A 57,671-nucleotide genomic window follows, 5' to 3' on the forward strand; every position below is an offset into this window, starting at 1 on the left:
CTAGGGGGGGTTCCGAAACAGGGGCTGTTGAACCCAGTCCCCCACCTTACCAAGGGGGGGCTAGGGGGGGTTCCGATTGGAGTCAGAAAGTAGCGGTAATTTTGGGAAATGGCGGGGCGGCGAGGGCTGTTGTGGCTGGATGCGCTCAATTGGGATGTGCCGAGATTCACGTTGTCGGCCGCAGCGCCCAAAATTTAGCGGAATTTCAGCAGAGTTGGGTAAATTCTCCGATGCCGGTGCAAAATTTGCAGGTGCATACTTGGGATAATTTGTCAATGTTGATTTCGCAGGCGGATTTGCTGGTGAATACGACTCCTGTGGGGATGCACCCGCACGGGGAAAAGTCGCCGGTTTCTGCTGCTGCGCTCGATCGACTGGCCGCAGGTGCGATCGCCTACGATCTAATTTACACCCCGAATCCGACTCAGTTTCTCAAAGATGCACAGCAAAGAGGGGCGCTAGCTATTGACGGACTCGAAATGCTCGTTCAACAAGGAGCAGCCGCCTTGAAAATTTGGCTGGACACAGAATCAGTCCCAGTCGATGTGATGCGCCAAGCATTGCGGCAGCATTTAGGCTTAGACTGATGCTATTTGTCTGGCGGTAGGGAAACCGCGCAGTGCTGTTTCCCTGAAGATGTTGAAAATTAGATCGTGAATTCGCGCTAAGCTGGGAATTAAAATATACTTGCGCTGCAATTTATGAAATTTCGAGCTATCAGTCTTTTTTTTGCTACTTGCGCGATCGCAATTTTTAGTTTGGTATACACTCCGCCCGCTTGGGCTCTGACACAGATCAAACTTTCAGATCTTTCTTATCGCGAATGTCCGGCCGAAATGGCAGAAGGAACAGTCACTAGCGGCAGTTCTATGGAAGCTAACTGCTTTTTGATTACAGGGAAAGCTGAAAATAGCAGCGGCAAACCAGTTGTCAATGCGGATATTTTCGGCCGCATTTATGATGCCGACGACAATCCGGTAATGCAAAACCGGACTCGCTTGGGTTCTATCGAAGAAGTTCCTCCCGGAGTTAGCGATTTTCAGCTCAGAATTTCGGTGTCGAGCAATCAGCGAACACCTTTGAAGCTCAAGCAATTTAAAGCTACAGGTTTTACTGGCGTGGTTCGCCGCTAACAAAACTATTTGAGCTTTTGGGTGGGCTACTCTGAAATTGCGATGCAGTTTTCGATTTTTGCTTGTAGATTTTAGATTGTTGAGTGGCTGGCAATTTCTAATTTCTAATTTACAACGAAGAACTCCCCAGCTTTTCAACCGGGGAGTTCATTTAAGAAGGTCAAATCTAAAATTTAGTTGCCTGCAGCTACGTCTGCCAAACAATTTACGCTTGCTGCTTAACAAATTAAGCTTTTTTAACTACAAGGCTGTTTGCAAGCTGGTTAAAAGACCGATCAAGAATTCCGAGCCAAACTGAAGTAAAAAGAATGCAATCAGCGGCGAAAAGTCAATCCCTCCTAAAGGTGGAATAATCGATCGGAACAGATTTAGGTAAGGATCTGTAAGCTGACTCAAAATCGAAAACGGGGGATCGTACCAATTGATGTTGGGGAACCAGCTTAAGAGCACCCTAGCAATCATTAGGAATGTATAGATTTGCAGAAATGTGGACAGCGTGGTTGCCAAAAGACCTATGGAATAACTCATATATTCTGCTTGAAGTTTGAGTAAAGTTTACAGACGCTTCAGCTTTAAGCTTAGCATAGCTGCGGGAGCGGGCGAGGGTGGGAGCATCCCGATTTGGTAAAAATGTTGTTTGGGAATGCGATTTTCCGGCTCGCTTGTGTTTGTCTCTGGCTTCGTGCTGTGCAAGCGAAACACTCCGGCGTGAAAGTCGATCGCCCGGATGCAACTGGCATACTAATCTAAAATTTTAAATTGATTCAGGAGTCTCGGGCGATCGAACCCTCGCTGGTGTGCGCTGGCCCATTCCCGTTGACATCGCCTAGTTGCAGCCGCACGTCATCGATGGTCTGATTTAGCTGGGCAATTTTATCTTCCAAACTCAGCCTTGCTACTTCCATCCCTTCGGCTTCGAGTTGGCTGGCTTTTTTCTGGCGGATCTTTCTTACCTCTGCTTCTGAAGGTTCACTCAGCAAAGCTTCCGCAGCGCGCCGCGACAGCAAAGCGCCGACAAATGCGCCCACCAAGCCACCAACTGCGGCTCCGGCAATGAATCCCCCTGTAAAACCTTCTCGATTGCTCATGGCTCAACTCAACTGCGCGATATTTCCGTAATTTATTTATTTTGACACTATCGGCTGGAGAAACTGGCAGACGATCGTTCAATTTTAGATTTTAGATGGAGATAGCGATCGGGCAAAGGAGCTGGAGGGACAAAACCCAAAGGAACATCAACTCGGTTAATTACCGGGTAAGGCGAGAATTCCCACTTCGGAGTTGAAGCGGATCATTTCCAAAGAGCGATCGCCATAAAGGTCTTCAATGTGCTCCTTGCAGCACTCGATCGCGAAATCGTTCAACTCGGCCGGCTCAATCCCGTACATCTCCTCAAACACCTCAGAGTCTACCCGACAAAAGCGCGGTCGATCGGCATATATTCCGCATTCTCGCGTACTTCTGTCAAAATTGATACACCAACCGTCATCTCCGACCAAGCTCAAGTATAGCTCTAATTCCTCAGCAGACAAATACTCGTCTAAGTCAGGGCGCTCTGTTGGTTCTAGGTAACAACAAGCACCGCATTGTTTTACGCAACGCCAATTCGCCATAGTTCGATTTTAGATTTTAGATTTTAGATTTTAGATACTTCGGCTTGCTTCGGCTAGGCCAGCGGACAAGTCGCGAGTGTACAAGTTTTAGAGTTTAGATACGGCGACGGAGGCCTACAAGTTTGAGATTTTAGATTGGGCCCGCTAGCGGGAAAATCGGAAACCCCAGAATATTTCAGCTTTTGGTAGTATATCAAGTGCCAGCGCCGGAGGCGGGAAAGTCCCGGCTGCGGATGCGTACAAAATCCTGGTTTACTCGCTCGCTCGTTCATTAGTTCCTCTCGGATTCTCTTCCCCTATCGAGCAATAGAGGAGTTTTTGACCGGAATGCGCGATCGCTGGGAGGTCGATCGTTCTTTACATTTTGTTGAATTTTGTAAACTTCCTTAAAAAATAGGGACAATAGCCCGGTAAAATCAGAAGCGGATTTTCTAATTGAACAATCTAGACTTAATAACTACAGTCAGGAGGACACATGGACTTTATAACCGATCTTTTCAGCGGCCTCGACGGTGTAAACTACCAACTCATTGTTCAAGTAGCTTTACTCGCAGCAGTCGTGCTTTCGGGCCCGATCGTGATTTTTCTATTGGCCGCTAAAGGCGGCGATCTGTAATTATAGCACGCTAGGTGGCGATCGAGAGTTGGGAGTTTTGGTTTTAAATGTGATGCACTCATTCCCAAAGCTCGATCGGCAATCGATTTGAGATTTTCCATTTTTCGATTTGAGATTGGGGCATTGAAGGATTGATATCATGTCCGCTCAATTAACCACACGCGCGTCAGGTTCGTAGTGCGGGCGACCGTCCGCTCTTCCAACAGGTTCGTAGTGCGGACGACCGTCGGCTCTTAAACAAAGGAGTTTCGGGCGCACTACAAACCGTTTTTGTTAGAGTAATCAATCCGACATGAGATGAGGGATCGGTGAGTATCTCCTATGAGAGATCGAACTGCGATCGCATCTAAAATTTAAGCTCGATCGCAACAGTTCGAGCCAAAATAATTTAGATAGGCGGGAAAGAGCCTTTCTTTACCCGCGACTTCTAGAAAAAAAGAAGTGTGGCAGATGTTTGAGTTATTAATTAACAACTGCTAAATCAAATACCGAGGGCGTGTTTAGCAGTTTGAATCAAATTCTCAAAAAAAGGTAAAGATACATCGACTTCTCTAGCATCGAGGCGGGAGTTGCCCAACAAACCGATGTTTTGTCCCGGTGCAACAGCCAAAACTTGCCCTTGAGAGTTGCGAATTCTCAACTCCTCTTGAGAACCGGCGGGAGACAGACTGCAAGAATAAGTGCGATCGCAATAATCAAACTCAACTTTTCCAAACACCTGCCGCCTCGAACTCGCAGCACTAGCAGGCAAGCGGACACCCAACAACTCTAACTCAACCGATGTCTTGCCATTAAAACTATTTTCCCGCAATCGGTAAGCAATATCAACCCGCCGAGGCAAAGGAAAATATTCGCCCCAGCGCCAAGCAATCCCCTTCACACTAGCCGAGCCTTGTTCATCTTGAGTTGCAGTTAGTTTAACGTGGCCTCCTTTACCCACAATTTTCTGTTCAGCGATGCAAACATTAGCCGTCCAAAATACAGGAGCCTTATTTTCAATTCCGCAAGGTTCCAAAGCATCAATTTGTCGGTAAAGATCGAGATTAATCTCAGCCAAATCCGCTCGCACATCTACAGAAACCAGCGGTTTGAGGTGTTCTGGCTGCAAACATTGATTGGCAAAAACTGACAGTTGACGGCAAAATTGTTCGAGATTTTGGGCCGGCATAGAAAAACCGCCAGCCGCTTTATGTCCGCCAAATTTAGTTAACAAATCAGCGCAAAAATTCAGCCCGTCAAATACATTAAATTCAGGAATTCCCCTCGCCGAACCCCGGATAATATTAGCCTTTTCGCCACCCTCATCCTCAAAAGTACCGATAAAAACGGGTACGCCGTAACGTTCCACCAACCGAGAAGCCACAATCCCGATCACCCCGTGGTGCCAACCGGGTTGCACCACAACTAACACCCGTTCCTGCTGCAAATCTATCGCACTTTTCTCGCACCAAGCAATCGCTTCCTGCTCAATTTCCTGACACAACTCCTGCCGGCGCTGATTGATTTGTTCGCACTGCATCGCGTTTTTGAGTGCCAATTCGCGATCGTCCGTTGTCAGCAACTCGATCGCAATTTGAGGGTCAGCCAGCCGCCCCACAGCATTAATCCGGGGCCCCAGCCGAAAACCAATATCTTCAGGCTTTAACGTATTATTAGCTTGACTTTTTGAATTAAAAAGAGGTAAATTTTCCGCACTTCCCGCCTGTACTCCCGCCACCTGAATCAAAGCTTGAACCCCCGCCAATTGCGAGTGAGGCAACAGTCGCAAACCCCGCTTTACCCAGCGGCGATTAACCCCAGTCAAAGGAGCTAAATCCGCAATAGTTCCCAAAGTAAATAACTCCAGCAGCGGATTTACCAACCCACCAACTTTATTCAAATCTTGAGCTAAAGTAATCGCCAAAACATAGGCAACACCTACCCCAGCCAAGCCGCGATAAGGCGAAGATTCCGCAATTAATTTCGGGTTGAGAATAGCATCCGCCGGCGGTAGTTTTGGTGGCAAATCGTGGTGGTCTGTAATAATAACTTTTACACCGAGTTCTCTGGCTCTCTTGACCGGCCCATAGGCTGCAATCCCGTTGTCTACTGTCAGAATCAGAGCGACACCTTCAGCGTGAAATTCTTCTACAATGCGATCGTTAATCCCGTAACCTTCCCGCATCCGGCTGGGAATAGCATAATCCACCTTCGCGCCCAAACTCCTAAGAGCTCGCAGCAACAAAGCCGTGCTCGTCATCCCGTCAGCATCGTAATCGCCGCAAATCGCAATTTTCTGCCCTCCCGAAATTGCCTCCCGCAACAATTTGACACTCGCAGCCAAATCGGGAAACTCATCCATTGGCGCGGGCAAAACCAGAGATTCCGGTTCGATAAACCCTTGCACTTCTTCAACAGAATCGATACCTCGGTTAATCAGTACCTGTGCTAGCAAAGACGACAAACCGATTTCTGCGGCAAACTGTTCGGCTTGCTGCGGTTGAGGCGCATAAATTTGCCACCGTTGGTTGGGCAATCGGGGAGAATTCGGGGGCAAAGATGTCGGTAGCTCTTGCACGGAAGCTGAGATATTTAAAGATACACAACCAATCTTACCTAATTAAGTGCATCAGTCAATTGATTTTAGATTTTAGATTTTAGATTTTAGATTTTAAATTTATCCTAAAGATGAGTTTTGTGGGTAAAATCCAAAGGTTGTTAGTAGGAAAGCTTTTTTCGGAAGCTCTCACCGTACCCAAATACGGATACCAGCGCCTGACAGGAGTCCTGGAGAGCAAACAATTTTAGACCAAAGTTCCAACCCCCAGATTGCACCTGCCCTTGTCAATCGCCAATCGAAAATAGACTGTGGGCGCAGACGAGTGATTTAATTTTATAAGGAGAATTGCATGAATGTCGATCGACCGTCTTGGTTTAAAATTGCATTACAGGTTCGAGGGTCTGTCATTCTCTCAATTTTGCCCCGGGTTTTGCTGTGCGGCGGCTTTGGAGTTTTTATTTCCCTGCTGCACTTTTTTAAATGGCCGGTTTCCTTGCCCATTTTATCGAGTATTGTACCGAGTATTGTGCTGGGTTTACTGTTAGTTTTTCGGACAAACACAGCCTACGAGCGATTTTGGGAAGGTCGGAAAATGTGGGGAACCTTAGTCAACAACGTCCGCAATTTAGCGCGCCAAATCTGGGTAGCAATTGAGGAAAAAGACCCGCAGGATATCGCCCTCAAAAAGTCAGCCCTGCGCCTGTTACCTGCCTTTGCAGTATCGATGAAATTGCACTTGCGAAAAGAAGCAGTAAATTCCGAATTAGAGCATTTGATGTCTCCTTCGCAGTACGAAAAGCTCAAGTCGATGAACAATCCGCCGCTAGAAATTGCTTTTTGGATTGAGGATTATTTGCACGAGCAGTACGAGCGCAATTGCCTCGATGTCTATCAGTTAACTGCTATGAAGGAGTTAATAAACTCTATGATTAATGTATTAGGTGGCTGCGAGCGGATTTTGAAGACACCTATCCCTTTGGCTTACACGATTCACCTGAAACAGCTATTGTTGCTTTACTGTTGTGCACTGCCCTTTCAAATGGTGAAGGACTTGACTTGGGGAACCGGCGCTGTTGTGGCTTTAATTAGTTTTACTTTGTTCGGCATCGAAGAAATCGGCATTGAGATAGAAAATCCCTTCGGCCACGATGACAATGATTTGCCTTTGGACAATATTTGTGCTACCATGCAGCGCAATATGGACGATTTGATTTCTTTATCTCCTAGCATTCACAAACAGGTGAAAGATCAGTAGATTTAGGAGTTGTTAGTTGTTAGTTGTTAGTTGTTAGTTGGGGCGGTGGATGGTGCGTGTCCGCCCTCAGTTGTTAGTTGTTAGTAACTGTAGGGTGCGTCGCTATTGAAAATTACTGAAAAAAATTGATAATTGAGTGAGCGACGTACCTGAGCAACGAGTGAACTGTAGGGGCTAATTCACCAATAATCCTGACAGTGCAGACAGATTCAATAAACCCCCCCCGCCCCACCAGCACACCCTTTACGAAGATTAATGTCTAACAATCAACCGCATCAACCCAGCTAAAACTAACAATAAAGGTGTCAGCCAATCTCCCCAGCGCACGTACAAAGTCCGAGTTTTTCGCCGATAAATAGTAGCATCTCGGACTTCGTAGGTATTGAGTCGAGATTTCCACATCGTCTCGCCGTGAGGATTTACAAAAGCAGAGTACCCCGTATTAGTTGCGATAGCTGCCCATCTATCTGTTTCAATTGCACGCATCACATCGAGGGCGTGATGTTGGGCCAGCATCGGCGGTTTGTAATGGGCATTGTTGGAAGCTGTAATCATAAATTCGCCTCCCTGTGCTGCTTGATATCGGAAATTTTCAGCAAAGGCGGAATCGTAACAAATTCCGACGATGGCGCGGCCAAAGGGCGTATCAAATAATTGTTTTGAGTTTCCTGGTACTAAACGAGCATCTAAGGGTGACAGCCGATTTATAATCCCGCCTAAGATTTCGTAAAAAGGGATATATTCGCCTAATGGTACTAGCTTTAGTTTATCGTAGCGACCGACAATTGCTCCAGTGCGATCGATCGCCAATAAGCTATTAGTGAGGCCGTTTTCTTCTTGTCCAAATCCTCCAACCCAAGCCACTACACCGCGTTCGAGAATAGCTTGGTAAAAGGAAAGAGTGGAACGCTGATACTCGTTTGTCCAGATAAAAGGCAAAGCTGTCTCTGGAATTAACACAGCATCGACTTTTCTGTCTGCTAACTCTTTGTATCCAGCGGTGTAACCTTCCAAAGCCCGCCGCCACCCGTCTGAGTCAAACTTAATTGCGTTAGGAATGTTTCCTTGAATAATCCCAATTTTTAACGATGTTCCGGCTTCTTGAATTAAGGGGCGATTGTACAAACTCCAGCCGACAATATGCAAAACTAAAAACAAACCCGCAGGCAAAATATAAGCAACCCAATTTTTACTTTTTCCTTCTTCCTTTTCTCCTCTCCACTCTTCCTTCTTCCCTCTTCCTTCTTCCTTCTTCCTTCTTCCTTCTTCCTTCTTCCTTCTTCCTGCAATAAAAGCTTCGGCAATTAAGCCATTTACTGCTACGATGGCTGCTGTTACTGCAGCGGGGCCGGAGAGTTGACCGAGGTGCAATATTGGTAAATTGTGCGGGCTTTGGGTGTATGATAGTGATGTCCACCACAGCGAACCTGTACTCCAAATACTTTCTAAGGCGCACCACAAAGCTGTGCCAATTAAAACGCGGGTTAATGCTAAAAATTGAGTTTTACCCTCCCCAGCCCCCCCTTGTAAAGGGGGGGAGTTAAGCAGAGGATTTTTAGCTGGTAAAGGGGGGGAGTTGAGAAGAATAATATCAGAGCTACCCCCCCCAGCCCCCCCTTGTAAAGGGGGGGAGTTAAGAGTAAGAATAGGATTTTTTCTTGCTATAGTGAGGGAGTTGAGAATTACAAATAGCCACGCCCAAACGGTGACTAATGCGGCTCCCCAAAGGGTGATGAATGCCCAGCAAAAAAGTGCGATCGCCAGACTGGGCCACCAAGGAACTCCTAACCAAGTCATGGGGTGTATTCCCATAATCCAAGATAGGGCTAATCCGTGATAGCCAATTCCCCAGAGAGAAGGAATAAGGAAGAAGGAATAAGGAAGAAGGAATAAGGAAGAAGGAAGAACTTTTTGTTTTTTTTCTGTGATTATTGGTCGTTGATAACTGACAACCATAACCCACAGCGGAATTAATGCAATCCAGGCTAACGGCCAAGCATTGAATGGTGCTGTTGTCAGTGCCATCAAAATGCCGCTGCAAAATGCGATCGCCCAAGCTAATACTTGAGATTTCCCAAGCGCGAGTTTTTCAAATTTAAGCCGGTTAAATATTGCCACTTTGACGATCGCCAGATATAATTATTAATTAATATATCACGTTCGGTCAATTAACTGTTTTTAGTGAGGACTTCAGTCCGCATCCATTACCAGGAGTAAAGTCCTCACTGCGAAGCATTTTGATTGGGAGCGTTGCAGCGGAAATAAGATGAGAAATAAGTCTCTTAAGTTATATTTGCTCAAACAAAAAGCTAATTTTAGCTGTTGATTGAAGGAGCAATCGTTGCTACCGGGGTGACTTCACTGGCGGCCAAGTCGAGGGGGAAGTTGCGATCGAACTACATTCTCAATAGACTGCTTGCATTCATGCCAAAACCATTTTAAAATTATCTGCGCTGCATCTGTGTCGATCGGTCTGACATCTGCGGTTGACCGACTCGCATCAATATGCAGCAAAAATTTGTTGACCAAAAAACCCGGTTTCTGAGGCGCTAATCGCAATCAACCGGGTTTCTGAAGATGAGTTCGTAAATTGGGCCTGCAAAATTAACCTTTAGCCGGGGGGCCAGTTCATCTGCCGTCCGCCGAGAATGTGAAGGTGGAGGTGGTGTACAGTTTGGCCGCCGTCATTACCGGTATTGATCGCGACGCGATAGCCGTTGGACAAGCCCTCTTGTTCTGCTACCCGCTTGACAGTCAGCAGCAGGTGTCCCATCAAATCCTGGTCTCCCGATTCGGCATCGGCTAATTTGGGAATAGGTTTTTTGGGAATGACGAGGATGTGGACTGGCGCTTGGGGATTGATATCTCTGAAGGCGAGGGCCAAGTCGTCCTCATAAACGATGTCTGCTGGAATCTCTTTGCGGATGATTTTGCTGAAAAGCGTTTCTTGAGTTGTCATGGGTGTTAAGGAAGAAGGAAGTTCGGCAACGGATTATGTAGCGGATGTAACGGATGTAACGGATGTAAGTCCGTCGGAAGACGGAAGACGGAAGACAGAAGAGGGAAGTTCGGCAACGAGCAATGTACGGGATGTAACGGATGTAACGGATGTAAGTCCGTCGGAAGACGGAAGAAGTGGCAAGGCCCAAGAGGGAAGGTGGCAGGGTGAAGGCAGAAGGTGGAAGGCAGAAGGCAGAAGACGGAAGGCAGAAGACGGAAGGCGAAGGGGGAAGAGGGAAGGGGGAAGACTCAGCAGCAGAGGAGCAAAAAGAGAAAAGGAAGAGGCAAGGAAAAGTTTTTCTTGCTTCTTCCGGTATTCATTAGTCATTGTTAATCATAATATATGATGAATCAAAGACAGGCAAATTAGGGATCGAGAAAAATGCTTGCTAGGGTTTGGAGTGCATCGATCGTAGGCATTGACGCGGTAAAGGTGGGCGTGGAGGCTGATGTGTCGGGGGGGCTGCCGAAAATTGTGGTGGTGGGGTTGCCCGATTCGGCGGTGCAAGAAGCTAAAGAAAGGGTTAAGGCTACGCTAAAAAATTCGGGTTATGCTTTTCCGATGCGGAGTATTGTGATAAATTTAACTCCGGCGGATTTGCGGAAGGAAGGGCCGAGCTTTGATTTGCCGATCGCCATTGGCATTTTGGCAGCGTCGGAACAAGTCAGCGCTGAACTTTTGGGAGATTATTTGTTTTTGGGCGAACTGTCCTTAGATGGAAGTTTGCGGGCTGTGTCTGGGGTGTTGCCGATCGCCGCTGCTGCTGCCAAAATGGGTGTTTCTGGGTTAATTGTACCGGCTGGTAATGCGGAAGAAGCCGCTTTGGTGCAGGGAATATCTGTTTACGGTTTTGAAAATATTTTTGCAGTTACTGATTTTTTAAACAATCCTCAAGTTTATTCGCCGGTACAAGTAAACGGTAGAGAAGAGTTAGCAAAAAAGCGGATTCCGGGTTTAGATTTAAAGGATGTAAAGGGGCAAATTCACGCGCGGCGGGCTTTGGAAATTGCGGCGGCGGGGGGACACAATTTGATTTTTGTGGGGCCGCCAGGGAGCGGTAAGACTATGCTGGCGAGACGTTTGCCTGGTATTTTGCCGCCGCTGACTTTTGATGAAGCTTTGGATGTGACTCAAATTCATTCGGTGGCGGGGTTGTTGAAGGATAAGGGAATGTTGGTGAGCGATCGGCCTTTTCGCAGTCCTCACCATTCGGCATCGGGGCCTTCTCTTGTTGGCGGCGGCAGTTTTCCGCGTCCGGGTGAAATTTCTTTAGCACATCGCGGCATCCTTTTCTTGGATGAATTAACTGAGTTTAAAAGAGATGTTTTGGAGTTTTTGCGGCAACCGTTGGAAGATGGTTATGTGACGATTTCTAGAACCAGACAATCGGTGATGTTTCCGGCGCAATTCACTTTAGTTGCGAGTACAAATCCGTGCGCTTGCGGTTATTACGGCGACTCGATCCAACAGTGTACTTGTTCGCCGCAAAAGCGGGAGCAATATTGGGCAAAGCTTTCGGGGCCTTTGATGGATCGGATCGATTTGCAGGTGGCGGTGAATCGTTTGAAACCGGAGGAGATTACGCGACAGCCGACGGGGGAGGAGTCGGAACCGGTGCGGGTGAGGGTGCAGCGGGCGCGAGAGATGGCGACTCGCCGTTTTCAGTCGGAAGCTGGCTTGCGGTGTAACGCGCAGATGCAAAGCAGTCACATTAATACATGGTGTCAGTTGGATGATGCTTCGCGGAATTTATTGGAGATGGCGATTCGGAAGTTGGGCCTTTCGGCGCGGGCGAGCGATCGAATTTTGAAGGTTGCGAGAACTATTGCTGATTTGTCGGGGGATGAAAGCTTGAAAACGAATCATGTGGGGGAGGCGGTGCAGTATCGGACGATCGATCGGATGCAGTAATGTGGATTTGTGCGATCGTTCATCCAGATATGTAGGGGCGGTGCCCCCGTGCCCGCCCTCTCTCTCCGATCGATCGGGCAACCACTCTCCGATCGGGCAACCACGGGGGGTTTGCCCCTACAAGAATTACTCACTATATTGCAGGTCTATATTTAGGTTCAGGAATGGTTTTTTCCGCAGCTTTTGCAGCTTCTAGCCATGCTGTTTTAGCAATCTGTACTTCCTGCAAAGCTGATTCTGGGGTTTCGCCAAAAGCTGAACAGTATTTTAAATCGGGAATATCAGCAATGTAGCCTTCATCTTGGTTGCTGTAAAAAATATTGATGCGATCGTCTTTCATGGTTCATCATCCTCGTTTCTAACAATTCTTGTCTGTGTTTGGCGGTTTTCTCGTAAGTGTGTCCGTGAGTGCAAGGCTGCATAATATCAGTAAATTCACGCAAGATGACAACAAAAACTCGCTCTTCTTTTGACCGCTGGACGATCGGACTATAATGGCTATTCATGGGCTATAATACTTAAAATTACTAATCTCACTTAAATTATCTTAAATATAAAAATGGATTATTTAAAATGGAATAATTCAATCGCAGCTCATTTTTTCAAAAATGAAATGGCAGGGCGCAGCGTTCATTTGTACGTTACAGAGGAACTAATAGAACATATTGGTCAAGAAAGCGGTGCTAATTTTTTAGATTTTATTGAAGCTATCAAAATCGGACTTCCTGGTGCAAAAAGGAAGGGTTTATGCGTAAAAGCTTGGGAAACTCAGGAAAATTGGCTGCGAGAGTTAGATTATCCGCCATACATTGGTTATTTAGCGCTATTTGTCTTAGCAGCCGGTATTGAAGGAGATTTTGCCGCGAATTCTTACTATCCGCGCTTGCGAACATTACTTGGTGAAGAACCTACCACAGGCCAGTATCCTTCATTTGACAAGATGTGGAAACTCTGGGAAGATTTAGAAAAGTGGTCTAATCAAGATAAATCTGGCGAATTGGGTATCTTTAACAGCATAAGTGTTGGGAAGAGAAATCACATTGGATTACCCATCGCCCAAACCCTCTTGACTGAAAAAGAGCGACGCGCCCTCCCTGCTATTTTTGCCGCTGCTGACTTAGATCCTATTTCATATCCTGCTGAGGGGGCGATCGCACTTTTGTTAGCCTCGCACGGGCGCAAACAACTGCATAAACGGACGCTGGACTTGTTAAAAGAAACCAGAGATAGCGACGAACTTCGCCAAGCATTGCTAGAATGGATTATTGATGAATTGCGCGCTTGGGATGGAACTGCTGAAGATTCAGGTAAAACGCAGATTTATGGACTATTGAGATTGTGCTGCAAACACGATTCAACTGCCAAAAGCGCTACCTTCAGCTTGCGTTGCAGTACCAAACACGAATTTCCTGAAGAGGATTTGCTGTTATTTTTAGAAGACACTTCTCAAGCTTTTTCCTGTTACGAAGATAGTGGGGGTTTTTCTTCACCTCTAATATCTGAGTCAGACGGAAAACCGCTGGTTGGTTGTGAGTTTGATTGGTTGAAAGGTTTGCAAGTGCGATCGGCTGACTCTAAATGGTGTTTTAGGCTGCCAGCATCGCCCATTCGAGTATTCGTTAATGGAGATAGTCAGGGATTACCCGGACTCGTCGAAGTGCGACAACTTCCCGCTCAACAGCCATTTTATTTGGCTGCACGCGAACAGTGTTTAGAATTGCTGACAATATGGGGAGAATTGAGCTGTCAAGGCTTTGAAAAGTTGCAAATTATAGATGGTTTGCCCAGTGGGTGGCACTTGTTCAAAGCGCAGGCAGCTTGCAGTGACGAACTCATTAAACAAGAATACCCAATCTTAGCTTTCCCGACTAATGTACGGCTAGAGTTAGCTGGGGGAATCCGCCTGGAAAGAGGCAATAAATTCTTTAAGTTTGCCCCGCCGAAATTGATACTGCAAGGTGGCAGCGAATCAATAAAAGTATATTGCAATAATAAGTTGTTAGATTGCAGGTCAGCAGCAGGTAATTATGAATTGCCAGCCGATAGTCCAGCAGAAACAAAGTTGCTAATTGAAGCACGCAGTGGAGACGATATTATCAAGCGCTGTTCTCTGTTATTGGTAGAAAACTATTTTTTGCCATCCCAAAGCAACGCGCAACAGTTCGATCGCTTCGGGAAGCTCCACACCGGGGAAAATGAGAGTGCGGGCGTTGCTGGTGCATGGGTGTGGGGCGTTGATTTCCCGGACTTTAACTTCAACACTTTTTTACCAATACAAGGAAAGCAGCGGATTTTCTATGTAGGTAAAGAACCAGGGCAAATAGCAATCTGCCCAGCGGAATCACTACCTACAGATTGGGAGCCTGTTTGGGCGATTTCCAAAGGTCGCCATCGCGGTCAAGCAATGTTTTGCGGTACCAATTTGGCAGAGTCACAACCGTTGATGTCAAAGTGCAAAGACCGAAAGAAAATGCGGGCATGGAAAGAAATATTGTGGCACGATCGCAAGATAATTTCCCCGCCCGATCGCTCTAACTTAAAAGTATTGTGGAAACAATTTCAAAAGGAGGCAGAGCGTGTCTGAAACCAGCGAAAAACTGCTCTACGTTATTTCGGCAAAAAAGCAAGTTGCTTGGCTATCTTTTAAGCAAACCTTTGATTATTTGTATAATATTGAGATGGGTGTGAGGGAGGAAGACACGGACAAAGACAGAATTAAGAATCAAAGATTTCAAGCAATTCGCGCCCTCGATTCTCTGGGTCATTGCGACTTTTATTTTAGCGGTGATAGCAGCCATAATAAGGTTTATGCTGCTCCTCCTGTTTTGGTGCGATTGCCTTGTGCCGGCTTTCCTCAAGCCATTTTAGCAGGAGCGCGATCGCCTGCTACTATCCAACAATTATCAGAGGCTTGTCAGTCTGCGGGCGATCGCATCAACCTTGAAATCCAAGAACAAGCCAGTGAATCAGTGCTGATACCGAAGCGAGTGGCTGTACAAGCAGAGGATGTGAGGGAATTAGGGGCGATCGCATCATCTCTCACCATACCTTTTATCGAAACGCCCTCAGCCTGGTCTTTGCTGCATTTTGCCGCGAGTATTGACGAATACTTAGCTACCCTCAAATGGGCTAAAGATTCTGAATTGAACTGGAAACACCAAACCTTTGAACCTAGTTCATTACAATTTAAAACTCTCGACAAAACCGACAATAATATCCGTATCAGCCGATACAGTCATCCATCGCGAAACACCCAATCTTACTATCTTTGGCAAGATGGAATCTGTACCGCAATAGACCTTGATTGGGGAAAGTATGCCGTTCTCAAAGCACTGCGGCGGAATGTTCTAATCTACGACAAACGCACATTCATTATGGCAGTACCAGCCAGCGCGAATCTGCCGCGACTCCTAGAAAGAGCCTTAACTCTTTGTTCCGGTTATGCAGCAACATATGTAAAAAAATTGCCGCACGATCCGCAAATTCAGGGATTCAAGTTATTCTCCGCAATTCCCCCTAAAATAGCAGAAATCACCGCAAAAAAATTAGGGCAAACACTCTTGCAGGAATCTTTAAATATAACATATTGAGGTAATTTATGCACGACCCAATTAACGCCTTTAACACCATCCGCGACAACTTCCTACTATACATAAAAACCGCTTTCGGAACTCAATTTCCCGAAATAGAACAAGAACGCGAAAGACTGCTACGCCTACCCGGTGCATTCCATCAAGAACCCTGGATTGAACCGATGCCCCGCTATCAAAAATCCGGTAAAACTATCAATGATTTAGATATTTCAAACGTACCGGGATTAGATGAATCAGCTCTTCAAGATTTTAAACAGCTTGCCTCCTGCGGACTTGTAGGCAATTACGAACTGTACAGCCACCAAATCGAAATGCTGCGACAAGCATTAGAGGGTCAAAATGCTGTAGTAACTGCGGGAACTGGTTCAGGTAAAACTGAATCTTTTATGTTACCGCTATTTGCTTACCTTGCCCAAGAATCGAGAAATTGGAATGCTCCTAAACCAGAACCAGAACACCTTAACGACTGGTGGAAAAACAAGGATTGGCAGAAGGAATGCAACCCATTGGTTAAGACAAAACGCAGTTTTAAGCGTTCTTATCGTGTTTCTCAGAGGAGTCACGAAAATCGTGATTCTGCCGTTCGCGCCCTGATTTTATATCCCATGAATGCCTTAGTTGAAGACCAACTTACCAGGCTGCGCCGCGCTTTAGATTCTGAAGCAGCACGAGAGTGGTTTAAAGATAATAGAAAAGGCAACCGAGTCTATTTTGGAAGATACAACGGTGTTACACCTGTACCGGGGCATGAATACAAAGAAAATGGTAAACCTAATGGCAAAAAAATAGAAGAATTGCTGGAAAAAATCGAGAAGATGGAAGAATCAGCGGATAAAGCGAGAGAACACGCAAGTAAAACTGGCGATGATGATGTGAGGTTCTTTTTCCCGCGTTTAGACGGGTCAGAAATGCGCTGTCGCTGGGATATGAAAGATGCCCCGCCAGATATTTTAATTACCAACTATTCTATGCTCAGTATCATGCTGATGCGGAATATCGATCGAGATATCTTTGAAAAAACAAAGGAATGGTTAAACAAAGATGGTAGCGTCTTTCATTTAATTGTTGACGAATTGCACTTGTACCGCGGCACTTCTGGGACAGAAGTTGCTTATTTGCTGCGACTGTTGCTGCAACGCTTGGGGCTGCATCCAGGTCATCCAAAATTGCGGATTCTTGCCTCTAGTGCATCTCTGGAACCAAACGATCCAAAAAGCTTAGAATTTCTGAATCAATTCTTCGGCGTTGAATGGCATTCCGAACAGATTATCCCTGGTCATTTAGAGCCAATTCCGCCAATTGAGGGTCAAGAATTTATTGATGCAGAACCGTTCATCGCCTTAGCATCAGCACCGGAAATTAATAATATAGAAACGTTGCAGTCAACGCATGAATACAGTGATAGCAATCAAATAGTAGAATCTGAAAGTGTGCAGATTGGCGCTAGAATGGTCAATGCTTGTACAGTTGATGACAAAATTCGTGCCGTATCGATCGCTGATTTTGGTCAAAAAATGTTCGGCAATGACTTAACAAATGAAAATCTCAAACTGGCAGTAAGAGGATTGCTTGTCGCTCGTGGGTTGTCCGATCGAACATCCTTGCCATCTTTCAGGCTGCACTGGTTTTTCAGGAATATCGAAGGGCTGTGGGCTTGCACTAAACCAAATCACGGGTGCGAGGAAAGCGAAATCAGCAAGAATCGACCTGTGGGCAAACTATTCGTAGAAAATCCTCCCATACTTTGCGATAATTACCGAGTTTTAGAACTTCTTTACTGCGAACAGTGCAAAACTGTATTTTTTGGGGGAAACAGGCTGACAAGACAGAATAATGACGGATGGGAACTTTTACCTACGGAACCGGATATTGAGGGAATTCCTGACCGTAAAACAGCCATAGCTTTAGATCGCCGCAAGTATCAAGAGTTTGCCGTATTTTGGCCTTTTAGAAATATTGACGAAGAGGTTAGTAAAGGTTGGAAACAGCCATCGAGACAAGGTAAAGGTAGCGAGAAGGCTTGGTGGGATAAAGCATCGCTAGATACCCGCAGTGGTCGCGTTATTTTAGGAGATCCAGATTCCCCGGAGGAACAGTGGGTGAAAGGCTATCTGTTTCACTTGCGATCGCTCTCAGCAGACAAGCAAGAATTTATTGGATCGTTACCCTCAACTTGTCCCTGCTGCGGTGCAGACTATAGCAAACGCAAGTTTCGCAAATCTTCAATTAGATGGTTCCGCACAGGTTTTTCTAAAGTGAGTCAACTGCTGTCTAAAGAGCTGTTTTATCAGTTACCGGAAGATGCAGAATCCCGGAAATTAGTCGTTTTTTCGGACGGCCGAGAAGATGCAGCTTCTATATCCAATGGAATTGAGCGATCGCACTATGACGACCTGGTACGAGAAGCAATGTTTGATGAACTCGGACAGTTAGCGATCGGAGAATTACGCCTATTAGAAGATATTCAACAATGCAATCTACCTGCTCGTCCAGAAGCCCTATTATTTGCTCAACGCAACGCCAAAGCTGTTGAAGATTTACAAAAAGCTATTAAAAATGTTAACAAACCCTTGCCAGAAGGTCTCGATCCTGAAGATTTGGAACTGTTACAAAATCGGCGAGATGACGCTCAGAAGCTACTCAACCAAATCCAGCAAAGAGGCAATACCCGCACAGTTCCTCTCAGAGCGCTATTTGAAGGAATTGAAAATTCCCAAGACCCAGGACTCCTGATCCAGCGATTGATAAAGTTAGGTGTTAATCCTGCGGGTAACGATGTTCTTTACCAAGACTTCTCCTATGAAGGCAAGTACCACCATTGGACAAAATTATTTGACTTTGAAACCGCAGGGTGGAAACCAGATTTGTGTGCCGAAGCAAAAACAAGGCGAGACAGCACACTTCGAGAAAAAGTAAAATCCGAGGTCTGCGACACGCTTTTCAGTCGCCTATACTTTGGGATTGAAGCATCGGGTTTGGGTTATATTCGCCTGAATTTACAGCCAAATCACTTAGAACAGCTAGCAATTCAATGCGGAGTTTCAAGCTCAGTATTTGAGAGCATTTGCGACGGCAGCTTGCGAATTTTAGGTGAATTGTACAGGTATCCGAAAGAACCTCAAGAGTATTCACTCCACGACTGGAAAGACTGGGACGATGCGAAACCAAAATTGCGTAATTACGTTAAGCAATGTGCAGAAAAAAACGGGATTTCACCGCAGCAATTAAAGCAGGCATTGAAATCTGCCATTTGCGAATGCGGGCAGCACCACCACTTTAAACTTAATCCCCGGCATTTATCTGTACGAGTTGCTGTGTCCGATGACCCGGTGTGGCAGTGCGATTCTTGCCAGCGCCCTCACCTGCACCGTGCGGGAGGTATTTGTACTAATTGTTTGGCAAATTTATCGGCGGAACCTAATAAAAGATGTGCAGATTTATACGATCGCAATTATTTCGCTACCCAAGCTGTAAATAAGCGTCAACCGCTGCGGTTGCACTGCGAAGAGTTGACCGGACAAACCGACGATCAAGCTGAGAGACAGCGACATTTTCGCAACATCATCGTGAATTTTGACGAACAAGAAAGAGATTTTATCCCAGAGGTAGATATCATCGATATTTTGAACGTCACTACCACAATGGAGGTGGGGATTGATATTGGCAGTTTAATGGCTGTTGTGATGGCAAATATGCCGCCGATGCGCTTTAATTACCAACAGCGTGCGGGTCGCGGGGGTCGCCGGGGCCAGGCTTTCGCGATCGTACTTACTCTCTGTCGGGGTCGATCGCACGATGAATTTTATTACCGCCATCCTGAAAAAATTACGGGCGATCCGCCGCCCGTTCCTTTTCTTTCTATGCCACAGGTTGAGATCGTGCAGCGCCTCCTAGCAAAAGAATGTTTGAGACGTGCATTTAAGGATGCTGGTGTCAACTGCTGGGAAGTAGAAAAAAAGCCGGACAGTCACGGTGAATTTGGCACACTTAAAAAGTGGAAGGAAACGGAAGAACGCCGCGAACAAGTTCGTAATTGGTTAGAGAAATCAAAGCAAGTCACCGAGATCGTAAATTCTCTGCTAGTCGGTGTTGAAGGTATCGATCGCCACAAACTTGAAGAGTATGCACGTCAGGATTTGTTTAATAAGATTGACGAGTGTGCCAATAACTTAGAATTGACGGGAGATGGCTTAGCCGAACGCCTTGCTGAGGGCGGGGTTTTGCCGATGTACGGGATGCCCTCAAGAGTGCGCGATTTGTACCATCACGATCCGTCCCGAAAACAAAGAGTTCTTCCTACTATCGATCGAGATTTAGATTTAGCTGTCTCTGAATTTGCCCCTGGTTCAGAAAAAACTAAAGATAAGCGGATTTATACTGCGATCGGGTTTACTGCATCGTTAATTCCCGACACTAAAAACGGGTTGGTTCCTGCTGGCGAACCTCTGAGCGATCGCCAATGGATGTTGAGGTGTCAGCGGTGCCAACATACGGACACTTCTAATACAATCTTTGAAGATACAGTCTGTCCGAAATGCGAGGCAACTGACGAACAGGGATTTCGAGTTTTTCAGTGGGCTGTTCCTTTAGCTTTCCGTACCAGCCTCAATCCTGGGGCGGATGCTAAAGATGAATACGATGCGTTAATCACAGGTGCTGGTAGCGTAGCCGAATCACAACCTCAAGATTTTGAGTTAGTAAATAACACAAATACTCAGACAGCTTTTTCTGAATCCGGTCGCGTTTTTCGGGTGAATGACAATCGAGGACTGCTATTTAAGGGAGCAATTGGAAATGCAACATTTGGACGCAAAGAGAAACTGTTAACAGATCAATGGATTGATGAGCGATTTCAGAATACAAATAATGGGGTGAAGTTTAAACAGCAGGGCGAGTCAGAGAAAATTGCGATCGTTGCCCCAAAAACCACTGGCGTACTGCGAATTAAACCAGCGGCTGTACCTGTTGGATTGTGCCTCGATCCCGTTGCAGAGGGTTCCGCAGTCAAAGCTGCTTTCTACTCAGCCGCTTTCATGGTTCGTGCTGTAGCAGCACAGGAGTTAGACATCGATCCTGAAGAATTAGACGTGAGCGGTTTGCGACAGGCTGAATTAGAGGATACTGGGGAAAAAGTAGGAGAAATTGTGATTAGCGATCGGCTTGCTAATGGTTCTGGCTTCACCTATTGGCTAGCTAAGCACTGGGAAGACATCCTTTTAGACAAAATTTTGAATTCTCAAAATAGCTTTGCTGAGGCGATAATGTCACCAGAACACTGCCAAAAATGCGACTCTTCCTGTTACGATTGCTTGCAGCAGTACCGCAATATGAACTATCACGGTTTGCTGGATTGGCGTTTGGGGCTTTCCTTGCTGAGGGGATTGGCCGGCAGCAATTTTCAATGCGGGCTGGATGGAGATTATTCTACTCCAGACTTAGAAAATTGGGTATTGCAAGCAACTAATCTGCGCGATACATTTTGTGCTTCGTTTAGTTGTTCCGGGCAACAGTTCGGCCCTCTACCGGGTTTGACGGTGGGGGATATAAGTGTTATTATCGTTCATCCTTTGTGGAACCTAGATTCCCCTCAAGGCTTATTGAATGAAGCGAAGGAAGCCGCAGCTCAAGTCGCAGCGCGCGATCGGATTCGATACCTCGATACCTTCAATCTGCTGCGCCGTCCAAGTAGGTGCTATCAGTCATTGGGTGATTAAATCGAAGCTTCAAATATTATCATACTTAATAGTGGGTGGGGGCGGGTTTATTTAACCTGTTTGCAACATTTAGAACTGTTGGTGAACCCGCCCCTACAGGTTATTGAAAATGGTGCAATATCTCAGTTTAAACAAATTTAAGCAGCCTGAAATAATCGTTCTAGCTTCTTAGTTACTGGCAATGGTTTACCTTCAGCTTGACAGCTTTCGATTAGTAACTCTAGTACCTCTCGCGCATTGTAGATAGCTTCTTCATAAGAATCTCCGTGAGTTACTGGCTGCATTACATCCTCAAATTCAGGCAAAAATACGACAAAGCATCGATCGCCTTCTGACCATTGGATCACAACTGTATATTTCATGGTTCTGTCTCCTCTGCTTCGATTTGCCTCAGCACCTCAATTGTTTCGTTTTACGCAATTTGTAGTCGTTTTCCCAAAGTCTGAGGTTCTGGTAGAGGTTTTCCATCTTCTTGATAGAGTTCAATTAATGTTTCTAACAATTCTTGTCCGTGTTTTGCCGCTTCTTCGTAAGTGTGTCCGTGAGTGCAAGGCTGCATAACATCGGTAAACTCAGGCAAGCTGACAACAAAAAGTCGATCTTCTTCTGACCACTCGATGATGAGACTGTAATGGCTATTCATTCTTCTATCTCCTTCAGCTTCTGCAAATCGGATATTACTCTTTTTTCATGATAATTTGGTGCATCATCGCCATCATTACCTGACAGTGTAATTTTTTCAGGTAATAAAGGGTGTTCCCATACAGTGTGACTGCCCTTTCCCTGTCGGTAAGTAAACCCTGCTTTTAGTAATAGGCTTTTTAATTCTCGAATCTTTTTAGGCATGAGTGATGCCAGCTAATCAGGTTTAGGATATTGTAGCCGATCGCCCAAACTCCAAAAACCGAGTTGATTTGAGAAACCGGGTTTTTACCCAATCTGCGGGCTACAACAAAGTATTTTCGTAAAAAACCCGGTTTCTGGGCCCCAAATTCCCCATCCTGACTCTCGCATCCCCACACAGATGTACAATGGTGAGATCGCATTCCCCAATTCCCAACCGTGATTGACCGCTACACTCTGCCCGAAATGGGCAACATCTGGACTGAAACCGCCAAACTCAAAAGCTGGCTGCAAGTAGAAATCGCTGTCTGCGAAGCTCAAGCCGAACTCGGCTACATCCCCGCCGCCGCAGTCGAAGAAATCAAAGCTAAGGCTAATTTTGACCCCAAACGAGTCCTCGAAATTGAAGCCGAAGTCCGCCACGACATGATCGCTTTCTTGACAAATGTCAACGAATATGTAGGCGATGCCGGCCGCTACATTCACCTCGGTTTAACCAGTTCCGATGTGCTCGATACTGCTTTGGCGCTGCAATTAGTCGCTAGTGTCGATATTTTGTTACAACGTGTCGAAGATTTGAGCCAAGCTATTCGCTATCAGGCCCAACAACACCGCAATACTGTGATGGTTGGCCGATCGCACGGAATTCACGCCGAACCCATCACCTTTGGCTTTAAACTAGCAGGATGGCTGGCAGAAGTGTTTCGCAGCCGTGAAAGATTGGTGAATTTGCGATCGTCCATTGCTGTCGGCAAAATCTCCGGCGCAGTCGGCACCTATGCTAATATCGATCCGCGAATAGAAGCCATTGCCTGTCAAAACCTGGGACTCGAACCCGATTGTGCATCGACTCAAGTCATTTCGCGCGATCGACACGCCGAATACGTCCAAACCTTAGCACTGTTAGCAGCATCGATCGAGCGTTTCGCAGTAGAAATCCGCAACCTCCAACGCACCGACGTGCTCGAAGTCGAAGAATTCTTTTCCAAAGGGCAAAAAGGCTCATCCGCCATGCCCCACAAACGCAACCCAATTCGCTCCGAAAGACTCACGGGGATGGCAAGAATTGTCCGCGCCAACGCCGTCGCAGCCTTAGAAAACGTAGCGCTTTGGCACGAAAGAGACATCTCTCACAGTTCCGTAGAACGGATGATTTTGCCCGACAGTTCTACAGTAACTCACTTCATGTTAGTAGAAGCCACAGACTTAGTAAAACACCTGCTAGTCTATCCCGAAAACATGAAGCGCAACATGAACCTTTACGGCGGGGTAATCTTCAGCCAGCGGGTGATGTTAGCCTTAGTAGAAAAAGGCACGAGTCGCGAAAACGCCTACACAATTGTCCAATCTTGCGCTCACGAAGCTTGGAACAAGCCAGGGGGCGATTTCTACAATTTGATTGCCAAAGACGATCGCGTCACAGCTAAAATGACCAGCAAAGAAATTGATGATTGCTTCGATCCGCAGTATCAATTGAGGCACTTAGATTTAGTGTATCAGCGCTTGGGAATTTAAAAACTGGATTTTTGGCAAACATATCACACGATAATCGATTTGTATGGTGCGTCAGACGAATTTATAGAGCAATTATCGAGGGTTTAGTATTCTGACGCACCTTACTAAGAGTGCCAGTTGCGTAAAATCGTTTACAATTGTTTCGGAATAATTAAACCGCAGAGGGCGCAGAGGGCGCAGAGTCAGAGAATAGAGAGATGAATAATTCCGATACCAACGGATTTGATATGACTTCTTCCTTCGTGTTCTTCGCGTCTTCGCGGTTCAATCATACTAATTATTCGTACCAGAAACGAGTAAGACTGAAGCAACTGGAGAGGGTAAGTTTGCCCACCAAATTTCTCCGCGATACATTACCAATCCTCATGGGGTAAGGACATAAATTGCATCTTTGCCAAGACAGGATCTAGTTCAGAAGACTCTTCAGAATAAACTTGATTTAGTTTGCTCAAAATTCGAGATCGGTTGTATCGCCGCAGATACGCTTGCAATGCCTTTGTATAAAGCTCGCTGCGCGATAATCCTAACTTATCGGCCAAAGCCTCGGCTTCTTCAAAAACTAAATCTGGAAGTGAAATTGCAGTTTTCATAGTTTTCCCTGCAGTCACGGTGACATCATAATATTGATTGTACCACAGAAAAACGACCTCAATCTACTCTTTAAGACTTGCCATCAGAACAACTATGAAATTTAATCCTTTTGGAAAATACCCGATCGCATTTATGTTAGTGTTGCTATGTGCGATTTCCTACGGGATAGCTTCGCTTCACGGCCTGCACCATCCCGCATTTGTCCGCGCCCAGGAGCCGCCACAAGTGCAAATTACCCAACCAGAACCCAACCCAATAGTACCTGACAGTATTTTCATGAGTCAACTTCCCAGTTGGGCGCGCCTTGTTGACATCCGCAAAGTAAATCCCAACATTCGCCTCGATATCCGCTACGCCACTACTAACAATTTTTTGAAACGAAAACTTTACCCTATATCGAAATGCGCCTTGAGAACTTCTGTTGCTCAAAAGTTAGGGCTAGTTCAAACAGATTTGGAAAAAATCGGATTGGGTTTGAAAGTTTACGATTGCTACAGGCCTTTTTCTGTGACTGAGCAAATGTGGAAAGTTATGCCCGATCCGCGCTATGTTGCTAATCCTGCTAGGGGCTCGCGGCACAATCGCGGTGCTGCTGTAGATTTAACTTTAGTCGATCGCACCGGCAAAGAATTAGAAATGCCCACACCTTACGATGATTTTACCGAAAAAGCTCACGGAGATTATCAAGGCGGCAGCGCCCAATCTCGGAAAAATCGTCAAGTGCTTAAGGATGCGATGAAAAAACATGGATTTATTGGGATTACAACAGAATGGTGGCACTTTGATTCGGAAGATTGGCAGAAATTTGCAATTCTTGATATCTCGCTTGGAACAATTCCCTAATTAGCTAAACATCAAGACCAAAGAAACCGGGTTTTTTAGTGAATCTGTGGTTGCGAAAATACTTCGCAAAAAACCCGGTTTCTCGCCAGATCTAGACCAAAGAAACCGGGTTTTTTAGTGAATCTGTAGTTGCGAAAATACTTCGCAAAAAACCCGGTTTCTCGCCACGACCAAAGAAACCGGGTTTTTTAGTGAATCTGTAGTTGCGAAAATACTTCGCAAAAAACCCGGTTTCTCGCCACCCGTACATCCAGGACTACAAACGACGAACTTTATCGGACTCGCACATAAAATTCGTATTCATATCCCCGGAAATTTGAGTCGAGTTGAAATGTATAATTTCCAGTAACTGGGATTTTTCCAGTCCACTCTGTTTCATTGCCTGTATAATTATCTCCCGTCAAAGCTTTGCCATTGGAAGTCAGAATTAGTGGAAAAACACCTTTCCGATTCTTAACAGTCATTGTTTGATTCTTGGCGGCTCGAATCCGGTAAGAGTGACTGCCACCGCCGATAATTCGACCTTTAACAATGGCTTCATTTCCCCCAGGCAGAAAATTAATTTGCTGGTTCACATTCACACAACTGCTTTCGGTGCGATTTTTGGCAATCCAACCGGCTGGATCGGTAATTCGCAGCCAACCGTTTTGTTCTTCGGCAACTGAAACAAAGGTATTGTTTGGGAGTTTTCCTACTATTTTGCTGCCCCTTACTTGCGGGCGCGATCGCACATTTAGCGGTGGATTCGGATCGCTGACTACAGCCTGAGTAATTTTACACCCGGAATTGGGAGGTGTGACAACTACTGGGCGAACTTTTTGCGGAGAAACTGCGACGATTTGCGGTGGTTCCAGTGCGGGGCTTTGGGCTAGTTGAGATGGATATGGGGGAGATTCTGCAACCTGGGTTTCGGCTTGTAGGGGTTCTGGTTGCAGAGATTGGGGGTTGTTCGCCGACAGCGCTGCAATGGGGTTTCCGGTTGCTGCTGGCGATTCTGCAACGGGAGGAGGGGATTGTTTCATCGCGCCAGACTGTATAGTTGCAGCAGCGACTCCCACCGCTGTTGCAAGTCCTGCTAAGCTGACTGTGATGATTTGACTGTTGGTAAATGACATAATTGACCTCTCTGTATTTATACTAATAATTTTTGTTTCGGAGTTGGGGCGATCGCCAGTTTATTTATAGTGGAAATACTTAGTGCGGGCCGTTGGGTCAGGATTTTTATCTACCATTTCAGATGGATAATTGTCGCAATAATTTCCGTCAATATATACTGGATGCCTTTACTGATGGTAATCTTGCTTGTCATTTGCGCGCAAATCTGGCAAGGTAAGTGTTCAGCACGAGGTGTATAAAATGTCAAGATTGATTCCTCTGAGATTACAACCGCCCCGCGATCGATTGTTGGAGGAGGTGAAGCAGGAAGTTGTAGCCGCGATCGCGCAGTCTTTGCACGCTGCTGTGCTGGCTAACTTCAGCCCAGACTCGCAGCCTCTGGGTGCTAGCCGGTGTTGGGATGTGGAAGTGAAAGCCGGCAACCGTCCGAGTTTTCGCCTTCCTCCCAAAGCTAGCATTTCTAAAGTGTTCGATCGCAGCGGTGGCAAATTGGTCATTTTGGGAGCGACGGGTTCCGGCAAAACCACGACCCTGCTAGAATTGGCTCTGGTGTTAGTTTCCCGCGCCCAAAAAGATGCTAGTTTGCCTCTACCAGTGTTGTTTGAACTCGGATCGTGGAAAGTCGAATCCGGGGCGATCGCCGATTGGTTAATTGCTCAACTTCAGTACAAATACGGCATCTCTCCCGCTACGGGCAAAAAATGGCTCGCCGAACAAAAATTGTTACCTCTCCTCGACGGTTTAGACGAAGTAGAAACCCAGCGCCAAAACTTGTGCATTCAAGCAATCAATCAGTTTCTTGAAAGCGAAATTAAACCCAAACATTTAGTAGCTTGCAGCAGTTTTGAAGTTTACAAAAACTGCCCAACTAGATTTAAACTCCAAGCAGCAGTTTTGCTAAAACCTTTGACAGAAATTCAAATTAAAAATTATCTGCAAGCAGCCAGAAGCCGCGAACTTTGGTACAGCATCGAGAAGGAACCAGAATTGTTGAAACTGGCAAAAGTTCCCTTATTATTGAGCATGATGGCTCTGGCTTATGACGATATTTTAATCGAAGCTTGGAAGCGCATAAGTTCCGTAGAAGAACAGCGCAAATATCTGTTAACTGCCTATATTCGCCACCAAATTAGCCGGGAAGTCAAGCAGTATCCGAGAAACAAAGAACTGCGGCCCGAACAAATTCGCCACTGGCTGGGATGGTTGGCGAGAAGGATGGAACAGCAAGGACTTCAAGAATTTTACCTCGATCGCATACCGTCTGGCTGGCTGCAAACAGGAGAGGAACAGCGCAAGTATCAGTTTGGAGTTAAGTTGCTTGGCGGGCTGATTTGGGTGATTTTGGGATTGATTTTTACCCTAGTCTCCGGGTCGAGTTGGGGGTTGATTGCGGGTGCTGTTGTGGCGGTAATTAGTGCTTTCTTGCCGGGAATTCCGGGGATTGAAAATTTTATTTTGCACCTGGTACTGTGGTCTAGCGGTCATATTCCTTGGGATTACCAGCGTTTTTTGGATGCTGCGGGCGATCGGCTGTTGCTGCAAAAAACGGGCGATCGGCGCTATCGATTTATTCACGATTTGTTACAAAAACATTTTGCTGAAATATAAATGCTTAATTGACATCCTCCCACCGTAAATTTGACAAAAAGAGCGAAAGATGATAGAGGAGAGATTTTATACTATCCAAGTGCAAACTGTACGATCGCATCCTCATCCGCACCCCAAAAGGTTAAGATTCTAATCTGACCTCCTGCAATCATTGCTTCACCTCCTATGGCAGAAACCCTACTGTTCAACGCCCTCCGCGAGGCGTTAGACGAAGAAATGGCCCGCGACTCCTCCGTATTCGTACTCGGCGAAGACGTAGGCCAATACGGCGGTTCCTATAAAGTCACCAAAGACCTCTACGAGAAATACGGCGAACTCCGAGTGCTGGACACCCCGATCGCCGAAAATAGCTTTACAGGCATGGCAGTCGGCGCGGCAATGACCGGATTGCGGCCGGTCATCGAAGGCATGAACATGGGCTTTTTGCTGCTGGCGTTCAACCAAATATCCAACAACGCCGGAATGCTGCGCTACACCTCCGGCGGCAACTTCAAAATGCCGATGGTGATTCGCGGCCCCGGCGGCGTGGGCCGACAACTCGGCGCGGAACACTCCCAGCGTCTCGAAGCCTATTTCCAAGCAGTACCGGGTTTGAAAATAGTCGCCTGTTCGACTCCCTACAACGCCAAAGGACTCTTAAAATCAGCCATCCGCGACGATAACCCCGTTCTGTTCTTCGAGCACGTCTTGCTGTACAACCTCAAGGAAAATTTGCCAGAAACAGAATATTTAGTGCCGTTAGACAAAGCGGAAATTGTGCGATCGGGCAAAGATGTCACCATCTTGACATATTCCAGAATGCGGCACCACGTCCTGCAAGCCCTGCCCGCACTGCTAAAAGAAGGTTACGATCCCGAAGTAATCGACCTAATTTCTCTCAAACCTCTGGATATGGAGACAATTGGCGAATCCATTCGCAAAACCCACAAAGTAATTATTGTGGAGGAATGTATGAAAACCGGAGGCATCGGTGCCGAACTAATTGCTTCGATTAGCGATCGATTTTTTGACGAACTCGACGCACCAGTTTTGCGCCTGTCTTCGCAAGATATTCCCACACCTTACAACGGTAATTTGGAAAGACTGACAATTGTCCAGCCCAACCAAATTGTCGAAGCCGTCCAAAAAATGGTAGCTTTGCGAGTATAAATAGTTATTGGTAATTTGTAATGTGTTGTTGGTTATTTGTTATCTGTTATTTGAAGACCGAAAAAAAGCTCGGAACCAACCAATAACCCACAACCAATAACCAACAACCAATAACAATAACCAATAACCAACAACAATAATTAAATATGCAAAAACAGCGTTCAATATTAGCCCTAATTTTTGTTTTGATCGTGGCAGCCATTACTGTAATAGTAACAATACCGACGCGGCTGGGATTAGACTTGCAAGGAGGATCGCAACTCACGATTCAGGTAAAAACTACCCCCACAATTCCCAAAATTGATCCGGGAATGTTAGAAGCAGTGCGGCGGATCGTCGAAAACCGCGTCAACGGTTTGGGCGTTTCCGAATCAGTGGTACAAACAGTAGGAGAAAACCAAATTCTCGTGCAGTTGCCGGGAGTAAATGACCCGCAGCAAGCAGAACGAGTTTTGGGCGGCACCGCCAAGCTAGACTTTCGGGAACAACTGCCGGGAACAGAAGCGCAATTAGCTATTGAAAGGCAGTTGCAGCAGGAATTGCTGGCAAAACAAACAGAATTGAAAACGAGCAAAAATGAAGCCGCAATTCAAGAAAATCAGGCTGCTTTGAAAAGGAGCAATGAGGCGATCGCCAAACTCTACAAAAGCAGCGGACTAGGCGGCGAAAACCTCAAAGACGCTCAACCTCAACCCTTGCAGTCTGGGAATAGCTGGAACGTCGCTCTCCGTTTCGATACAAAAGGAGGCGAATTATTTGGCCAACTCACTAAAAAATTAGCCGGCACCGGACGGACTCTGGGGATTTTTCTAGACGAAAGAATGATCAGTTCTCCTGTAGTAGGCGTTGAATTTGCCCAGACAGGAATTACTGGCGGCAGTGCCGTAATTCAAGGCAACTTTACCACCCAAGAAGCTAATGATTTGGCAGTGCAATTGCGGGGCGGTGCTTTGCCGGTACCGGTCGAAATTATTGAGAACCGTACCGTCGGTGCAAGCTTAGGACGAGACAGCATTCAAAGCAGTATTAATGCAGGGATCGGCGGCTTAATTTTAGTCTTGATGTTCATGGTGGCATACTACCGACTCCCCGGCGTAATTGCCAATATTGCTCTGTTAATTTATGCTTTGCTAACTTGGGCTGCTTTTGTACTGTTGGGAGTGACATTAACGCTACCGGGAATTGCTGGTTTTGTACTCAGCATCGGGATGGCGGTAGATGCTAACGTGCTGATTTTTGAGCGCACTAGGGAAGAGTTGCGGGCGGGGAAGACGCTTTATCGATCGGTCGAATCCGGTTTTTACCGCGCTTTTTCCAGTATTTTAGACGGTAACGTCACAACACTGATTGCTTGTGCTGCACTGTTCTGGTTGGGTGCAGGTTTAGTTAAAGGTTTTGCTGTAACGCTAGCATTGGGCGTGGTAGTAAGTATGTTTACCGCTCTTACTTGCAGTCGCACTCTAATGTTGGTAGTGTTGGGTTTTCCGGGATTACGCAAACCCGAGTGGTTTTGTCCCAATTTGCAAAAAGCCGCTAATAGTTAACTGTTGGCAGTTGGCAGTTGGCAGTTGACAGTTGACAGTTGGTAGTTGGTAGTTGGCAGTTGGTAGTTGACAGTTGACAGTTGACTGTTGACTGTTAACTTCTTCCTTCTTCTTCCCTCTTCCTTCTTCCCTCTTCCTTCTTCCCTCTTCCGACGGACTTAAATCCGTTACATCCGTTACATCCGTTACATCCCGTACATTGCTCGTTGCCGAACTTCCTTCTTCCCTCTTCCTTCTTCCCTCTTCCGACGGACTTACATCCGTTACATCCCGTACATTGCTCGTTGCCGAACTTCCTTCTTCCTTCTTCCCTCTTCCTTCTTCATTCAAATTATGCAATTTAGTGTTACCAAACAGCGATCGCTCTGGTGGAGTATTTCCGCCGCGATCATCCTTGCAGGTATAGTATCGATGGCGATTTCTTGGACTCGTCCCGACATCCGTGCACCGCTGCGCCCCAGTTTAGACTTTATCGGCGGTACTCGCCTACAATTTGAACTCGACTGCACGAAACCGGAAAATTGTAAACCCATCGATCTTGCTGCTGTCCGCCAAGTCCTCGATACCCAAGGTTTAGCTGGTAGCAGCATTCAAGTTATCGGCAAAGAACAGCGCGGTTTGTCGCTGCGGACAAAAACTTTGGATGTCGAAAAGCGGACTGAGTTGCAAAAAGCTTTGAGCGAAAAACTAGGCGCTTTTGCTCCTCAATCTATTCAAATAGATACGGTTGGGCCTACCCTCGGCAAACAGTTGTTTACTTCTGGTTTGCTGGCTTTGTTGCTTTCCTTTGCGGGCATTACTCTTTATCTGACATTCCGATTTCAGTTAGACTATGCCTTTTTTGCTTTTGTTGCTCTGTTTCACGATGTCTTAATTACGCTTGGTATATTCTCAATTTTGGGTTTAGTTGGAGGACTGGAAGTTGACAGTTTATTTGTCGTCGCGCTCTTGACAATTATCGGTTTTTCTGTTAACGATACAGTGGTAATTTACGATCGGGTGCGGGAAGTAATTAAGCTAAATCCCGGACTGTCGATCGATCAAATTGTCGATGATGCCGTAATGCAAACCCTGGGAAGGTCAATCAACACCACCCTGACAACCCTGCTGACCTTGTTTTCAATCTTTTTGTTTGGTGGCGAAACGCTTAAATACTTTGCTTTAGCATTGATTATCGGTTTTATTGCCGGTGCGTATTCCAGTATTTTCATTGCCAGCACGCTGCTAGCTTGGTGGCGCAGTCGCACGGGCAACTCCATCCCCCTCCCCGCAGAAGGAATCAACCCATCAGAAGAAGTTTAACGATTGTTGGTCATCAGTCATTAGCGATCGGGCTGCTGACTGCTGTTCTCGCAACCGTGCAAAGACGGTTAGGAAGTTCTTAATTGCACTTTCCCCATGCAGTCGATTGCAACTTCGGTCTTCCTTCTTCCTTCTTCCTTCTTCCTTCTTCCTTCTGCTATGACTAATGAAAGCGATCCAAATTTTCAAAGAGAAGTCCAAAGGCTTCACAAACTAACAGTTTACGGCCGCTGGTTAACTGTGATATTGCTATGGATTAGCGTCGGTTCTTTGAGCATTTGGAGTTTGCGTCGCGAAATCGGTTTGTGGTTAGAACACTTCACTTGGGTCGCGGTGTACTACGGTTTATACTTTCACCGTTGGCCGACTCTCGGCCTCGGTTTGTGCTTAGGAATGACTTTAGCAGTGATAACTTGGCAAACTCGCAATGCGTTGCGAGGATTGCCCCTGCAGGAAAAACAGGGTTTAGAAAAACAAGTGCGCCGCATCCGCCAACAGGGGCCGAGTCATCCTTTGTGGAAGTGGGTTTGCAAAAATTCGCAGTAGGCGGCGGGCTTGATTTTTTAGTCTCAAGCAAGAGAAACGAAAGTTTGACAAGAAGCGGTTTCAACCGCCGAATCCCTAACTTTTATTGCTTCTTCCTTCTTCCTTCTTCCTGATGAAGTTGGACGGAAAGATCGGGGGGGGGGACAGCACTAACAACTAACAACTAACAACTAACAACTAACAACTAACAACTAACAACTAACAACTAACAACTAACAACTAACAACTAACAAATGAGGGCCCGCACGCACCATCCACCGCCCTACTAATACCAATTTTCAAAAAGAATGCAACAGTATTCTTGTTCCCCCCGCAATGCAGCGGGGGGGCTAGGGGGGGTCGAAGAGTGTTGCACGATTTTAGAGAAATGGTATAACAAATAACAAATAACAAATAACAAATAACAACTAACAACTAACAACTAACAACTAACAACTAACAACTAACAACTAATGACTAATGACTAATGACTAATGACTTCTTATGTATCAAGCAAAGCGAGGCAAAATCTGTGCTGGCGAAGACTGTAGAAGCGGAATCTCGATCGCAAATTCGGTTCCTTTTCCCGGTTCCGAAACGCACTTCAATTCGCCGCCGTGTTGGTTGACAACCACTTCATAGCTAATGGATAGTCCCAAACCAGTTCCTTTACCGACCGGCTTCGTAGTAAAGAAAGGGTCAAACAACCGCTTCCGAACAGCTTCTGTCATTCCCGGGCCGTTGTCAAAAATTCTAATTATTACCTTTTTTTCCTCGGTTAATTCCGTGCATATCCGAATAGTAGGAGTCAGGTAAGTAGAGTTATTAATTGAGGATGTAGTGTTTGTTTTGTAATGACTTTGCTCGCATACTTGCGAAGAGTGATGGCTTTTTTTTTCAAAATTTTCGTGTTTTTTACACTCAACTATAGCGTAAATAGCATTAACTAAAATATTCATAAATACCTGATTTAGCTGTCCGGGATAGCACTGCACCAGCGGCAAATCGCTGTATTCTTTATGAATGGCGATCGCCTCCTGGCCCGGTTTGCCTTTAAGCTGGCTTTGCAAAAGCATAATCGTGTTGTTGATACCGTCGTGAATGTTGACCAGCTTCATTTCGGCCTCGTCTAACCGGCAAAAATTCCGCAGCGACAAAACGATATCGCGCACTCTTTCTGCACCTTGCTGCATGGAATTTAATACTTTCGGCAAATCTTCCAGCAAATAATCGAGTTCGATTTTTGCTGATTCCGCTTCAATGGCTGGGATGGATTCGGAACTGTGCTGCTGGTAGAGATAAAGCATCCGTATCAAACATTCAGTATACTCTTTCGCGTGGTGTACATTGCTGTAGATAAAGCCGATCGGATTGTTGATTTCGTGAGCTACTCCTGCTACCAACTGCCCCAAAGAAGACATTTTTTCCGTTTGAATTAGTTGAGTTTGAGTGCGCTGAAGTTCCAGCAGAGCAAGTTCGAGCTGTTGGGCTTGATGCCTCAATTGTGCTTGGGATTCGCGCATCGCTACGGTTGCTAACTCGTGAATTTGCAACTGAGAAAGCAGCAATTCGTGCACATCTAAAAGTTTGTAATTTTCCGGCTCTACCTGCACTACAATGGGTTCGTGGATTAGTTGTGGCGATCGCTCCAAAGACTGCCGCACTGCCGTCATAATTGAGGTTTCGCGATCGAGAACCAACATATCAGTTTTAGTAAAGCGGTAGAGTATCAACAAAGGCTGTTGAGAAAATAACTCCAAACTGTAGGGGCGGCTCATATGTTCAAAAAAACGCCGGCGCGAAATCATCCCTATAAACTTTCCTTGCTGAGTGATGATAATGCCGGGAAGTAAAGGGTTTGCTTGAAAAATTTGAGAAACTTCGTCACCCACACAGTCAGACTCTAGAAGAAAATCGTACAGGGTTAATTCTTGTAGAGTCGATCGCAAACCAAGCGGCGATTTAAGGGGACTCAACCCGTCAGTTTCATACACTGCTCCCTCCTTTGGTAATTGGCAGTTGTGGTTGGCTGCTGGAGTATTGCGTACTATTTATTTGCACTGCATTTTATACTCTTTTTATACTTGGGCAATCAACTCTACTCGGCTCGATCGCATATAGTTAATTCAGCAAGATTTTTTTTGCTTAAATCGCGCTAATTTCACCCGAAACGATATTGCAGGTTAGATTAATTTAACAGCAGACACCCCTTTGAAACCTGACTGTAGCAATTCTAAATCAATGTAAATAACTGTTTCCCAGGAAGAGCTAGGGAACTGATGTCACTCGCTGCATTGCCTCGGGACGCAATTAGGTAGGCTTTTCCTCGCTCCAGAAGCGTTACTTTCGCTCGAACTGGTAACGAGTAGTCCTACAAATCCTGCAAAGATTACTATATTTAGTAAATTTAATCTATCCAAGATTCGACTAACCAGAATATAGCAGTTATAACTACCTTTAATTTTTCATATATAGCGGTTCTCTAAAAAGTGAGGTATGCTTTTAGGCCCGATGCCCGATGCCAGGTTTGACCTATGCCGGATAGTACCTCATCTTTTTGAGAAAGGTTATAGTTAAAGGTAGTTCAGATTGATAGACATCCGCGACCTGAGCCAGAAAATTGTCTATTACCCCTTAATGAAAATTATATGACAATCAGACAAGAGTAGCGACAAATCGGGAGCCGATCGCCCGCCGTGACAATTCAAGCAAAACCCGTTGCGGAGAATTGCCAAGAAATATCAACAGTCATTTGGTTTCGCACAAATGCCGATCGCTCTCAACACCGGGATTGTATCGCAGGTAGTCTTCCAGCCAGCCACAGCCGACTGCGACCAATTTGTCAAGTTCCATAGATTCTACTTTAGCAGGCTCAAGACTCCAAAGCTTCACCGACGCACCTTTGCGATTAAAGCTCTAGCTGGAGAAGTTGAGGGAGAAGTTGAGGGAGAGAATGCTATCAATTTCGTCGATAAAAATTACGATCGGACGATCGCTCGCAGGAAGCAATACTTGTTCGATAAATTCATTTAATCGGAGGACTGGCGGCAAATGTTCTCGCTCGCGCCACCAATTCCTGACATTCATTTTTATTTTAAAGCTGTTGGCGAGAGTGGCTGTAAAGCCCGCATACCACTGGAGGGGAGTTATTTCGGCAGTACCAATTCCCGTGATGTCAACAAGTGAGCAGGCGGTGTTTTCGGCTTGCAAGCGGCGTGCTGTTTGCACCCGCAAACTCGGTTTTCCCATTTGCCGCCCGGTGAGCACGTAGCAAAATTCGCCGGCTTTTAATGCGTCGTAAAGTTCGCGATCTGCCGCTCTGGTGACGTAAGTAGGAGCATTCGGCGGCAAACTTCCGCCAACTTGATATTCAAATTCTGTAGCTGTCAAATCGGACAAGGCCAATAAAGGGGAAGCAGAAGCAATTAATTGTATTTTACCTAACTTTTCCTCAAGTTCAACTTCTCTTTGAGGAATTTGATTTTGTTGGGATAATCTGGCGGTGATAATTACTTCTTTTTTCCCTTGATTTTAGGCAATTCTCATGAGAAACTCTAATATATTCATGGGATGAATGTCTGGGGGCTGGGTTTTGTTTGGTATCGCCCGCTTGCTAGAGAGAAAGGACATTTGAGGAAAGTAAGCGAGGGTTTCCATGTGCGGTTTGCCAAACGAGATGTGTTAACTATATAGACGGCGGGCCGATCGCACTTTCAGTACAATGTCACTATTTCAACCTGTACATCCGCTGATTCTCTAACTGTGAGTGCGTGAATATCTCTACAATCCTTTGGCTGTCTGGGTTAGAAGTGTTTTAATGTAGGGGCGTGCCGGCCGGCGATCGGCAGACAGTTAGCGTATTGGCACAAGCAAAGGGAGAATGGGGGGAGAGTTTGTTGCTTGTTGCTTTTTCCTCTCGGCAGAATCGAGCCACCGGAGGACAAATTTTGGGATTTCGCCCTCAAAGATGAAGATAAAAAATAGAGCCAGCCGCAGCAATATCAACCAAAAGAATGATTCACAGACAAAAAGTTGCGTGTTATCTTTACGAGATACTTCATATACAAAAAATTTTTTAGCTAAAAGGAGAGCAAAAAATGGAAACACCTACAGATCGCATACAAGAACCGGTGGGGACAAGAGAACTCGAATCAACACCTGTATCTAAAACAGTTTCGGCCCAAAAAGTGGCTGAGGTTAACTTTGAAACGACTCCTTTAGAAACACCTGCTTATGCTCAGCAGAAAGTTACCGTCGAAGAGTTGAAGATTAACGGCAACGATTTGGTTGCTAAGGTTAAAGAACTGATTCACGAAGGCAATATCCGCCGCATCATTATCAAAAATGAAGAAGAACGGATATTAGTAGAAGTCCCTCTGACTGTGGGAGTAGTCGGCGGAGTAATCGGTGCGGCTTTGTTTCCTGTGATTGCAGCAGTAGGTGCGATCGGTGCATTAGTCGCTCACTTGACTATCATCATTGAAAGAACGGATTAAAAAAAAATCAGCGGTGAGAAGACCGGGCGGTTTCAACCGCCGTCTTCCTTTGATAAAATTTGGTTGAAGCCGCCGTCTGATCTATACCCTAAGAAACAGCTTGGTGAGCCAACTTAACTTTCCCTAAAGCCATCTTCCTGCTGTCAAAGAGTTTCATAACTCCCGAAGAAATGGTGTCGATGACATCAGGAGCGCAGTAAGACAGAAACTCTTCCGACGTAATACGCTCTGCAAAAAAATCTTGAGCTTTCTTCAGGAAGTTTTCAGTTTCAGCAAAGCCGATAGATTTGATAATAAAGGTAGCTACGGGGGAGTTTTTAATATCATAGGGAGATTCTTGATTGCGTCCTATTGCTAACAAGTCTAAAACCTCTTTTTCTAACTGACTTTCTAAGGGATAGGCGATTTTTCGGTTGGGCAAATAATCCTCTAGAACCGATGTTTTAAATCCGGGTGCGCGAAGTTCTCCCATCATTGTTGAAAGGGGAATGTCGCGGCCCAAACGGTAGGAAAGAGCTTCTAAGATGGCGATGGTAATTAGTTTTATTCCTAGATAAAGTTTGGCAGCGGCGATATTTTTTCGTGTTTGGGCAATCATGTTAGCGTAGGTTTCATCGTCCGGCTCTTGCATGAACTGCTGGAAAACGAGTTCGGGTTTTAGGAAGTTTAAAAATCCTTCCATTTTTTGCAGAGATTCGCGATATCCGCCAACAGTATAGGAATTGACATTGCTCAATTCGTGGTTGGTTTCCGGCATTAAGTTCCAGGTATTGTCTAAGAAATCAGAGGAATTTGGAGAGGCAAAATTCTCTACATCCCGATTGGCTAACCTGACAGAACGCTTGACAATTTCTACAGTTTCGGCATCAGTCCATCCGAAATCAAAATCGCGATTTACAATTACTAACCGCTGGTGCAAAAGTTCGATCGCGCTGAAACCCGAGGGCGACACCGGACGAAAAGGAATAGTAGCTTCGATGCAAGCTGCTATCTGGGCGATCGTACTAGCTGGCAAAAAAGGCTCTAAAGATTTGGCAGCAATGACGGCGCTCAAAAATTCGTTTTGGCCGCCAAAGGGCGAGAGAGCCTTACCGGGAAGGAACCCAAAGACACTGGCCACAAGCTGATACATGGTATCGTCGGGCAGTTCGGTTTCATCTTTAATAATTAACTGCGATCGCACTTCTTTGAGAAAAGGACAAAGGGCGCTGCTAATATTGAAACTTACGCCCTGATCGACTTGCACGTACACGAGGTCGTGAAATAGCGCAGCCAGCACCTCGATCGGATCGACTGACCCCCCAACCTCAAAAATGTGTTCCGACGTGTGAAAGAAGCGCCAAGGCCCTCTCATGGTTTGAATGATTAACTCGGCTATCTGTTCGAGCTTGGGAATGTCTGCTCGACCTCCCAATTGCTCGATCGACGTGACTAGGCAATCCAAACACCGTTTTTGTTCTCCCAAAAGCTCCATTTACGCACCTCCAGTGCATTCCCTGATTGTCTTTGACGCTTATTGCATGGTATCAAAACACGCTGCGATCGTGCCATTGCTTTTGGCTCAAAAATTTCAGCTCGCGGGAGAGAGTCCGAGTCCGAGAGAGTCCGAGGGGGAGAGTCCGAGAGTGCCAGGGGGATAGTCACAGAGGACAGGGGAAAGGGGGAAACAGGCGAATTAAAAAATTAAAGTTTGGCGGCGAATGACCAAGTATGGCGATCGGTATCATGAATAACAGGAGATTCCATCGGTGAGTTAATAACCGCCAACTGGCGAAATCTCAAAAAAAATCAAATTTCTAATAGCAATTATCAAAACTCGTGCAACAGTATTGGTAGGGTTGGTCGTACAAAGACAGCTTTGCACCTCAGATTATGTCTATTAAATATTGCTACACAACAATTGTCGGATTTGTTTTCACCAGCCCTGCGAGGAGTGGTGCGACTCTGTGAGATTGTCGATGGTGAGGGGAGGGATTGATAGCAAGGGACGCGCCCTGCAGGGTCAAAAAAATCGACTTTCCCTCGAAAAAGTCCCCGATCGAGCGGCCGAGCAAAAACCAAGTTTTTAACTTCGGGGCCGAGCGATCGATTTTTCAGCTTTTAGAGAGATGCAAAAAGTCGCCCGATCGCTACACTATTAACTAGGAACTCAGCAATTTGGGAGACTAGGCGGCGTGAAATTCGTGTCCGACCCGCGAATAACAGTCAAAATCAGCAAAATGAACGAGCGGGTGCGGTGGCAAGAACAGGCGATAGTCGATCGGGCGATCGACCAAACTCGGATTGTTTTAGAAACTCAAACCAGCGACTCTCCAGAGTTTTCATTTTTAGTCGCAGGCGACAGCGGCACGAGCAACCACCGCGGCCACAACCCGCAGCGGCAGATTGCCCAGCAAATGCTCTCGCAGCGGGAAACTTGCCGTTTCCTCCTCCACACGGGGGATGTAGTTTATCTCGTCGGTTCCAGCGAATATTACTTGCAAAACTTTATTCGCCCCTACCGAGAATTTATCGTCGGCGGCGAGCATCCCTCTCGGATTGCTTACGATCGCATGGTGTTTAACTTTCCGTTTTTGCCAGTACCGGGAAACCACGACTATTACGACTTGCCCGTAGTCTACGGCCTGCTGTCGGCAACAGCGTATCCGCTGCGGAAGCTGTTGGGTTCCAAATTGGATCTCGATGTTGGCTGGCACGGTTCCGATCGCGGAAATGCCTACGCCAAAGCATTTCTCGACTACCTGAAAACTCACAAATTGCCGGGAGAACTCGATCGCCACCTAGACACCCACTACACCGCCAGCACCAGCACAGGCCGCTGCATCCGCTACCAACCCGGAAGCTTTACGCGCTTACCCAACCGCTATTACACGTTCCGCAGCGGCGGCATCGACTTCTTCGCCCTCGACTCCAACACCTTCAACGAACCCTTGCCGCTGCCGAAAACCAAACAAGGCGACATTCGCCGCCGGAATTTGGAAATCGAGCGCCAGCAGTTGGAACAAGAAAAATTGGCAATGCTGGAAATGTGCGATCGGCTAAACCCCGAAATTCCAGAACAAGCCGAACAGCTAGACGACTTGAGCGCCAAATTAGCGCAAGTTGACGAAATGCTGATGGATATTGACAAACAACTGTCCTCCGACAAAACAGCCACCGATGTCGAACAGCTCGAATGGCTCGAAAGGCGACTGATTGACTCTTGGCGCGATTCAGACGTGCGGGGGCGGGTAATTTACCTGCACCATCCCCCCTACGTAACCGAGGCGACAAAGTGGAATCAAGCTCAAACTTTGGCCGTGCGGTTGCGGTTGCGCGAGGTACTCGACGTGGTGCGCGATGCAGTTGGAGAGGCGGCGCGGGGTCGTCCGCTAGTAGATTTGGTGCTGACCGGCCACGCCCACTGTCTGGAACACCTGCGGACTGGGGATACCGGACACGGCGACTCTGGGATTAATTGGATTGTTTGCGGGGGCAGCGGGCACAGCCTGCGCCGCCAGCGCCCGGAAGGCCCGGTGTTGGAGGAACCATCAAGTCCTGAAGCTTATCGGTTGGGGCGCGAACCGGGTGTCAAAACCGCCGGCCGGCGGGTAGCGGAATCTTTGCTATTTGTCGGCCGCAGCGGTCAAGGTTCCCACAAACGCCGTCCTTATTCGTGTTTGCGGATTGATGTTCTTGACGGGACTCCCCCCAAGTTCCGAGTCACACCTTTGGTTGTCGAACGATTTGAGGGGAAATGGCAGGATATCGCGATCGAACCTTTTGTGATTTAACCCTCGTTTCTAGGTTCGATCGTTCTCACATCTCTGTGGCAAAAACCGGGTTTCTGACCGCGAATTTAGCATCACAACCTATATCTTTCGTTCAGAAACCCGGTTTTTAAGAGCTTCTTGAGAATGGTACTCTTCTGTCAGATGGTTCCGACTTGGGTGCTCAGACTTTTATGAAAAACTGAGTCCGAACGATCGAACTAATTGCATTGTTGGCGATCGAGATCGAGTTTTGCCGAAGCCAAAAACTTAATTCCTAAGTTTTAAATTCTCAAAATTCTGTCTCGCACTGGAAAATTTTTAATCTTTGCACTCAACTCAATTCAGGAGAAAAATTCAATGATTGCCAACTTAACTGCCACCGGTTGGGAAATTATTTATCACCGCGCCCACGCTTTGCTCGCCGCCCAACTTGGCGGACAGTGGAAGCGCTCGAAATCTCCGATTCGCCTCTACGAAACCATAGCCGCGATTTCCCACCACGACGATTTAGAAAAAGAGTGGGAAGAGCATATTTTGACTGAAGCCGGCGCGCCCTTTGATTTTACCTTGGACACAGAAACTTCAGTGCCTAAAATGAAAGGATTGACCGAGACTTCTATATATCGGGGGCGGTGGGTAGCAATGTTGACTTCCATGCACATGAGCTATCTGAACGAAGGAAAGCGGGGAGAGTCGAAGGAATTAAACGATTTTTTGGACGAACAACTCGCAAACCAAAAAAAATGGCGCGAGGAGTTGAAGATTTCTAAAGAAGAGGCAGAATCAGCTTATGCTTTTTTCCAGTGGTGCGATCGGCTATCATTAATTCTGTGCAGCCGCGAGTTGCCCGCCGGAGAACGAGCTTTAGAAATTAGTGTCGGCCCCGACGGAAAACGCTACGATATTCTACAGCACAGCAACGAACTCGTAACTGTAACTCCTTGGCCTTTTGAAGACGATAAGTTTACGGTGAACGTCGAAGCGTGCCGCTTAGATAAAGTCAAGTTTGACAGCAATGAGGAAATTAAAGAAGCGCTGGCAAAGGCTCCGCGCGAAGTGTTAGAATGGACTTTTGTCAAGTCTTAATCAAACCTTTGAAAAATAGGTGAGGTTTGTTTTTGGAGTTTTGGCTCGTTACCAGGAAGAGCCTGGTAATGCAGGTGCGGAGGCTCTTCCTCCTTCTTTCTTACAACTTACAGGAGAGAAGATTGTAGGAGGTGTTTAAAATATTAAGTTTTCGATCCTAAGAGCGATTTAGGGGGAGCGAAACTTCGATACAAACGAAAACAATCGATGATTTCAGTTCAGCCATTACCTATTACCGATTATCAACTATGAAACGTTCAGCCTGCCTAATTTTTAATCCCGTCGCCGGCAACAGAGATCCAGACCAAGATTTAGCGATAATTCAGGATATTTTAGAGCCGTTTATTGACTTAGATATTGTGCTGACAACGCCAGAAATAGACGCAGATCGACTCGCCCGCCAAGCAGTGGATAGGGGAGTTGACGAAATTATTGCTTGCGGGGGCGACGGCACACTATCAGCCGTTGCTGGGGCGATTGTCGGCACAAACATTCCTTTAGGAATTATTTCGCGGGGAACTGCAAATGCTTTTGCTAATGCTTTAGAGCTTCCGAATACAATTGAAGCCGCCTGTGAAACTATTTTGGGAGGGTTGACGCGGGTGGTGGATGCGGCGACTTGCAACGGTAAAATGCCGATGGTTTTGTTAGCTGGGGTGGGTTTTGAGGCGGAAACTGTCGAATTAGCCGATCGCGAAATGAAGAATCGCTGGGGAATGCTGGCTTACATTCTGTCGGGAATTAAACAGTTAAACAATCTAGAAAGATTTGAAGCGGAAATCGAGACAGAAGATAAAATCGTCAGCGTTACTGCTGTAGCCGTCACGGTGGCGAATGCAGCGCCGCCTACTTCGATTTTAGCTCAAGGCCCGGCGGGGATTATTTTTGATGACGGCTTGCTGGATGTGACGCTGGTTGCGCCTGAAAATAAAGCTGGGGCGATCGCAGCTTCCTATCACCTATTGCAAACAGCTTTGACTGGTAATCCGAGCGATCGGGACGACATCGGTTATTTGCGCGCCAAAAAGGTAAAAATTACTACCGATCCGCCTCAGAAAGTAGTTGTAGACGGGGAACTTTTCGGCATTACTCCGATTACTATTGAGTGCGTTCCCGGAGGTTTAACTATTTTTGTACCGCGAGTTGAAGAACCGCAAGCCGTGGAAAAACTCACGGGTTTAGCAGATATCGAAATTACTTTGAAGTAGAATTAGCTTTTACACAAATCAATTCCGGCGGTTAGAAACCAGGTTTGCATAAATCAATTCCGGCGGTTATACCAATTTCAAAAAATAATGCAACAGTATTCTTGTCCCCCCCCAAAGTATCGGGGGGGCTAGGGGGGGTCGGAGACTATTGCATGATGTTAGAGAAATGGTATTAGAAACCAGGTTTGCACAAATCAATTCCGGCGGTTAGAAACCAGGTTTTCACAAACAAAGTCCGCCTGCGCGGACTGGGATCGAGACCGCATGGGCGGTCTTTTGTTTTTATGCTTCTAATATTTGGCGAATCCGACGCTCCAAACGTTCGAGGTCGAGTCCACCTTCATCGCGGCTGATGCGGCGCACGGTGACGTTAACATTGGTCAAATCTGCCAGCAAATCTTGCAGAATTTCTTGTTGTTGGCGAGCTTGGGTAATTTCGCGCGGTTCCTGCACCAAATCGCGGACGATCGTATCTTCGGCGCGCGAAGCAACGATCGGGTCAGCTTCGCCGTCTACGTGCACGAAAGTGCGCCGACCGGGTCCCCGTTCTTCTTCGATTGGTATTACTGCCGTTACGCGATCGGAGCGTACATATTTGCCAAATCCCAGGTGGACTAAGACGGAAGATTGTATTTTCATAGATAGCAAAATTTATTTGTAAGTTATCTATATTTTAGCTTTTACAGCTATGAAACAACAACCAATATAACCCTTATATTTAATGCAAAATATGTCGGATTTCACCATGCTTAATTACTGTCATTTTTGGTGAAATATGCTAAGCTAATTAACTGGATAGAACCTACGCACGGGTAGTCAGAAACCGGGTTTTTTCCGAAAATATTTCGTTCCAGCCAGCAGAGTCGGTAAAAACCCGGTTTCTTTTGCCGGAGTGCGTAACTCCTGTTAACATAGAATTAGAGCAGTTTGCGACCCGCAACACATTTCAGGGACACAGCCTACCAATTTGAGATTTGAGCATTACGACCACCGATAAACAGGAAAGCCTCAATGATCCCAATTAGTCTCGACTTAGTTATCAGCCTCGTGACAGCCATTCCCTTCGGCACCGTCAAAGACAAGCTTCAGCGCAACGAAGCTGTCATCAAATTATTAAAAAAATTCAACCTCGACCCCGACGCGCCACCAGCAGATTTTAGCGGAGTTTATGTTTATACTTTAGTAGAATACGGCGCAGGCAAACCCAAACAAATTTTAGAACTGTTTCGCCAAAAAGAAATTGAATCAGCATTTCGCAAAGCTTTTGAGTCCGATAGCCCAGCCATTTTAATTCAAGCAGGCGAAGATTATCTGAACGAGTCTGCTTTGGGCAAGGAAATTCGCGCTTTAGGCATCGATCCCAGACGGGAATTTATGGCGTTTGCAGCCGTGTTTATGGAAGTAGCAAAGCGGACGCGGACGCTGGGAGATGTGATGGTGGGAAATGCGCTCGCCTCTTTGCAAAAACGCCTATGTATGGTAATGGATCGCATCGAACGCCTTCCCACGCTGGAAGGAATTCGCACCGAATTTGCGCGGTTGGAATCTCAAGATTATCCCGCACTTCCCGCAGCCGAATCCAACAATATTCAAAAGTCTCAAGCTTTTATTTTATCGCAACAAGTTCGAGGTTGGTTTGAGACATTAAGCTATCGGTTTGAGAAATATGAAATTTGGGAAGATAACTATTTTGAATGGATTATCAATATTCCCGTCAGACGCAATCGGTACGATCGCATTTTAGTGCGCGGAATTGCCGGAGAAGCGGGACTGAGGGATATCTCAGCCTTGCGCGAATCCGTGGAAAAACAGCGCACCGATGAAGGCTGGTTAGTCACCGCCCGCCGCATCAGTAGCGCCGCGCGGGATGAAGTAAAAAAAGATGAAAATCGCGATTTAGCTTGCTATACTTTCGATGAATTGCTCGACCAAGATGCCGATTTTACCGCTTATCTGGATTGGCTAGAAACTGAAATTACCAGCCGGAAAATTAATACAAAATACGTGCCGCTAGCTTGTACGAAAGAAGAAATTGACCCCGATACTCACCGCAAAATAGGAGTGAGTCATTATGGCGAGGGAGATGGCTGGATTGAAGGTTATATTGACCTGTGGTTGGATGACCCCGTAAAAGAACATATTTCAGTTTTAGGAGAATTTGGGACGGGGAAAACTTGGTTTGTGATGCACTATGCTTGGATGGCGCTGCAACGCTACAAAAAAGCTCAAAAGCGCGGTGTGGAACGTCCGCGGTTGCCGTTAGTAATTCCGCTGCGAGATTACGCCAAAGCTGTTAGTGTGGAGTCGCTATTTTCCGAGTTTTTCTTTCGGAAACACGAGATACCTTTGGCGGGTTATTCGGCCTTTGAACAACTGAATCGCATGGGTAAGTTTCTGTTGATTTTCGATGGTTTTGATGAAATGGCCGCTAAGTGCGATCGGCAAGAAACCATCAACAACTTCTGGGAACTAGCAAAAACCGTCGTTCCCGGCGCAAAAGTCATCCTGACTTGCCGTACCGAACACTTTCCTGAAGGCAAGGAAGGACGGGCATTGTTCAATGCCGAACTGCAAGCGTCAACAACCATTTTAACAGGGGAAACTCCCCAATTTGAAGTATTAGAATTAGAGAAATTTAACGACGAGCAAATTGGGCAAGCGCTGTCATTTCAAACAGAAGCCGCTACTGTCGAAAAAGTGATGGGAAACCCGCAGTTATTGGATTTAGCGCGCCGCCCGGTGATGACCGAGTTAATCTTGGAAGCATTGCCCGATATTGAAGCTGGAAAACCAGTCGATATGTCGCGGATATATCTGTATGCGGTGCGGCGGAAGATAGAGAGAGATATCAAAGCTGAACGCACTTTTACTTCCTTAGCAGATAAGCTTTACTTTTTGTGCGAACTGTCTTGGGAAATGCTGTCAACCAACCAAATGAGCCTGAATTATCGCGGTTTTCCCGATCGCATTCGCGGCCTGTTTGGTTCCGTCGTCCAAGAGGAAAAAGACTTAGACCACTGGCACTACGACATGATGGGTCAAACCATGCTGATCCGCAATGCCGATGGCGATTATACTCCAGCCCACCGTTCGCTGTTAGAGTTTTTTGTCGCTTATAAATTTGCAGCAGAATTGGGAGTTTTGGCGGCAGATTTTATCGAATTAGTTGCGCCTGAACAGTCTTGTTTAGATCGTAATGCAGCGCCTCAAAAATATGCTTGGTCTAATTATTGTCGATTGCAATCCCAAAAGAGAAATAATGGTGAACTCATTGCGCCTTTGCAGGGATTTGTTGCTGAAGATTTAAGTAAACTTAGTCAGAGTTTCGGACAAGCGCCGCTGACGAAAGCAGTGATGGATTTGTTGTTACCAATGGTAGGGGCGGTGTCCTCGTGCCGGCCCTGCCTCGATGTAGGGGCAGCTACGGAGGAATTATTGGAAATTCTGGAAGCAACGCGGGGAAAAACAGAAAGTGAGGTGGGTTATGTGGGAGGGAATGCGGCGACGCTGTTGGTGAAAATCGATCGCACTGCGTTAGAAGCAAAAGACCTTTCTCGTGCAGTTATTTTAGGTGCTGATTTTACAGATGCTAGTCTGCGCCACGTCAATTTTGCTGAATCCAATTTGACTAATTCTATTTTTACGAAAATCTTCGGCAGTGTTCGGTCAGTAATATTTAGTCCTGATGGCAAACTGTTAGCTACAGGTGATAGTAATGGCGTAGTTCGTTTGTGGGAAGCTAGCAGTGGCAGAGAAATATTGACCTGTAAAGGACATACCAACGTGGTGGAGTCTGTCGCCTTCAGTCCTGACGGCAAAATACTCGCTAGCGCCAGTTATGACAAAACGATCAAGTTATGGGATGTCAAGACTGGTGAATGTTTAAAAGTTTTGCAGGGACATACCGAATCAGTAATGTCTGTAACATTCAATCCCGATGGAAATATACTTGCTAGTGGGAGTTTCGATCGCACGATAAGGTTATGGAATATTCACACGGGTAAATGCCTGCAATTTTTGCACGGTCATACTGAAAATGTGTTTTCAGTTGCTTTCCATCCTGCTGGTGAAATGCTTGCCAGTGGCAGCGGTGACAAAACAGTGAGGCTGTGGAATATTGTTACTGGTGAATCCCTCAAGATTTTGCACGGTCATACTCAAAACGTGTATTCACTTGCTTTCAATTCTACTGGTGAAATACTTGCTAGCGGCAGTGGCGACGACACAGTGAAGCTGTGGAATATCGGTAGCGGTGAATGTGTCAAAACTTTGGAGGGACATTTTGATAGAGTACGGTCGATCGCCTTCAGTCCAAATGGCGAAATACTCGCCAGTGGAAGTCACGATCGCACAGCAAAACTGTGGGATATCCGCACTGGTGAATGCTTGAATACTTTGCAAGGCCATAACGATCGAGTAGGGTCAGTTGCCTTCCATCCTGCGGGTGAAATACTTGTTAGCGGTAGTTATAATAAAACGTTAATGCTGTGGGATGTCAACACTGGTGAATGCTTAAATACGCTGCAAGGGCATAGCAATCAAGTAAGGTCGATCGCCTTCAGTCCTAACGGTGAAATGCTGGCGAGCGGCGATGACGAACAAACAGTCAGGCTGTGGGATGTCAACACTGGTGAATGCCTCCAAATCTTGCAGGGTCATCTCGATCGGGTAAACTTAGTTGCATTCAATCCTTCGAGTGAAATACTTGCCAGTGCTAGTTTTGACGAAACAGTCAGGCTGTGGGATGTCAACACTGGTGAATGCCTCCATACTTTGCCAGAGTGTGGCAATGAAACACGATCTATCGCCTTTAGTCCTTCAGGTGAAATACTTGCCAGTGCAGGTTATGACCAAACGGTGAAGCTGTGGGATATCCGTACAAGTGAATGCCTCAAAACCTTGCAAGGGCATAACAGTTCAGTACACTCGATCGCCTTCAGTCCTTTGGGCGAGATATTTGCAAGTGCAGGTTTTGATGGAACGGTGAGGCTGTGCGATATCCATACTGGTGAATGCCTCCAAATCTTACATGGGCATACGGGTTGGGGGCGCGCGATCGCCTTTAGCCAGAACGGTGAAATACTTGCCAGTGGAAGTGTCGATCGAACAGTAAGATTATGGGATGTCCGCAGTGGTGAATGCCTCCAAATATTGCAGGGGCATACTGATTGGATACGTTCAGTTGCCTTTAGTTATTCTGGTGAAATAGTTGCTAGTGGAAGTGTAGATGGAACGGCAAGAATATGGGATATCCATACAGGTGAATGTCTAAAAATTTTACAAGGTCATACCAGTAGAATTAACTCAGTTGCCTTCAGTTTAAATGAAAAAATTATTGCTGCTTGCAGTCGGGATGGCACAATTAGACTTTGGGATATTGAGACTGGTGAATGCCTCAAAATACTCAAAAGTGACAGACCTTATGAGGAGATGAATATCACGGGTGTTACGGGTTTAACGGAAGTTGAAAAAGCCACGCTCAAAGCTTTAGGTGCTGTGGAAAATTAATCGTAATCGCAAAGGAGCAAGTATGCAGTCAGCAATACGGATTACAACCAAAGTTCTTGCAGGAAATAAACTTGAAATTCAAGTGCCACCTGGATCTGTGGGCGAAGAAGTTGAAGTTTTTGTGATTATACCAGAAAAGCCTCCGTGGCGGCGTAATGTGTTGGAATTGCTGACAGAAATCCGCAGCCGTCATGTTTCCAGAACTGTTGAAGAAATCGATCGGGAACTTCAAGAAGAAAGAAACTCATGGGACAACTAAATCTACCATCCTTCATCGGAATTGATATTACCCATAATTAGGACACGGCAGTGCCGTGGCCCTACAATTAATCGGGCGAGGGTTACATTTCTCATCGAGGAAAATCGATGATTTTGGGGTAGGGAAACGGCATTGCGGTGTCCTCCGTTACTTTGGAGACGAAAGAGGCTTTAGAAGGAGATTTTTATGAGATTAGGACTTACCCACGGGTAATCAGAAACCGGGTTTTTTTGAAATACTTCGTTGAGGCCAGCAGATTCGGCCAAAAACCCGGTTTCTAAGATACCCTACTGACTAAACTGTTGCGCGTAGTAGCCCGCATATCGAGATCCCTTTTCCAGCAATTCCTCGTGCGTGCCCGATTCCACAATTCTGCCTTTTTCGAGAACTAAAATTCTGTCAGCTTTCCGCACAGTAGCCAAGCGGTGGGCTATGATAAACACTGTGCGATCGCGCATCAATCTTTCTAGCGCTTCCTGCACTAAAGCTTCAGATTCCGAATCCAGCGCCGATGTAGCTTCATCGAGAATCAAAATTCTGGGAGCGAGCAGAACCGCACGGGCGATCGCAATTCTTTGTTTTTGACCACCAGATAAATTTACACCCCTTTCTCCAACCCAAGTTTGATAACCGTCGGGAAACTCAGTAATGAATTGATGCGCGTTAGCAATTTGTGCCGCTTTTTCCACATCTTTTAGTTCATAATAAGATTGACCGAAAGCAATATTTTGAGCAATCGTACCCGAAAATAAAATCGTTTCTTGCGGTACAATCCCGATTTGCCGGCGCAGAGTATTTAAGGTGACATCTTGAATATCAATCCCGTCAATTAAAATCTGTCCCGCTTGCGGATCGTAAAATCTCGGTAACAAGTTTACTAACGTAGTTTTCCCCGCACCGGATGCGCCCACAAGGGCGATCATTTCTCCCGGAAGCACCAGCAAACTCATATTTTGCAAAATCGGAACCCCCCCCTGCCCCCCCTTATCAAGGGGGGATTGAAGCTGTTTTCCATGCTTCCCTTGCCCCCCCTTATCAAGGGGTTGAAGCTGTTTTCCATGCTTATCAAGAGGATGTTGAGATGGGTAGGCAAAATTAATGTTGCGATATTCGACTTTACCTGTAACGCGGGGAAGTTCGATCGCCCCTGGCTTTTCGACGACTGTTGGTTGAATGGCTAAAAGTTCAAAAATGCGATCGCTAGAAGCTTCTCCCTGCTTGAAATCGCCGTAATTTGCAGTTGTAATGGCGATCGGGTCAATTAACAGCGCCACCCCTGCGATATAACTGATAAATTGAGTACCTGTGAGGTTTCCTTGAGCAATTTGCCAACCTCCTAGGAAAAACAGCAAAATCACGCTCATCGCTTCCAGAAAGCCAACTACAACGAACTGAAGCGCTTTTACTCTTTCCGACAAATACTTAGCGCGGCGGTTTTGTTCTGCTTCTTCTCCAAAGCGGGCAATTTCGTAATCTTCAGCCACAAATGCTTTGATTAAACGAATGCCGCTAAATACTTCTGTCAGCAAAGCGGATAAATCAGAAATGCGATTTTGACTTTGCCGCGAATAACTCAGCAATCTTTCACCAAACCAGCCAATTAAGATAGCCATCAGCGGTGCGATAATTAATGCACCTAAAGTTAATTGCCAGTTGAGATAAATCATATATCCCAAAACAGCAATTAGCTGCAAAACACAAGGAATAAACTGATGGAAAAATTTATTTACAACTTCGCCAATGCGGTCAATATCTTCGGTGAGGCGATAGGATAAATCTCCGGTTTTGGCAGTTTCAAAGTAGCCGATATTGAGTTTTTGGAGGTGCGCGTAAACTTTTTTACGGATTTCTAAAGCAATAGTCAAAGCTGCTTTTGCCATCAGCGTATCTTGACCGTACTGGGCCGTACCGCGAATCAGAAATATAACGGCGCTGAGTGCAGCAATTTGACCGAATCCTTGTAAATCTCCTTTTCCTATAAATTTTGCTGTTTCGCCAACCAGCCACGCGATTATCGGCCAAAATATGGTAAATACTACGGTACAAGCTAATGCTTTACCGATGGTTTGTTTTTGGGGACGGAGGTAAGGTAAAATTTGCCAGTATGTCGATCGAGTTTTCAAGATATTTTGCCCTCGCAAATTCTGTTTTTGGGAATCTCTGCAAGAATATTCAAACTTCGATCCCCCCTAACCCCCCTTAATAAGGGGGGGACAAGATTATTATTCAAAGTCCCCCTTCTTAAGGGGGATGCGAGGGGGATCTCTGCGTAAGTCATAGAGATATCTGAGCCAAAATATGATAACAGCGATCGGGCAAATCGCCACAATCATTCTAAAGCATCTGCATAAGTCGCCTGCACCTTAGCCCCTGCGACAACTGCACCCCGAAAAGTAGCGGACTCTCCGGGTGCAACAGTAACTGGTAGAGCGTCAATAAATCCGTTATCAATTAAATTACCCAATTCGTCCAAAACTTCATAATTGACTTTCACATTCTTGATTGTTTTGCAGCCTTGATTGACCACTTTACCGCTGAAAAAACTGCCGTCATAATTAACCGCCGCAATTGATAATTTTGCAGCAATATTGGAACCAGTAATGCAAGTTGGGGAAGTTTCCGAATTTGGGGATTTTTCGCAGAGTTTGCCCAAATCTACTGTTTTGCCGTCGGGAGTTTTCATGTAGCAAAACGGCTCGTCAATTTGTGAAATTTGAATTTTGGTATTTGTAGAATCTGCCAGCAAAGGGCTAGCTGAAACTAGCGAGACTAGCAAGGTTGATAAAGCTAGTATTAACTGTAAATGTTTCATATTTTTTCTCATATCCAAACGGCGGTGGAAACCGCACCTACAAAAATAAAGTCCACGCAACGCGAGACTGAATAAAATAACGCAAAACGTAATTTTAATCGCCCTTTCTTCAACCCACTATCCAAGCGCGTGAGTGTTTGTACAAACGCGGTTTCAACCGCCGTTTTATCTTACAGTATGTTATAACTGACATCTTGCACCATTCTCAAGAACAGGCAAGATGCCTGTTCCACAACAAGTGCATTTTCTTGTGGGGAGTAGGGGTTGGGCAGGAGAGCCCGCCCATAAAAAGCTTATTGAAAATGGTGCAAGATGTGAGTTATAATAACATATCAAACTTTAGCAAATAAAGTCATGGTCGCGACTCAAGATCACCCAAAACAAAAAACGGTAGCAATGACCGTAACTTGGGAGAAGTTGCCAGACGACTTCCAATTAGAAGAAAAACCCGTGGAGAATACAGGTCAACCGCTAATTGCCGGAGCACTGCGAGAAATCTTAGAACTGAGAGGATTAATCGGCCCGCTAATGCTGATTGCTAGCAACTTTGGCATTTGCGCTACTGTCAACGGCGAGTTAGTTATTAAAGCACCAGATTGGGTTTATGTACCTTCCGTACTCCCGATAGAATCGAGAAGAGACCGCAAAAGCTACACCCCAAACTTGGAAGGAGAAATCCCAAGCATTGTGATGGAGTTTTTGTCGGAAACGGACGGCGAGGAATATTCTATTAGACGTACTTTTCCTCCCGGAAAGTGGTTTTTTTACGAACAAGTTCTGCAAGTGCCAACTTACATCATTTTCGATCCAGAAAGTGGATTGTTGGAGGTCTATCGCTTGCAAAATGGCAATTACAAACTAGAATTTCCTGATGAAGAAGGTCGCCATTGGATAGCAGATTTTGGTTTGTATTTGGGAACTTGGCGGGGGGAAAAAGAACAGCGTACAGGCTATTGGTTGCGCTGGTGGGATGAAGCAGGAAATCTGCTTTTGTGGGGTGTAGAACAGATAGCAGCGGAACGGGAACGGGTCGAACTCGAACGCGAACGGGCCGATCGCGAACGGGAACGGGCCGATCGCCTAGCTGAGTATTTACGCGCTCAAGGAATTAACCCGGACGAGATTATTTGATGAATTATCTGCGATATTTGTAGGGTGCGCCTCGGCGCACCTTACGAGATTATCTAATACTCGGATTCCTATTCCTCAGATTCCGGGTTCCGGGAACTTTCCGGCTGGGACGGCGATTGTTCAAACTGCTCGCAGTTCGAGTATTCAAAGCATCAGCAGAAGTTATCAAACCCAAATCTTGCAAAATTTCCACAGCCGCCCTTTGTCCTGTTTCGCAACCTCCTTCCATGTAACCTTGATTTTCCAGCGAAGTGTGTTCTCCAGCAAAATATAAATTGCCAACTCGTTCGCCTTCAACGCCGTGCATTTGCGTCCACTGTCCGACTAAATAGCAGGCATAAGAACCTTTAGAAAAACGATCTCCCGGCCAAAAAGCTCGTACAGCTTTGCCCGATCGCAAATTACTCACTCCGGGAAAAACTCTTTCAAATTGCCCTAAAAATCTTTGTGCTTGGTCTTCGGGAGTTCCGCCACCGATCGACAAACCTTGTCTGCCTCCGGTAAAATTAGTAACTAAACCGTTAGCAGTAGGAGCAAAAGGCGTAGCTTCCCAGCTATTTTGGAAGCCTAAATCGGTATAAACAGAAGCAGTCGATTGATAAACTTCCCGCCAAATGCGGCTGCGGTAGCCGGTAACTAATTTAGAATTAGTACCGTAGCCCAATTGCTCGATCGCCCTGCGCTTCGGTTGTGGCAAAGGTACGTTAATTTTAACGTCTCGCAGAGTGCTAAACGGCAAAGTTAACAAAACTCGCTCGTAAGTGCGCTCGAAGGCGCTTTGTCCCGATCGCAAATTTACCCGATAGCGGCCGTCCGGTAACAGAGTAATCGCTTCCAAAACCGTCCCCGCCTCGATCGAACCAGACAATTGACCGGCCAAACGGTTGATAATTTCACTGTTGCCGCCCTCAATTTGATAGCGCTCGTCGCTGTTGCCGTACAATTCAAAAGTGTTAGGTTCAGAACCGATTAAAAACAGCAGATTTAACGCCGACTGTTCCTCGGGATCTCGGCCGTATTCCGTCGTGTAAGCAATGCGGAGCAACTGCCGGACAATAGTGCTAGTATCAGCTCCATCGAGATATTGGGCGATCGAAAGATTGTCCAATCTTTCTGCAGTTTCCGTAAAATCCAGATAGCTAAAGTTATCTCCGATAGCGCCCAAATCTCCATTAATTTTACTCGCTAGCGGCGCAAAGTCCGCGATTATTTGCTCAAGAGAAAAGCGTCGCCCATCCAAGAAAAAAGTATCCTTCACCAATCCCCGCTGCACTTCGAGGACATCGATCGCCCGCAAACCCAATTCCGTCGCCAGGGAAATCAAAGTAGTATGACCGGTGTCAATAAATTCTGCCCCCAACTCCGCCGAAATCAGCGTTCCAGCCACCTTTGGCGCCGTGCGAATCCTCCCCCCCACGCGGTTAGTTGCGTCGATTATATCGGCACGCACGCCCGCTTGACGCAAGCGATAGGCCGCCGTCAAACCCGCAATTCCCGCACCCACAACCAAAATGGGCGATCGTCCGCCTTGTTGAGCAAAAGCTCCCTCCCGAGTAAAAGTCGCAGCAGCAGCAGCACTCGCTACCGCCAAACCCCCGTGCAGCAACTGGCGCCGAGATATGGGAAAATTAGAACTGCGCGAAGTCAGCATCCCCAGTAATTCATCAGCCGGAATGCCCGTTTCCCGAGACTTTTGGGCAATACTCGCAGCGCGGCGCAGCATTGCCATCAGTGCAGATTTAGCCATAATTGAGCCACCCTCACAAAACTTCGGTGTAAACTGGATTGTCAATCGAATTTGATTATGCACTTTCCAGACTAAAGTACAAAGAGATTTTTTTTAATAATGCTAACCCTCAGAACACTGTTCGACAGCAAATTTTATCTCGAAAACAACCCAGATGTCGCCGTAGCAGTTGCCAGAGGCACGGTATCGAGCGCCTTCGATCACTACCGAAAAATTGGCAAATTTGAAAATCGCGATCCAAATGCCCTGTTCGATGCCAGCTACTATTTAGAAACCAATACAGACGTAGCAGAGTCTGCCAAAAACAACGGATTTTCTGGGGCAGATCACTTTATCAGATTCGGTCAATTTGAAGTTCGCAACCCCAACCCGTTATTCGATGTTGGTTTCTATCTAGCAAGCAACCCAGACGTTCAGACAGCAGTCCAGACAAATCAATTTACCGCCTTTGAACATTACTTTAAAGTCGGTCAATTTGAAAACCGCAAACCGAGCGCTTTCTTCGATCCCAGCTTTTATCTAGAAAAATATCCGCTGATACAAGCAGCAGTCACCAGCGGCGCTGTTCAAAGTGCGATCGACCACTACATTCAATTCGGTCAACAAGAAGGACTGTTGAGCACTCTCCCCGAGCCCGCCGACAATTTAAACGCAGCACAAAACCTGGGCATTCTGACAGAAATTCAAACAGCGAGCGATTTTGTCGGCGCGGCCCAACCAACCGACATTTACAGTTTCATCCTGAATACTCCGAGCCTTTTCAGTGCAACTTTAGACGGTTTGAGTGCCGATGTTGATGTAGAATTAATTCAGGATCTAAACGGCAACGGGGCAGTTGGATTAGAGGATCTTATTGCTTCCTCCAACAATTTAGGAACGGCTTCAGAAACAATAGTCAGCAATGGAGCTTTGGCTGCGGGGACTTATTTCATCCGCGTGTCTCAATTTCAAGGAGATACAAATTATAACTTGAGACTGCTATCTGCTCCCTCAGAAATACCGCCCCAAATTTAAAATCGAATTAACGCTTGTAACAAGCATAAATCCGTCAAACCAACAGAGATTCTTCTCCGCTCTTGCTTCGCGCTATGAGCGCCTAAGCGCTTCGCAAAAAAAACTGGTTCACAAATGATTGAGACTTGCGATAAAATTGGCTTCGAGAGCGGTAAATTAAACATTACCAATTACCAACTCCCGAAGTTTCAATTATTACTTTCTGGCCCGCCCGGAGAAGGCAAAGATTGAACCGGTGTTTGAGGCCAATTAGAACGACTTTTGCTGAGAGTAGCAGACACCAAAGCATAGCCCAAAACAGCAGGCAGGACGATCGCGCTCAGCAACACGATCGCCGCAGCCCAATTCATCGCATTCGACATCGGGCCGTAATGACTGCGGTAAGGGTCAAAACTTGGTAAATTAGCCCTCGGAGCGTCCCGCAGCGCAAGCGGGCGTTTGAACCGCACTCGCCTGTCATCGAGCTTTTCGAGCAAAATCCAGCCAACTTCCGCCTCTTCCCGGCACAGCTTGTGAAAAATCGCCGGATTGCGAAACAAATCCCTGCTAGCCCGGACAATCTTGTACTCCCAAACCGCCAAATCATCAGAATTGCGATCGGATTTAGGATTGCCGTTGGATCGCGCATTTTCCGGCGCATTAAAATTATCTTCTTGAGATTCGTACCGAGTCAAAACTTCCTCCTCCTCGTCGCATTTTTCCCCCGCAACCGATTGCTCGCGGCTCACTAAGACACCCACGATTGCAGCCTCTAAACCGAGACTACCAACCATCAAACTCCAAATCAGAATTTCCACCATAAAAGGAGTTAAACTTTAAAAATTAAAAACTAAAACAATTTGCTTTTAACTTTCAATCTTTAATTTTCAAATAGCCTTCCACCAGACAATCTGCACCCACAGTGCGCCAAGAAACCCGCTCCAAAGTCAAAGCATCAGTCATTGCCGAAAAACCTAAATCTCCCACAGGAGTGGGAGCATCTCGGCCGCCAACAATTTTAGGAGCAATAAAAGCCATAATTTTTTGAACCGCACCTTCAGCAATTGCCGAAGCCGCCAAAGTGCCGCCGCACTCCCACAGTACAGAAAGAAAAGAGCGATCGTACAAATAAGCCATCACATTAGTCGGTGTCAGCGGCGACAATTCTACAACTTCCACCCCTTTTGCTATCAAAAATTCCTGAAATTCCGGGTTAACCCCAGCTTCAGTCAGCACCAAAGTAGCCGCCGAGGAGGTTTCCCACAACCAAGCCGACTTCGGCAAATCCAGAGTGCGGCTCATCACCACCCGCAGGGGATTATTTCTGTCAGGGTGATGGCTAGTGAGTAGGGGATTGTCCAAACGCACCGTATTGCCGCCAACAATCACCGCATCGCAGCCGACGCGCAGCCGGTGTACCTCGCTCCGAGCCTCCGAACCCGTCACCCAAGCGCTGTGACCGGTATTGGTAGCAATTTTACCGTCCAAAGTCATCGCATATTTCAAAATTCCAAAAGGCCGGCGGTACAAAATCCGGTGCGCGAAAGCTTCGTTGAGTTTCTGACAAGCTTCCCCTTCCACTCCCGCCACCACTTCAATCCCGGCTTCCCGCAACCGGGCGAGTCCAGCGCCGGCTACCAAAGGATTTGGATCGACCATGCCAGCCACTACTTTTGCCACCTTGGCTTTGACTAAAGCTTCGGAACAGGGAGGAGTACGCCCGTGGTGGTTGCATGGTTCCAGGTTTACGTAAACTGTTGCTCCGGCGGCGAGTTCCCCCGCTTCGCGGAGCGCAAATACTTCGGCGTGAGGTTGGCCGGCACCGGGATGAAACCCTTCGCCGACAATCTTGCCGTCTCGGACAATTACAGAACCGACTAGGGGGTTGGGTGCGGTTTTGCCGAGGGCGCGGCGGGCCAATTCTATGCAGCGGCGCATCATGGCTCGATCGAACTCTTGAACTTGGCTGTTGTCCAGTTGTTTGGTAGATTGCTGCTGTCGGTTAGCTGAATTGGCGATCGGTTGAGCGTCCGCCCCAAAAGTGTCCATAAGATTTTGCTATGATATCTAACCCTAAGTTTAGTGACTTTGATGCTAATTTTGGGCCGCCGACGATCTATTCCTGCTAGGCGCACTGTACGTTATCGGGAGTCAAGGGCAACAAGCGGGCGATCGGGCCGCTTGTTACCGCAGCAAATAGCTTTAATATTAACTAACAGGCGCTTGAGAAAAAACAATGAGTCAGGACATGAAGCGGGAATTTGCCAG

General features: G+C 46.3%; 47 protein-coding genes and 1 pseudogene (1 of these 48 running past the window's edge). 25 read left to right on the forward strand and 23 right to left on the reverse strand.

All coding sequences use genetic code 11. The features are described from left to right. Both AACV78_RS17170 and AACV78_RS17175 read left to right on the forward strand, forming a co-directional pair. Window positions 1-587 (forward strand): annotated as a pseudogene (locus tag AACV78_RS17170) (shikimate dehydrogenase); the annotation flags it as partial. Between the two features lie 114 nt (window positions 588-701). Continuing rightward, window positions 702-1,133: a hypothetical protein gene (locus tag AACV78_RS17175; RefSeq protein WP_194012793.1), complete on the forward strand. Its 432-nt coding sequence runs from the start codon at window positions 702-704 to the stop codon at window positions 1,131-1,133. Between the two features lie 240 nt (window positions 1,134-1,373). Here AACV78_RS17175 and AACV78_RS17180 read toward each other — a convergent pair whose 3' ends face one another. From AACV78_RS17180 to AACV78_RS17190, 3 genes are all read right to left on the reverse strand, one after another. Then, the gene (locus AACV78_RS17180) at window positions 1,374-1,661 is read right to left on the reverse strand and encodes a YggT family protein (protein WP_194012794.1); all 288 of its coding nucleotides are present in this window, start codon (window positions 1,659-1,661) and stop codon (window positions 1,374-1,376) included. Window positions 1,662-1,897: 236 nt separating this feature from the next. Further along, window positions 1,898-2,221, reverse strand: a complete 324-nt coding sequence (locus AACV78_RS17185; RefSeq protein ID WP_194012795.1) for a ssl2009 family thylakoid membrane protein — start codon at window positions 2,219-2,221, stop codon at window positions 1,898-1,900. 156 nt (window positions 2,222-2,377) lie between these two features. Next, on the reverse strand, window positions 2,378-2,746 hold the full coding sequence (locus tag AACV78_RS17190; protein ID WP_194012796.1) for a YkgJ family cysteine cluster protein: 369 nt from the start codon (window positions 2,744-2,746) through the stop codon (window positions 2,378-2,380). A gap of 475 nt (window positions 2,747-3,221) precedes the next feature. Between AACV78_RS17190 and psb30 the strand changes: the two genes are divergently transcribed. Further along, the gene (psb30, locus tag AACV78_RS17195; protein WP_106149210.1) at window positions 3,222-3,362 is read left to right on the forward strand and encodes a photosystem II reaction center protein Ycf12/Psb30; all 141 of its coding nucleotides are present in this window, start codon (window positions 3,222-3,224) and stop codon (window positions 3,360-3,362) included. Between the two features lie 481 nt (window positions 3,363-3,843). Here psb30 and recJ read toward each other — a convergent pair whose 3' ends face one another. Continuing rightward, window positions 3,844-5,919 (reverse strand): single-stranded-DNA-specific exonuclease RecJ, encoded by a 2,076-nt coding sequence (gene recJ / locus AACV78_RS17200; protein ID WP_194012797.1) that lies wholly within the window; start codon window positions 5,917-5,919, stop codon window positions 3,844-3,846. 331 nt (window positions 5,920-6,250) lie between these two features. Between recJ and AACV78_RS17205 the strand changes: the two genes are divergently transcribed. Beyond that, window positions 6,251-7,156 (forward strand): bestrophin family protein, encoded by a 906-nt coding sequence (locus AACV78_RS17205; RefSeq protein ID WP_194012798.1) that lies wholly within the window; start codon window positions 6,251-6,253, stop codon window positions 7,154-7,156. Window positions 7,157-7,408: 252 nt separating this feature from the next. On the opposite strand, the gene lnt is transcribed toward AACV78_RS17205, so the two are convergent. Next, complete coding sequence (gene lnt, locus AACV78_RS17210; protein WP_194074317.1) at window positions 7,409-9,274, reverse strand: apolipoprotein N-acyltransferase; 1,866 nt, start codon at window positions 9,272-9,274, stop codon at window positions 7,409-7,411. Window positions 9,275-9,767: 493 nt separating this feature from the next. Next, a complete protein-coding gene (locus AACV78_RS17215; RefSeq protein WP_194012134.1) occupies window positions 9,768-10,115 on the reverse strand; it encodes a histidine triad nucleotide-binding protein in 348 nt (115 codons plus the stop codon). On the opposite strand from AACV78_RS17215, the gene AACV78_RS17220 reads away from it, so the two are divergent. Further along, window positions 10,114-10,503, forward strand: coding sequence for a hypothetical protein (locus tag AACV78_RS17220; RefSeq protein ID WP_194012135.1), 390 nt, complete (start codon window positions 10,114-10,116; stop codon window positions 10,501-10,503). The genes AACV78_RS17215 and AACV78_RS17220 overlap by 2 nt on opposite strands. 35 nt (window positions 10,504-10,538) lie before the next feature. Beyond that, window positions 10,539-12,068, forward strand: coding sequence for a YifB family Mg chelatase-like AAA ATPase (locus AACV78_RS17225; RefSeq protein WP_194012136.1), 1,530 nt, complete (start codon window positions 10,539-10,541; stop codon window positions 12,066-12,068). A gap of 133 nt (window positions 12,069-12,201) precedes the next feature. Here AACV78_RS17225 and AACV78_RS17230 read toward each other — a convergent pair whose 3' ends face one another. Then, window positions 12,202-12,408, reverse strand: coding sequence for a type II toxin-antitoxin system HicB family antitoxin (locus AACV78_RS17230; RefSeq protein ID WP_194012137.1), 207 nt, complete (start codon window positions 12,406-12,408; stop codon window positions 12,202-12,204). Between the two features lie 219 nt (window positions 12,409-12,627). Here AACV78_RS17230 and AACV78_RS17235 point away from each other — a divergent pair, with 219 nt between their 5' ends. Genes AACV78_RS17235 through AACV78_RS17245 form a run of 3 tightly spaced genes read left to right on the forward strand, consistent with a single transcriptional unit; the run spans window position 12,628 to window position 21,375 of the window. Further along, a complete protein-coding gene (locus tag AACV78_RS17235) occupies window positions 12,628-14,652 on the forward strand; it encodes a hypothetical protein (RefSeq protein WP_194012138.1) in 2,025 nt (674 codons plus the stop codon). Further along, window positions 14,645-15,658, forward strand: coding sequence for a hypothetical protein (locus tag AACV78_RS17240; RefSeq protein ID WP_194012139.1), 1,014 nt, complete (start codon window positions 14,645-14,647; stop codon window positions 15,656-15,658). Before AACV78_RS17235 ends, AACV78_RS17240 begins: the two co-directional genes overlap by 8 nt. Window positions 15,659-15,666: 8 nt before the next feature. After that, entirely contained in the window at window positions 15,667-21,375 is a 5,709-nt protein-coding gene (locus AACV78_RS17245) for a DEAD/DEAH box helicase (RefSeq protein WP_194012140.1), read from the forward strand. A gap of 137 nt (window positions 21,376-21,512) precedes the next feature. Here AACV78_RS17245 and AACV78_RS17250 read toward each other — a convergent pair whose 3' ends face one another. Genes AACV78_RS17250 through AACV78_RS17260 form a run of 3 tightly spaced genes read right to left on the reverse strand, consistent with a single transcriptional unit; the run spans window position 21,513 to window position 22,221 of the window. Beyond that, complete coding sequence (locus AACV78_RS17250; RefSeq protein ID WP_194012141.1) at window positions 21,513-21,737, reverse strand: type II toxin-antitoxin system HicB family antitoxin; 225 nt, start codon at window positions 21,735-21,737, stop codon at window positions 21,513-21,515. Between the two features lie 50 nt (window positions 21,738-21,787). Beyond that, window positions 21,788-22,018: a type II toxin-antitoxin system HicB family antitoxin gene (locus AACV78_RS17255; RefSeq protein ID WP_015175593.1), complete on the reverse strand. Its 231-nt coding sequence runs from the start codon at window positions 22,016-22,018 to the stop codon at window positions 21,788-21,790. Further along, window positions 22,015-22,221: a type II toxin-antitoxin system HicA family toxin gene (locus AACV78_RS17260; protein ID WP_106148795.1), complete on the reverse strand. Its 207-nt coding sequence runs from the start codon at window positions 22,219-22,221 to the stop codon at window positions 22,015-22,017. The genes AACV78_RS17255 and AACV78_RS17260 overlap by 4 nt, the downstream gene beginning before the upstream one ends. A 216-nt stretch (window positions 22,222-22,437) precedes the next feature. On the opposite strand from AACV78_RS17260, the gene purB reads away from it, so the two are divergent. Beyond that, window positions 22,438-23,733, forward strand: a complete 1,296-nt coding sequence (gene purB / locus AACV78_RS17265) for an adenylosuccinate lyase (RefSeq protein ID WP_194012142.1) — start codon at window positions 22,438-22,440, stop codon at window positions 23,731-23,733. 353 nt (window positions 23,734-24,086) lie between these two features. On the opposite strand, the gene AACV78_RS17270 is transcribed toward purB, so the two are convergent. After that, complete coding sequence (locus tag AACV78_RS17270) at window positions 24,087-24,323, reverse strand: hypothetical protein (RefSeq protein ID WP_194012143.1); 237 nt, start codon at window positions 24,321-24,323, stop codon at window positions 24,087-24,089. Between the two features lie 94 nt (window positions 24,324-24,417). On the opposite strand from AACV78_RS17270, the gene AACV78_RS17275 reads away from it, so the two are divergent. Further along, entirely contained in the window at window positions 24,418-25,167 is a 750-nt protein-coding gene (locus AACV78_RS17275; protein ID WP_228042308.1) for a M15 family metallopeptidase, read from the forward strand. A gap of 272 nt (window positions 25,168-25,439) precedes the next feature. On the opposite strand, the gene AACV78_RS17280 is transcribed toward AACV78_RS17275, so the two are convergent. Then, the gene (locus AACV78_RS17280; RefSeq protein ID WP_194010300.1) at window positions 25,440-26,282 is read right to left on the reverse strand and encodes an SH3 domain-containing protein; all 843 of its coding nucleotides are present in this window, start codon (window positions 26,280-26,282) and stop codon (window positions 25,440-25,442) included. A 241-nt stretch (window positions 26,283-26,523) separates the two neighbouring features. Here AACV78_RS17280 and AACV78_RS17285 point away from each other — a divergent pair, with 241 nt between their 5' ends. From AACV78_RS17285 to secD, 3 genes are all read left to right on the forward strand, one after another. Next, window positions 26,524-27,891: an NACHT domain-containing protein gene (locus AACV78_RS17285; protein ID WP_194010299.1), complete on the forward strand. Its 1,368-nt coding sequence runs from the start codon at window positions 26,524-26,526 to the stop codon at window positions 27,889-27,891. A gap of 165 nt (window positions 27,892-28,056) precedes the next feature. Continuing rightward, window positions 28,057-29,040: an alpha-ketoacid dehydrogenase subunit beta gene (locus AACV78_RS17290; RefSeq protein ID WP_194010298.1), complete on the forward strand. Its 984-nt coding sequence runs from the start codon at window positions 28,057-28,059 to the stop codon at window positions 29,038-29,040. A 146-nt stretch (window positions 29,041-29,186) separates the two neighbouring features. Further along, window positions 29,187-30,584, forward strand: coding sequence for a protein translocase subunit SecD (secD, locus tag AACV78_RS17295; protein WP_194010297.1), 1,398 nt, complete (start codon window positions 29,187-29,189; stop codon window positions 30,582-30,584). Here the strand turns inward: secD and AACV78_RS17300 are convergent. Next, on the reverse strand, window positions 30,531-30,914 hold the full coding sequence (locus AACV78_RS17300) for a hypothetical protein (protein ID WP_228052098.1): 384 nt from the start codon (window positions 30,912-30,914) through the stop codon (window positions 30,531-30,533). The two genes, secD and AACV78_RS17300, sit on opposite strands and share 54 nt — an antisense overlap. A 3-nt stretch (window positions 30,915-30,917) precedes the next feature. Between AACV78_RS17300 and secF the strand changes: the two genes are divergently transcribed. Then, complete coding sequence (secF, locus tag AACV78_RS17305; RefSeq protein WP_194010296.1) at window positions 30,918-31,886, forward strand: protein translocase subunit SecF; 969 nt, start codon at window positions 30,918-30,920, stop codon at window positions 31,884-31,886. Here the strand turns inward: secF and AACV78_RS17310 are convergent. Continuing rightward, window positions 31,872-32,075, reverse strand: coding sequence for a hypothetical protein (locus AACV78_RS17310; protein WP_194010295.1), 204 nt, complete (start codon window positions 32,073-32,075; stop codon window positions 31,872-31,874). The two genes, secF and AACV78_RS17310, sit on opposite strands and share 15 nt — an antisense overlap. Window positions 32,076-32,126: 51 nt before the next feature. Here AACV78_RS17310 and AACV78_RS17315 point away from each other — a divergent pair, with 51 nt between their 5' ends. Then, window positions 32,127-32,432: a hypothetical protein gene (locus AACV78_RS17315; RefSeq protein WP_445329590.1), complete on the forward strand. Its 306-nt coding sequence runs from the start codon at window positions 32,127-32,129 to the stop codon at window positions 32,430-32,432. 488 nt (window positions 32,433-32,920) lie between these two features. On the opposite strand, the gene AACV78_RS17320 is transcribed toward AACV78_RS17315, so the two are convergent. After that, window positions 32,921-34,405, reverse strand: a complete 1,485-nt coding sequence (locus AACV78_RS17320) for an ATP-binding protein (protein ID WP_194010293.1) — start codon at window positions 34,403-34,405, stop codon at window positions 32,921-32,923. 922 nt (window positions 34,406-35,327) lie between these two features. Next, window positions 35,328-35,801, reverse strand: coding sequence for an AAA-like domain-containing protein (locus AACV78_RS17325; protein WP_339383698.1), 474 nt, complete (start codon window positions 35,799-35,801; stop codon window positions 35,328-35,330). Window positions 35,802-36,508: 707 nt separating this feature from the next. On the opposite strand from AACV78_RS17325, the gene AACV78_RS17330 reads away from it, so the two are divergent. Further along, the gene (locus tag AACV78_RS17330; protein WP_194010291.1) at window positions 36,509-36,907 is read left to right on the forward strand and encodes a DUF4342 domain-containing protein; all 399 of its coding nucleotides are present in this window, start codon (window positions 36,509-36,511) and stop codon (window positions 36,905-36,907) included. An 88-nt stretch (window positions 36,908-36,995) separates the two neighbouring features. Here the strand turns inward: AACV78_RS17330 and AACV78_RS17335 are convergent, their stop codons facing one another. Beyond that, window positions 36,996-38,381 carry a hypothetical protein gene (locus tag AACV78_RS17335; protein WP_194010290.1) on the reverse strand — a complete coding sequence of 462 codons (1,386 nt, stop codon included), beginning with the start codon at window positions 38,379-38,381 and terminating at the stop codon, window positions 36,996-36,998. 745 nt (window positions 38,382-39,126) lie between these two features. Here AACV78_RS17335 and AACV78_RS17340 point away from each other — a divergent pair. The 3 genes from AACV78_RS17340 to AACV78_RS17350 all read left to right on the forward strand — a co-directional run bounded on the left by AACV78_RS17340 (window position 39,127) and on the right by AACV78_RS17350 (window position 42,953). After that, window positions 39,127-40,680, forward strand: coding sequence for a metallophosphoesterase family protein (locus tag AACV78_RS17340; protein ID WP_228042310.1), 1,554 nt, complete (start codon window positions 39,127-39,129; stop codon window positions 40,678-40,680). A 336-nt stretch (window positions 40,681-41,016) separates the two neighbouring features. Further along, a complete protein-coding gene (locus tag AACV78_RS17345) occupies window positions 41,017-41,745 on the forward strand; it encodes a DUF3891 family protein (protein WP_194010288.1) in 729 nt (242 codons plus the stop codon). Window positions 41,746-41,993: 248 nt separating this feature from the next. After that, window positions 41,994-42,953 (forward strand): YegS/Rv2252/BmrU family lipid kinase, encoded by a 960-nt coding sequence (locus tag AACV78_RS17350; protein WP_194010287.1) that lies wholly within the window; start codon window positions 41,994-41,996, stop codon window positions 42,951-42,953. A 282-nt stretch (window positions 42,954-43,235) separates the two neighbouring features. On the opposite strand, the gene AACV78_RS17355 is transcribed toward AACV78_RS17350, so the two are convergent. Next, window positions 43,236-43,592, reverse strand: coding sequence for a hypothetical protein (locus tag AACV78_RS17355; protein ID WP_194010286.1), 357 nt, complete (start codon window positions 43,590-43,592; stop codon window positions 43,236-43,238). Between the two features lie 372 nt (window positions 43,593-43,964). Between AACV78_RS17355 and AACV78_RS17360 the strand changes: the two genes are divergently transcribed. Together AACV78_RS17360 and AACV78_RS17365 are read left to right on the forward strand one after the other, a co-directional pair. After that, on the forward strand, window positions 43,965-48,461 hold the full coding sequence (locus AACV78_RS17360; protein WP_194010285.1) for a WD40 domain-containing protein: 4,497 nt from the start codon (window positions 43,965-43,967) through the stop codon (window positions 48,459-48,461). Window positions 48,462-48,483: 22 nt separating this feature from the next. Then, a complete protein-coding gene (locus tag AACV78_RS17365) occupies window positions 48,484-48,720 on the forward strand; it encodes a hypothetical protein (protein ID WP_194010284.1) in 237 nt (78 codons plus the stop codon). 287 nt (window positions 48,721-49,007) lie between these two features. Here the strand turns inward: AACV78_RS17365 and AACV78_RS17370 are convergent, their stop codons facing one another. Further along, complete coding sequence (locus AACV78_RS17370) at window positions 49,008-50,843, reverse strand: ABC transporter ATP-binding protein (RefSeq protein ID WP_194010283.1); 1,836 nt, start codon at window positions 50,841-50,843, stop codon at window positions 49,008-49,010. A gap of 206 nt (window positions 50,844-51,049) precedes the next feature. Then, complete coding sequence (locus AACV78_RS17375) at window positions 51,050-51,532, reverse strand: FxLYD domain-containing protein (RefSeq protein ID WP_194010282.1); 483 nt, start codon at window positions 51,530-51,532, stop codon at window positions 51,050-51,052. Between the two features lie 354 nt (window positions 51,533-51,886). Between AACV78_RS17375 and AACV78_RS17380 the strand changes: the two genes are divergently transcribed. Then, a complete protein-coding gene (locus AACV78_RS17380; protein WP_194010281.1) occupies window positions 51,887-52,663 on the forward strand; it encodes a Uma2 family endonuclease in 777 nt (258 codons plus the stop codon). Window positions 52,664-52,712: 49 nt separating this feature from the next. On the opposite strand, the gene AACV78_RS17385 is transcribed toward AACV78_RS17380, so the two are convergent. Continuing rightward, entirely contained in the window at window positions 52,713-54,410 is a 1,698-nt protein-coding gene (locus AACV78_RS17385) for a flavin monoamine oxidase family protein (protein WP_194010280.1), read from the reverse strand. A 99-nt stretch (window positions 54,411-54,509) separates the two neighbouring features. On the opposite strand from AACV78_RS17385, the gene AACV78_RS17390 reads away from it, so the two are divergent. After that, a complete protein-coding gene (locus AACV78_RS17390) occupies window positions 54,510-55,424 on the forward strand; it encodes a PPC domain-containing protein (RefSeq protein ID WP_194010279.1) in 915 nt (304 codons plus the stop codon). Between the two features lie 188 nt (window positions 55,425-55,612). Here AACV78_RS17390 and AACV78_RS17395 read toward each other — a convergent pair whose 3' ends face one another. Together AACV78_RS17395 and ribD are read right to left on the reverse strand one after the other, a co-directional pair. Next, window positions 55,613-56,224, reverse strand: coding sequence for a hypothetical protein (locus AACV78_RS17395; RefSeq protein WP_194010278.1), 612 nt, complete (start codon window positions 56,222-56,224; stop codon window positions 55,613-55,615). A gap of 52 nt (window positions 56,225-56,276) precedes the next feature. Beyond that, window positions 56,277-57,452 (reverse strand): bifunctional diaminohydroxyphosphoribosylaminopyrimidine deaminase/5-amino-6-(5-phosphoribosylamino)uracil reductase RibD, encoded by a 1,176-nt coding sequence (gene ribD, locus AACV78_RS17400; protein WP_194010277.1) that lies wholly within the window; start codon window positions 57,450-57,452, stop codon window positions 56,277-56,279. Window positions 57,453-57,639: 187 nt separating this feature from the next. Here ribD and AACV78_RS17405 point away from each other — a divergent pair, with 187 nt between their 5' ends. After that, window positions 57,640-57,671, forward strand: partial view of an FAD-binding domain-containing protein gene (locus tag AACV78_RS17405; protein ID WP_194010276.1) — the start only. It continues 826 nt past the right edge of the window; 32 of the gene's 858 nt are visible here — the first part of the coding sequence; its start codon is at window positions 57,640-57,642; its stop codon lies off the right edge, out of view.

The sequence above is a fragment of the Tychonema sp. LEGE 07196 genome (assembly GCF_963890365.1).
In the GTDB taxonomy this organism is placed as follows: Bacteria; Cyanobacteriota; Cyanobacteriia; order Cyanobacteriales; family Microcoleaceae; genus Microcoleus.

Bases quoted from the DNA above. Each gene is read 5' to 3' on its own strand.
- AACV78_RS17175 (WP_194012793.1), top strand. From the start codon at position 702: ATGAAATTTCGAGCTATCAGTCTTTTTTTTGCTACTTGCGCGATCGCA.
- AACV78_RS17180 (WP_194012794.1), bottom strand. From the start codon at position 1,661: ATGAGTTATTCCATAGGTCTTTTGGCAACCACGCTGTCCACATTTCTG.
- AACV78_RS17185 (WP_194012795.1), bottom strand. From the start codon at position 2,221: ATGAGCAATCGAGAAGGTTTTACAGGGGGATTCATTGCCGGAGCCGCA.
- AACV78_RS17190 (WP_194012796.1), bottom strand. From the start codon at position 2,746: ATGGCGAATTGGCGTTGCGTAAAACAATGCGGTGCTTGTTGTTACCTA.
- psb30 (WP_106149210.1), top strand. From the start codon at position 3,222: ATGGACTTTATAACCGATCTTTTCAGCGGCCTCGACGGTGTAAACTAC.
- AACV78_RS17205 (WP_194012798.1), top strand. From the start codon at position 6,251: ATGAATGTCGATCGACCGTCTTGGTTTAAAATTGCATTACAGGTTCGA.
- AACV78_RS17220 (WP_194012135.1), top strand. From the start codon at position 10,114: ATGGGTGTTAAGGAAGAAGGAAGTTCGGCAACGGATTATGTAGCGGAT.
- AACV78_RS17215 (WP_194012134.1), bottom strand. From the start codon at position 10,115: ATGACAACTCAAGAAACGCTTTTCAGCAAAATCATCCGCAAAGAGATT.
- AACV78_RS17225 (WP_194012136.1), top strand. From the start codon at position 10,539: ATGCTTGCTAGGGTTTGGAGTGCATCGATCGTAGGCATTGACGCGGTA.
- AACV78_RS17230 (WP_194012137.1), bottom strand. From the start codon at position 12,408: ATGAAAGACGATCGCATCAATATTTTTTACAGCAACCAAGATGAAGGC.
- AACV78_RS17235 (WP_194012138.1), top strand. From the start codon at position 12,628: ATGGATTATTTAAAATGGAATAATTCAATCGCAGCTCATTTTTTCAAA.
- AACV78_RS17245 (WP_194012140.1), top strand. From the start codon at position 15,667: ATGCACGACCCAATTAACGCCTTTAACACCATCCGCGACAACTTCCTA.
- AACV78_RS17250 (WP_194012141.1), bottom strand. From the start codon at position 21,737: ATGAAATATACAGTTGTGATCCAATGGTCAGAAGGCGATCGATGCTTT.
- AACV78_RS17255 (WP_015175593.1), bottom strand. From the start codon at position 22,018: ATGAATAGCCATTACAGTCTCATCATCGAGTGGTCAGAAGAAGATCGA.
- AACV78_RS17260 (WP_106148795.1), bottom strand. From the start codon at position 22,221: ATGCCTAAAAAGATTCGAGAATTAAAAAGCCTATTACTAAAAGCAGGG.
- AACV78_RS17270 (WP_194012143.1), bottom strand. From the start codon at position 24,323: ATGAAAACTGCAATTTCACTTCCAGATTTAGTTTTTGAAGAAGCCGAG.
- AACV78_RS17275 (WP_228042308.1), top strand. From the start codon at position 24,418: ATGAAATTTAATCCTTTTGGAAAATACCCGATCGCATTTATGTTAGTG.
- AACV78_RS17280 (WP_194010300.1), bottom strand. From the start codon at position 26,282: ATGTCATTTACCAACAGTCAAATCATCACAGTCAGCTTAGCAGGACTT.
- AACV78_RS17285 (WP_194010299.1), top strand. From the start codon at position 26,524: ATGTCAAGATTGATTCCTCTGAGATTACAACCGCCCCGCGATCGATTG.
- AACV78_RS17290 (WP_194010298.1), top strand. From the start codon at position 28,057: ATGGCAGAAACCCTACTGTTCAACGCCCTCCGCGAGGCGTTAGACGAA.
- secD (WP_194010297.1), top strand. From the start codon at position 29,187: ATGCAAAAACAGCGTTCAATATTAGCCCTAATTTTTGTTTTGATCGTG.
- secF (WP_194010296.1), top strand. From the start codon at position 30,918: ATGCAATTTAGTGTTACCAAACAGCGATCGCTCTGGTGGAGTATTTCC.
- AACV78_RS17330 (WP_194010291.1), top strand. From the start codon at position 36,509: ATGGAAACACCTACAGATCGCATACAAGAACCGGTGGGGACAAGAGAA.
- AACV78_RS17335 (WP_194010290.1), bottom strand. From the start codon at position 38,381: ATGGAGCTTTTGGGAGAACAAAAACGGTGTTTGGATTGCCTAGTCACG.
- AACV78_RS17340 (WP_228042310.1), top strand. From the start codon at position 39,127: ATGAACGAGCGGGTGCGGTGGCAAGAACAGGCGATAGTCGATCGGGCG.
- AACV78_RS17345 (WP_194010288.1), top strand. From the start codon at position 41,017: ATGATTGCCAACTTAACTGCCACCGGTTGGGAAATTATTTATCACCGC.
- AACV78_RS17350 (WP_194010287.1), top strand. From the start codon at position 41,994: ATGAAACGTTCAGCCTGCCTAATTTTTAATCCCGTCGCCGGCAACAGA.
- AACV78_RS17355 (WP_194010286.1), bottom strand. From the start codon at position 43,592: ATGAAAATACAATCTTCCGTCTTAGTCCACCTGGGATTTGGCAAATAT.
- AACV78_RS17360 (WP_194010285.1), top strand. From the start codon at position 43,965: ATGATCCCAATTAGTCTCGACTTAGTTATCAGCCTCGTGACAGCCATT.
- AACV78_RS17365 (WP_194010284.1), top strand. From the start codon at position 48,484: ATGCAGTCAGCAATACGGATTACAACCAAAGTTCTTGCAGGAAATAAA.
- AACV78_RS17375 (WP_194010282.1), bottom strand. From the start codon at position 51,532: ATGAAACATTTACAGTTAATACTAGCTTTATCAACCTTGCTAGTCTCG.
- AACV78_RS17380 (WP_194010281.1), top strand. From the start codon at position 51,887: ATGGTCGCGACTCAAGATCACCCAAAACAAAAAACGGTAGCAATGACC.
- AACV78_RS17385 (WP_194010280.1), bottom strand. From the start codon at position 54,410: ATGGCTAAATCTGCACTGATGGCAATGCTGCGCCGCGCTGCGAGTATT.
- AACV78_RS17390 (WP_194010279.1), top strand. From the start codon at position 54,510: ATGCTAACCCTCAGAACACTGTTCGACAGCAAATTTTATCTCGAAAAC.
- AACV78_RS17395 (WP_194010278.1), bottom strand. From the start codon at position 56,224: ATGGTGGAAATTCTGATTTGGAGTTTGATGGTTGGTAGTCTCGGTTTA.
- ribD (WP_194010277.1), bottom strand. From the start codon at position 57,452: ATGGACACTTTTGGGGCGGACGCTCAACCGATCGCCAATTCAGCTAAC.